We start from the raw sequence: 41881 nt of genomic DNA, 5'->3' as shown, positions 1-41881 counted from the left end.
ATTCATCGATTTTTCGACGGTGATATTCGGATGCCAGCTTGTCTTTTTTTAAAGCAGAACGAGGCGGTATCATGACAGCGCTACCTTGCAGAGATGTACTGTGCCTACATTTTACTCAATTTTGTGGCTGTGAAAAGTTTTTAGAGGTTCCCTTAAGTTAATATATGGAAAATCAATTCCCTATTAAAGCAAAACCCGCACTTTTAACATCTCAGATGACTCTCACATCATTCAGAAAAAAATACTAAGAGCCTATCTCAATAGGCGTAATTGTTGCAGGCAGTTTGAACACGGACAGCGCGGAAAAACCGGAGCGTACACGTAGTACGTGAGGATTTTGAGCACTGCCCAGGTTCAAAATGGCAAATAAAATAGCCCTATTGAGATAGGCAGTAAAACTGGGTAAATAAATCGCCTGACTGAATTAGCCTATTTTCTCTCTATGTAAGAATACAAAACCATGCTACGGACTATCTGGGAAAGTGAACGACTGAAATCGATTATGGCCCATAGTGTGATCTATTTAACCTTTCTAGAACCAATCAACAAAGAGTACATCAACAACTTTTGCATTCAGATTATTTTCACTAACTCTATGATAGAACCTGATTTCATGACCTTCATCACATTCATTTAACATTTTTTTTCCAATTAACCTTATTCCATCTAAATTTGAACCATTACTCATCCGACCACTTTGCGTTTTGTTCCGTGGTTTAAAACACAATAATAATCTGGTTATGATTGACAAACACCCGATGGAGATTGCAATGAGCCATTATCCTCACCTGTTCGCCCCTCTAGACCTGGGGTTTACCACACTAAAAAACCGCATTTTGATGGGATCAATGCACACTGGGCTAGAGGAACATCCTGATCGCGCCCAGAGGCTTGCCCGCTTTTACGCTGAACGGGCAGCCGGAGGCGTGGCATTGATTGTCACAGGCGGCATTTCGCCAAATAAACAAGGTGTTATAGGGAAAGGCACTGCATTCCTAGTAGATGAAAAAGATCTTATCCACCATAAAGTTATTACAGACGCAGTTCATCAGGCTGGTGGAAAAATTGCAATGCAAATCCTACATACCGGCCGTTATAGCTATCAACCACACCTTGTCGCCCCTACCGCTATTCAAGCACCAATTAATCCATTCATGCCTCGTGAAATGACAGAAGAAGACATTCAGCAAACCATTGCTGACTTCGCTCATTGTGCTCAACTGGCACAGCTAGCAGGTTATGATGGCGTAGAAATCATGGGTTCTGAGGGTTATCTGATTAACCAGTTTCTGACTACCCGTACCAATCGCCGCCAGGATAAATGGGGCGGAAGTTTCGAAAATCGAATGCGTTTTGCTGTGGAAGTTGTTAAAGCAGTCCGTCAAGCAACAGGGAGAGAATTTATTCTAATCTACCGGCTTTCGATGTTGGATTTAGTCGAAGATGGTTCTAATTGGCAGGAAATCGAGCAACTCGCAGTTGCTATTGAGCAAGCGGGAGCATCTATCATCAATACCGGTATCGGCTGGCATGAAGCTCGAATCCCAACGATTGCTACTATGGTTCCCCGCGCCGGATTCAGTTGGGTAACGCAAAAGCTGATGGGGAAAGTTTCTATTCCACTGATCACAACAAACAGAATTAATGATCCCAACATTGCAGAGCAAGTGCTAGCACAGGGTTGTGCCGATATGGTTTCTATGGCACGACCTTTTCTGGCTGATGCTGAATTTGTTATGAAAGCCCAGCAAGGACGAGCCGATGAGATTAACACTTGTATTGGCTGTAATCAGGCATGTCTGGATCAGATTTTTGTCGGTGAAATAGCCTCTTGTTTAGTTAATCCCCGCGCCTGCCACGAAACAGAAATGGCCGCCGAACCGGCTATCACACCGAAAAAACTGGCGGTTGTCGGTGCCGGACCTGCCGGATTGTCATTCGCAGTGACCGCTGCCAGTCGTGGTCATCATGTCACTCTGTTTGAACGTGACGGACAGATTGGCGGACAATTTAATATTGCTAAACAGATCCCCGGTAAAGAAGAATTTCATGAAACACTGCGTTATTTTCAGCGTCAGTTAGCAATCCATCATGTTGATGTACGGTTGAACCAGACTGCCACAACAGAAACACTCTCTGATTTCGATGAAGTGATTATCGCCAGCGGCATTGTACCTCGCCAACTCACGATCGATGGTATCCATCACGAAAAGGTATTGAGCTACTTAGATGTATTAAGAGATAAGAAAAATGTCGGTCAACGTGTCGCTATCATTGGCGCAGGTGGCATCGGTTTTGATACCGCAGAATATCTGAGTCAACCAGGAAAAAGTACTAGCCTTGATAGCGCCGCTTTCAGTGAAGAATGGGGTATCGACCATAATTTGACACATCGTGGTGGTTTATCCCCTCAAGGCCCCAAGCCAGAATCTTCTCCCCGGACAATTTATTTATTACAACGTAAACCGACAAAAGTTGGTGAAGGATTAGGTAAAACAACAGGTTGGGTACACAGAACCAATCTACACCTGCGTGGTGTGAAAATGCTCAACAATATGCAATATTTGAAAATAGATGATCAAGGATTACATATTAGCAGCAATGGGGAACAGCGCTGTCTTGCCGTAGATAATATCGTTATTTGTGCCGGACAAGAGCCACTGAGAGAATTATATCAGCCGTTACAGCAAGCGGGAAAAACAGTGCATCTTATTGGTGGGGCAGATGTTGCAACGGAATTGGATGCCCGACGGGCTATCGATCAAGGTACTCGGTTGGGCCTTAAAATTTGATGATAAATAATGACGGTCATAGACAGGCCGTAAAAACAGAGTAAATTCTCAAACCGCGCCTTCCTGGCGCGGATATTTTACTCTTTCTTACCTAATCTTTTTTTTAAACCGGAATACTTTAATCAATTAATTACGTTGAGTTAGCTGATCCGACGCCAGACGGTCATCCTCAGCCTGACAAACAGCGGCAGTGAACAATACATCGGTAGAAGAGTTCAGGCTGGTTTCCGCGGAATCCTGTAATACACCAATAATCAAACCGACTGCCACAACCTGCATAGCCATCTCATTGGAAATCCCAAACATGCTACACGCTAAGGGGATCAACAATAACGATCCCCCGGCCACACCCGAAGCACCACAGGCACAAATTGCAGCAACCACACTCAGTAGAAATGCTGTAGGCAAATCAACCGATATACCTAGCGTATTGACCGCAGCCAGAGTCAATACCGTAATAGTCACCGCAGCGCCTTCCATATTGATAGTTGCGCCTAATGGAATAGAAACTGAATAAGTATCTTCATGCAGATTCATACGGCGGCACATCGCCATATTCACTGGAATATTTGCAGCCGAACTGCGAGTGAAAAATGCAGTTACACCGCTTTCACGCAGGCAAGCAAATACCAGCGGGTAAGGATTACGACGAATTTTCCAGTAAACAATCAATGGATTTACAATGAGTGCCATAACCAACATACAACCCAGTAATACAACCAGCAGTTGGACATATCCCAGTAAGGCACCAAATCCTGTTTCTGCAATGGTTGCAGACACCAGACCAAAAATACCAATCGGTGCAAGACGAATGACCACCCGAACAACCTGAGTAACCGCCTCAGACATGTCATGAATTAGAGACTTAGTTGAATCCGTCGCATGGCGCAGGGCGATACCCAAACCAATAGCCCAGGCAAGGATACCGATATAGTTACCGTTCAGTAACGCGTTTACTGGATTAGCGACAACATTAACCAGTAACCCTTTAATCACCTCCATAATGTTTTCAGGCGGAGACATCTGAGCATCATTGACAGCTAGCACCAGTTGTAACGGGAACATAAAGCTACCGACTACGGCAACCAGAGCAGCAAAAAATGTACCCAAGATATAGAGGATAAGGATTGGACGAATATTGGTTTTTTGGCCTTTTTTATGGTTAGCAATAGAAGACATAACCAGAATCCATACCAATACCGGGGCTACTGCTTTCAAGGCGCCAACAAACAACGTCCCAAGTAAACTGACTGATTTGGCAACCGAAGGCGTCAACCACGCTAACAGTATCCCTGCAATTAAACCTACCAAAATTTGTTTAACCAGGCTCCCTTGTACAAGGTAATGCACGAAGCCACGTTTTTGTTTTTCCATAGCTGATCCATTTTATTAACAGTTCTGTTAAGCCTATATTTTTTGTGTTTGTTTCCTCAGTATAGGGAAACCAAGAGTAGTGAAAAGCTACGATAGTTAAAATATACAACCTCGCCAGCACTTATTAACAATACATTCACATTTGTGTGATCAAAACGGCAATTTACACATTTACAAAACACAATTATTTGTTTTTATGTTTAACCATTTCACAGCAATTTAAGACAATAAGAAACCATATCTCCCCATTCAAGAAAGATATGGTTATCTGTTAAAAAATAGTTATCTAATTACTGTATCTCTTTAGTTTTGTATTTATTTACCCAAACATTAATAATCATTGTTATTGTCAAAATACTTGCTACAGTTCCCAGAGAAATCCCCATAGGAATATGATAAAAATCCATTATTAGCATTTTAATACCGATAAATACCAGAATGACTGATAAACCATATTTCAGCATTGTAAATTTCTCTGCCACCCCTGCCAGCAGAAAATACATCGCACGTAATCCTAAGATAGCGAAAAGATTAGAGGTCAAAACAATAAAAGGATCTGTAGTCACAGCAAAAATAGCAGGAATACTGTCTACCGCAAAAATAACGTCACTAATTTCAACTAAAATCAGAACCAGGATTAGTGGAGTCGCATATAACAACTCCTTTTCTTTCACAAAGAAACGTTCTCCGTGAAGATTATCAGTGATGCGAATATGCGCTTTTAGCCAACGAACAAAAGGTTTATCGCCTATCGGGGGATCATCCTCTTTCGCCAACGCCATCTTAACGCCGGTAACCAGCAAAAAGAGGCCAAACAGATAGAGTATCCAACTGAATTGAGAAACCAACCAGCTCCCTGCAAAGATCATCACGGTACGCAACACAATTGCGCCTAAGACACCGTAAATGAGCACCCGACGTTGCAAATTTGCCGGAATAGCAAAATAGCTAAATAACATCAGCCAAACAAACACATTATCAACAGCAAGTGCTTTCTCAAGTAAATACCCGGTAAGGAAAGCCATTGTCTGACTATTGGCAACCGCTTCCCCTGCGGTTTCTCTGCAATACCACCATAATCCTAATGCAAATAAGAGCGATAAACTTATCCAGATCACACTCCAGACAGCAGCTTGACGAAATGACATTGCCTGCTCTTTCTTACGCCCCTGTAAGGATAGATCCAGCAACAACATAATCGTAATTAAGACAGCAAAACTTCCCCATAAAAGAGGGCTACCCACAGAGTTCATTTTCTTTACTCTCACAAACAAAAACGGCTGAAGTCTCAGAAGACGCCAGCCGCTGCTATATTTCTTCCCCACATCGTGGAGATGGATGTATTGCAAGCAACCCTCGCCTTCTGGCAAGGTCTCACTTACAACACAGAAAATGCACCATCAGGTATAAGTTCAGGGTTGCCCGGCTACCGGATGCTGTTGCACCGTAATGACGATAAACCGGCAAGGAAGTTACTCCCCTTTGCTGTGGTGAAAAATAAATCAAATTCAGACAAGAATCAATCTACCACTGAAAAAATAAAAAAATGACAATAAAAACAGTGGGAACAAACGCAATTCATCCAACCTCATAGACCCATTTCTTATCCTATTTTAATGAACGTTCAATTGATCACCAAAATTTTCTGTTTAGTCACCCCTGATTTTGTTACAGTGGCGCAGGCTGCGTCATTTGCTTTTTTCAACGGTGAAAAGGCATAAAAACCAACCAAATAACGTAAAATAGGATGTAATTTAATCGGTTTAGCCTCATGCTTTCAGGATGAACGAACAAAGGCATTTTAGGAACACCTGATGGAAATAGTAAAAGAACTTATATATGCACTTTGGTACCAGGATTATGAAACTCTGGCCAACCCATCCCTATTATGGGCCATTTACATCATGCTATTCTTGATTCTCTTCCTTGAAAATGGCCTCCTTCCTGCTGCATTTTTACCAGGAGACAGCCTGCTTATACTAGTTGGCGTATTGATTGCCAAAGGTGCAATGAGTTTCCCTCTAACGATTGTAGTATTAACTGCCGGAGCAAGCTTAGGTTGTTGGATTGGTTATCTTCAAGGAAAATGGTTAGGAAATACCAAGACAGTACAAGGCTGGCTCTCTCACCTTCCAGCTTATTATCACCAAAGAGCTTACAATCTTTTTCACCGCCACGGCCTATCAGCTTTACTTCTTGGCCGCTTCCTCGCATTTGTCAGAACCCTCTTACCAACACTTGCAGGACTGACAGGTCTACAAAACAGTCGTTTCCAGTTTTTTAACTGGCTCAGTGGCTTCCTGTGGGTCATTATCCTTACCTCTTTGGGTTATGCATTTGGTAAGACCCCCATTTTCCGTCAATATGAAGACTTGGTAATGAATTTCCTGATATTACTGCCACTTGCTTTACTTATTATTGGTTTTAGCGGCAGTTTGCTCGTTGTATGGCGTAAAAAAACTTGCCAATCCCCTCAAAAAAAGTAATTAATTCCAATAAAATCTAATATCCCTCCCTGCTGCAGATAAAAGTATCGTTTGCAGCAGAATAGTGAAATAACGCTAATGTTTTTTATTCACCTTCCAAAATATAAGCTATATTTAGTGATAGTCTTTTCCTGCATCAGGAAAAGCAACTAACTAAGTCAAATACACACACCTTACATTGAGGAGTAATCTACATGTCAAAGATCAAAACTAATGAAGATCTACACGTTGAACTAAAATCACTCGCAGATACACTGGAAGAAGTGATCAAAAGCTCTGGTGATAAATCCAAAGTCGAGCTGGAAGAACTTCGCGGCAAAGTAGAGGAAGTCATCAAAGATACTCGTTCTAAACTCAGCAATGCCAGTGATATGGTTGTTAAGAAAACAAAAGATATGGCGGGCCGTGCTGATGTCTACGTTCACGATAAACCTTGGGTAAGCATCGGTATTGGTACTGTTGTCGGTGCCGTATTAGGTGTAGTGTTAGCTAAACGCTAATATGATCAACTCATCCAAATCTCAAGGCCCCGGTAAAGGGGTCCTTGACATTCTCCAACGTATTGCCTCTGTTGTTATCGAGATAATAGAAACTCGTTTACAACTCATCGTTGTAGAGTTGGAAAAAGAAAAAGCCACTTTGATACAGCTGGTAGTCATAGCCAGCCTGACATTACTGCTCACCGCTTTCGGCCTCATGTGTTTACTTGTTATGATTTTTTGGGCTATCGATCCCAGCTGGCGTTTTACCGTATTAGCAAGTACTACTGGCACGCTACTCGTTCTGGCGCTTATTGGCCTTATATGGACCATCAGGAAAGCGCGAAATTCAACATTACTTAGTGCAACACGCGAGCAATTAAAGATAGATAGAGAAATGTTGGAGGATCACAGTAATGAGTAAACAACGTCAGAAAAAAAAGCTAAAAAAACAGCAACTACTCAGAAATATCCAGCTACAGCGACTTGAACTTTCCAACAATACACAGCTCTGGAAGAGCTTTACTGAACCTTATGACAAAAGCTGGCAAAAGCTTTTGTCATTAAAACCCTATCTGCGACCCGCAATCCACGCTATCTCTTTATATAGCCTGCGTCATCCTATGAAATTTTATCGTTTGTCGCGCTACATCATTCGAATATTGAAATGGAAATAATTCTTCATAATATATCTCATTGATGATAACTTTAGTTACCTACATTCAAAAACTTTGTATAAAATTGTTAATAATCCTTGCTTACAACTAAGCTCACCTACCTTTAGGATACATTCCATCCGTTAATGATTAGCAAATCGTGCTATTTCGAGTTAGTACAAGTTAATCATCAAAAAAACTATTATTATTTCTCTGCGTTTTAGGAGTTGTTAATGAAAAAATTTGAAGATAGTGCCCTGCTACTGGCTCGCATTTTGATGCCGATTCTGTTTATCGTTGCAGGTTATGGAAAATTAGGTGATTCCTACGCGGGTACTCAACAATATATGAATGCTATGGGCGTCCCTGGCTTTCTATTACCACTGACAATCTTACTTGAATTAGGTGGTGGCCTGGCAGTTCTGTTTGGTTTGTTAACCCGTACCACCGCGTTATTTACCTTTGGTTTCTGTGTCCTGACTGCCGTGCTCTTCCACAGCAATTTTGCTGAAGGGATGAACCAGACTATGTTTCTTAAGAACCTGACTATCGGAGGAGGTTATCTGTTACTGTCTATCACAGGTCCAGGTAAATTCAGTATTGATCGTCTGATGAAGAGAAACTGGTAATATCCTGCTGTGACTGTTATGAATCTGAAAAATAATAGTTTTCAGGTAAAAGGCGAAACGATCAAAATCCCACTCTCGCTCAAGGATTTTATCAGCCAAATATCCAATATTCAGTCTAAAGGTAAATAGCAAGCTGAAAGATCTCGAAGATCTTTCGGCTCACTTTAATCAATAGGACAAACTTCTATTGAATCACAATGACTCTGGTAAAATAGTTATTTTATCAAAATAAATAACCATCTCCCTTCTCGGCAGGAAATAATTAAATTATTTCATAATAAATCATTGCTATTATAATATCGAATTATTATTTATATAGAGATTTAAATTAAAATTCACACATTTTTATTATTCAATTTCACGATTAATATATTTTCTTCGCATAATTATCACTCATTATATTCCAGACAATAAAATAATAAAAAATTAACATTATCACATTAAATTAAAATCCTTTTCAATAATAGCTATACTTATTATATTACCACCACTTTTCCACAAAATAATATTAAGACAATCGGCTTTTAAAAAAACCAGTTGTTTTTTAAATTGCAGTTTGAAATTTAAAAACCCTATAACCATTAAATAAAACAAAATAAAAAGACGTGTTTAAAGAGATAAATCAAGAATATTATCAATTGACACAAAAACTGAAAAAAAACAACTTGACACATAACTATATACATTAGAAAATCATTTAATCAATAGGAGACCCACTAAAAATATTGATAGTCACTCAGACTAATAGTTAGTATTTAAATTTAAATAATTATGTTTTAATTTCAACAAAATACCTGTACCAGATAATTCACAGAATCCTTCATACAATAAACGAATAGGGAAGACAAATGAAATATAGCTCAATTGCTTATACCATTATTTGTTTAATGCCTTTTTATGCTACCGGAGCAGGAAAATTAAAGGATGTTTGCGACGGTAAATTAATTGCTAATACATCTATAAGCAGTATAAATATTACAAGCAACCAAAATGGAAATGGACCTGCCATGAATGTATTAGTAGAAGGGAAATGGTATGACACATATCTAACCCCCGGTATTACAGAGGGTAACGGTGTTTATGGGCTCTATGATATGAGTCATAATGCTTATCTCAATGCATTAGAAGTTAACATTTGCGTAAGACTTGGCAATTTAAGAGGCATTGAATTAATTTATAGACCATAAAATTCTAAGCTAGAAAAATAGAGCTCAAATTAATCAATGTACCTATAATGCATTGTTAAATCAACATTTAATTCCCATAAAATAATAACGGAGAGTTTATGACTATCTATGGTAAAAAAATAAATGTGAGATTAAGAAAAGACACACCAGACCAACTATCCACAAGTGACTTAAAGGCACAATTAACTGCTCTTGGATTAACATGTGATCTTACGGATGAAAGTTTACTCTCAGAATATATTGAGGATGTAAGAAAACAACTAATTACAGGAAGTACACAGTCATTTGCAATTGGGGAGTATATTGCTGACAATTTCGTACATACATCCAAAGCTAACTGGTCACCAGAGGATGATGCCCTCGGATACAAAACAAAACTAATTTATATTGGTGTACCGGAACATTTTAAATGGCTAGGGGAAAATTGCAGTACATTTACGGGAAATGAGGATGATCCTCCAGCATCAATCAATAAATATGATAACGTAGAGGCAGTGAAAAATGCTTTTATCCAAATTGCCAGGGGATCTTCTGAGACTCTAGTAGAACCTCTGGACAAAACAGATATGGAATCTGCGCTAACAAATCTCCTAAGCTCAATTAACGATGACAATATCAAAGACTATGATTCCGGGTGGAGAATAAAATTCCTCTTACTAATAGATAATTTCGATAAAAAAAAATACACAAGCGATGGAATTGGGGTATTAGGAATACGTTGGAGACTACAAATAAAAGATTATAAACAAAAGAACAAAGACAGTGTTAAACATAACACAACAATTAACCTAAGTAGCTGGTCTGTCACATACGATAATACCGATGATCTTCTCAAACAATATCATATGGCAAAAAATCATTTTGGCTAAAAATAATAAATGGAGACGGATTCGGCTAATAAGTACAATTTTTCAGAAAGTCAGGCAGTTGCTATAGCAGCATCTTTCTTGCCAAAGAAAAATGCACTATGGCCTGTCCTATTTGTTGCCATCCCCCAAAATTTTGGTTCAGAAAAAATTTACACCTACTAATGATGCCAGCTCTGCTCAAAAAGATCAGCACAGCCAACCAGACAGTCTGCTGTACTAGCTGGCGCCATTTACGAATGTCACATTCGTTGTGCCACAATTTCATATTTTGTTAAACAATCATCGAATCATGTTTTTTTACATCCTAACTCCTAATTTGATTGTTCACATCGCTTCTACTTACCGACTAACAAATAATTTAGGGATTTCCCGCAAACACCAAGACTTAGCTTCCCCCATGCTGTCTCGTCGCCATGCCATAATGACATTTGTGTCATGGCTGTATTCAGAACTAATCACCCGCAAACGACCCTCTGCAATATCTTGTTCCACCATAGGATAAGGCATGGTAGCAACGCCCAGCCCAGCTAAGAGAGCACGGCGTTTATCTTCCAGAGAACTGACCGTCAAACGCTGCTGCTTATCTAACAATTGAACCGTCAATACCGGGCGCTCCCTCGCTGTATCTGCTACAGCAATACCACGGTACTTCACCCTCGTGACATCGGACAGAGGCTCCGGCTCTTGATGTATAGGATGATCAGGGCTAGCGACATAGACATTGGTAATGCTGTAAAGCTGACGTGAATTAATTTCTGCCGATGCACGAAAATGCATATCTGGTGCAATAACAATATCCGCCCGACCAGTTTCCAACCTCTCCCATGCACCCGCCAAAACCTCAGTCAATAAAGAGAGCTGAGTATTCGATTTTTGAGCAAGCTTACCTACTAACGGGAATAATGAAGAAGCCGGAACCAATGCTTCACAAACAATTGTCAGGTGAGTTTCCCAACCTCGCGCTAATGCTTCTGCATCAGCCGTTAATTTATCAGCAGCTTCAAGCAATTGACGTCCACGCTCAAGCAACATACGGCCAACATTGGTGAATTTAGTTCTGTGACCCGAACGGTCAAACAGCACTACATCCAACTCCTCTTCTAATTTTTGCATCGTATAGCTAAGTGCAGAAGGAACACGACCAAGCTCATCAGCGGCCGCAGCAAAACTTCCCCGCCGATCAATCGCATCCATGACCCGGAGAGATTCCAGTGTAAGCGCTCGTTCTTTGCTCATATTTTTCTCAATCAGGAAATTTGAATATGCTGACCAGATTAACTGGCTAACATTTCGCCGTCCAGATAATTACTATTCTTAGTGTGTGTTTTTTTAAGGTAACCACCATCATGATTATAAATAGAACAGCAAAACAATGTGGGAAAGCTGACTATGGTTGGCTACAGGCTCGTTATACATTTTCATTTGGTCACTATTTTGATCCAAAGTTTTTAGGTTATGGTGCGCTACGTGTACTCAATCAGGAAGTCATCGCCCCCAAAGCCGCTTTCCAACCTAGATCCTATCCACATGTGGATATATTGAATATTATTCTACAAGGTGAAGCAGAATACCGTGACAGCGAAGGCAACTACATCAAAGCCGGTAAAGGAGAATGTTTACTATTTTCTACCCGTCAAGGCATCAGCTACAGTGAACATAATGCCAGTATTAATAAGCCACTAACACGCTTACAGCTTTGGCTGAATGCCTTTCCTCAGCAGGAAAGCTTACCATTGCAACGAATGGAATTACCGGAACAGCCATTGGCTATGCTAGCTTCTCCAACCGCGGAAGATGGCAGTATGCAATTACGTCAGCAAGTGTGGGTAAATCATATTTTCCTTAATAAAAATCAATCTCATCATCTGCAATTAAAGGGAAAAAATGCCTATCTGCAATCCCTAAACGGAAATATAAAAATAAGAGGCAATTCTAAGGATAGCAATTTAATTAAATGCGGAGATGGCGCTTTTATTCATGAAGAAAGTCGTCTGGTTTTAAAAGCAGATACGGAATTCCAGGGGCTGTTAATTGATCTGGCTGCTTAAAAAAGTGAAAGCCCCGTCAGATTTCAATCTAACGGGGCTAAATTTGTGAAGTTGACCGATAAGCCGGGTTCTGTCGTGGACAGTCATTCATCTAGGCCAGCACTTACGCACTGGCTCAAGCAGCCTACCCGGGTTCGATACGGGCCGTACCTAATGAACCCCTATTTGGCCTTGCTCCGGGTGGAGTTTACCGTGCCACGAACTGTCACCAGCCGCGCGGTGCGCTCTTACCGCACCCTTTCACCCTTACCTGATCCTACATTAAGTAAGCCATCGGCGGTTTGCTCTCTGTTGCACTGGTCGTGGGCTTTCACCCCCCAGACGTTATCTGGCACCCTGCCCTGTGGAGCCCGGACTTTCCTCTCCTCCATCTATCATCCAAAGGATTAATGATAAAGCAGCGACTGTCTAGTCAACTCCGCGGCGGATTATAAAAGGTTTGTCCAACGATGTATAGGCATTTACCGACTATCTGCCCTAATTCAGCAATTGCTATTATTCTTCATTCTGACCCAACCCATGGCGATAAAGTGCATTTTTCTTCACACCATGAATCTCTGCTGCCAATGCCGCTGCTTTTTTCAATGGCAGCTCTTGTTGAAGAAGCGCCAGCGTTCTTAATGCCTCTGGAGGCAAAACATCGTCATCCGGTTTTTTATAGCCTTCAACGATCAATACCATTTCACCACGACGACGGGTTTCATCTTCCTTCACCCATGCCAAAAGTTCACCCACTGGCATCCCTTGAATGGATTCCCAAGTTTTTGTTAATTCCCTTGCCAAAACGATGTAACGTTCAGTTCCCCACACCTCAACCATATCTTCTAAACTTTCGATCAGACGATGAGTGGATTCATAAAAAATTAATGAGCGTGGTTCCTGTTGCAAAGCCCGTAAAGTATCTGTCCGACTTTTACGCTTTGCGGGCAGAAATCCTTCGTAACAAAAACGATCTGATGGCAGACCAGCAGCAGACAAGGCGGTTATCGCCGCACAAGGCCCTGGAAGTGGGACAACATGAATACCAGCTTCACGGCAACGGCGAACCACATGATAACCAGGATCATTAATCAGGGGCGTTCCTGCATCAGAGACTAATGCAATACTTTTCCCTTGTTGGAGTTTTGTAATTAATTGATCTGCTTTCTGCTGTTCATTATGATCATGAAGTGCGAACATGCGTGCATTAATGGCAAAATGTTGAAGCAACAAGCCAGTATGTCGCGTATCTTCGGCTGCAATCAGATCGACATGCTCAAGAACTTCAAGCGCACGCTGAGTGATATCACCCAAGTTTCCAATGGGGGTTGGTACAACATATAGCGTGGATGTCGTAACCACTGCTCGATTAGGTTGATTCATTGTTTCATCCGAATGGCCGATTTAAAATTGAGCATCTTTGAAAAAAACATCGCTGGATACAGTATGCTTTCCTCAATTTTTGTGCGTATCAAAACTGGTTTAGTCTGTTCAGCTATGCTGGCAGTCATGATCATCGCAGGATGTACCGTACCTGATCAACAGGGGCAACAACCTTTGCAAACTCAGGACAAAATCAGTGCAGAAATCGCCCGTTATCAATCCATCATTGATGCCGCCCATGGCGAACCTTCTCTTGATGTTATCCGTGCTTATATCGCTCAGGAACCACTTGTGAAAGAGAGTGCGGCTCGTCAAAAAAATATTGATGATACCTGGCAAATGCTGACCCGTCTTTCACCACAAGAGCGCCGTGGATTGGTCATCAACGCTGATGAAAATGTTCTGCAAGGCTGGCTGGACTTACTCAGTGCCTATCAGGATAACAAACAGGACTCCGACAAACTACAGGCAGCTATCCGTGACTGGAAAATTCGTTATCCACAAAACCCTGCCGCACAGTCACTCCCAGTTCAATTACAACAGACAGCCATCCAACAGCAAAATACGAATATCCGTATTGCTCTGTTCCTGCCATTAAGTGGTCAAGCAAAAGTATTCGGTGAAGCCATTCGCCAAGGTTTTCTTGATGCTCAGGCCGGTTTACCCAGTCCATCATTGCCAACAGAAAACCCGGAAAATTTATCTATAGCAGACAACGATAGCGCGTCAGATAGCGTGGTTTCTACCGATATGTCCCCTAGTGAAGGGGCGATCATAGACTCAACAATACCAACCACTCAAACAACACCTGTCATAGCCAATGCACCGGTTAACACACAACAGGTCAAAATCTATGACACAGCCAGCCAGCCATTGGAAAACTTATTCATTCAGGCTAAGCAGGATGGTGTGAATTTAGTTGTCGGGCCGTTACTTAAGCCAGATGTGGTTAAACTCGTTCAGATAAATACTGCATTAAACATGCTAGTACTAAACGAGTTAGACAATGCTCAACCACACTCTAATATCTGCTATTTTTCTTTGTCACCAGAAGATGAAGCGAAAAATGCTGCGGAACATATTTGGCAGCAACAGAAACAGAATCCTCTGATTTTGGTCCCCAGAGGGACTTTTGGTGATCGCATTGCCAAAGCCTTTGCACAGGAATGGCAAAAACAAGGGGGACATGCTGTTCTGCAACAAACTTTTAGCTCTTCCGCCGAACTGAAACAATTAATTAATAGAGGTACCGGTATTCGCTTGACCGGAACAGCCGTCAATGTCACAAGCAATCAACCTACATCAATCGCTATTGGTGATCTGGAAATCCCCCAGATAAACACCGATGTCGTTCCTACTTCTACTGGCGGCTCAGTGGATGCCGTTTATATTGTTTCTACCCTGGATGAACTGACGCTAATTAAGACAATGATTGATATGGCAATCAGCTCCCGCGATAAGCCCGCCCTTTACGCAAGTTCCCGCAGTAATCAGGCGGGCGTTGGTCCCGATTTCCGCCTGGAGATGGAGGGAATGCAATTCAGTGACATTCCCTTAATCGCCGGTGCTAACTTGTCACTGATGCAGCAAGCAGCCAGTAAATTTACACATGATTACTCTTTGATGCGCCTTTATGCTATGGGTATTGATGCCTGGTCATTAGCAAATCAATTCAGTCAAGTTCAGCTTCAAAGTGATTTCCAACTCAATGGTGCTTCCGGGGTGCTGTCTGTTCAAGAAAACTGCACCATTTTCCGACAACTCTCATGGATGCAATATCATCAAGGCCAAATCACGGCTATTTAGTTACTTGCCGCTTGCTACCAAGCGGCCTTTCAATTCAAATGACTCATTTCAGAATGAAATAAAAAGCAGGATAAAAATGAAGAAGCTGACAAGTTATCTGCTGGGACGCAACTATGAAGCGCAGGCAAAGTTGTTTTTACAAAAACAAGGATTATCTTTTATCGCCGCAAATGTGAAAGTTCACGGTGGTGAAATTGACCTGATTATGAAAGACAAGCAAACTTGGGTCTTTATTGAAGTCCGTTTTCGCAAATCAGGACAATATGGAGATGCATTGGTGACAATCACCCGTAGCAAGCGTAAAAAATTATTACACACTGCCGCAGTATGGCTGTTTCAACGAGGTGAATGTTTTGAAACCTCTTCTTGTCGCTTTGATATTTGTGCTATTACTGGTCAACAATTTGAATGGTTGCAAAATGCCTTCAATCAAAATGAGTTTACTCGTTAAAATGATACTGAGTAGGTTATAAACGTGCTGGATAGAATTAAAGTCTGTTTTACAGAAAGTATTCAAACTCAGATTGCAGCCGCAGAAGCATTACCTGATGCTATCTCGCGAGCGGCAATGATGATGGTTCAGTCATTACTGAATGGTAACAAAATCCTTTGCTGTGGTAATGGAGGCTCAGCAGCGACTGCCCAACGGTTTGCTGCCAATATGATTAACCGGTTTGAAACTGAGCGCCCAAGCCTGCCCGCATTGTCACTTAATGCAGACAATGTGGTCATCACTGCGATTTCAAGCAATAAACAGCATGATGAAATTTATGCTAAACAAGTACGGGCATTAGGTCAGCCAGGCGATGTGTTATTAGCGATTTCTACACATGGTAATAGCCGTGATATTGTCAAAGCCGTTGAAGCCGCCGTAACCCGCGATATGACAATTGTCGCCCTTACTGGCTATGATGGTGGTGAGCTTGCCGGCTTACTCGGTCCACAAGACGTAGAGATTCGTATTCCATCTCATCGCAGTACCAGAATTCAAGAAGTTCATATGCTAACAGTTAACTGCTTATGTGACTTAATCGATAATACACTCTTTCCCCATCAGGATGACTAAGGAGCCAATAATGCGATTTTTCTCCCTATTAGCTACGATTTGTGCTGCTGTAATGTTACAAGGATGTATTGGGGCAGTCGTGGTCAGTTCTGCTGCCGTAGCGACTAAAACCGCAACCGATCCCCGCACTATTGGTCAACAGGTTGACGATAGTACTCTCGAAGCCCGTGTCAGTAATGCGCTTAACAAAGATAAGCAGCTCAAAGAGCAAACCCGTATTATTACCACTGCCTATCAAGGAAAAGTTTTACTGACAGGTCAAACCCCAGACTCAAGCCTTTCAGACCGTGCTAAACAGATAGCATCGCGTGTTGATGGAGCACACACCGTTTACAATGAAATTCGTCAGGGGAAACCTGTTGAATTAGGTACTGCTTCTAAGGATACCTGGGTTACAACTAAAGTACGCTCAAAAATCCTGGCTAGTGACTCGGTTAAGTCTTCTAACATAAAAGTCGTTACGGAAAACGGCGAAGTCTTTTTACTGGGCATTCTGACCAAACAAGAGGGTAACGCCGCAGCGAAAATTGCCAGCGAAACTAACGGTGTTAAGCGGGTAACAACCGCATTTACTTATTTGAATTAAATATATTGATTGAAAGTGATGACACGATAAATCTGTCAAACATTCAGGTATCAGGCCGCGTCATTTTTTGGCGCTGGCGTTTTACCCTTTTCATCATCCCACGTCAAACTGAATAACCTCTCATTCTTCCTTCAATCATTTTTCATTAACCCATTTTTCTCAAGATAACTCACCCCACCCAACAACCGCATTTGCCGCAAAATCCATTGCTGACGCTGTAAGACATAAGCCGAAGGTGAGTTAACTTTATAGCGGTGTGGATTAGGCAATACAGCAGCAAGTAAAGCGGCTTCTGATGCCGTCAATTTACTGGCTGATTTATGAAAATAGCGTTTAGATGCCTCTTCAACACCAAAAATGCCATCGCCAAATTCTGCTACGTTAAGGTAAACAGTCAGAATTCTACTTTTTGACCATCCCAGTTCAATAGCAAAGGTCATCCCGGCTTCCAACCCTTTTCTTACCCAGCTACGTCCGTCCCACAAAAATAAATTTTTGGCCGTTTGCTGAGAAATCGTTGAAGCCCCCCTGAGCCTTCCAGAATTATTCTTATTACGCTCAAGTACACTTTCGATAGCATCAAAGTCAAATCCCCAATGCTGTGGGAATTTTTGATCTTCCGCAGCAATAACAGCCAATGCGATATTTGGCGATATTTGTCCTTGCCCTACCCAACTAGAACAAGATACATAATAAAAATTAACTGATAACCAAGCGCTAATCTGGCGCTCAACCATAACCATAGAAAACGGCACTGGCAAAAATGAAAATGCAACAACAGAAACTATCCATAAGATAATAACTGAGATTACGATTTTTTTAAGCCAGTACCATAAAAATTGAAAAGGATTTCGCATCCAGTTACTCAGTCATTTCCAATACTTTTCTGACAAGTTTATCAATTCCCTCTTCTGCCTGAGAAATAGATTCAGCAAGCATGTAGGCTGGTGTCGTCACAATTTTATTTTCTAAATCAACAACAACATCATTTACCTTGCAAATGATATGGACTCCTCCCATAGCCTCTACTTGAGCAACCGTTTCAGGATCATTGCCGACAGTTAGTTTCACCGGTTTATTAAGTAATTTTGGCAACATAACAGGCGCAATACACATAAATCCCATTGGTTTATGTTGCTTATGCATAGCCCTCACAAAACTTAATAATTCCTTATTTATTTCGCAATCAACTGTCTTAACGGCAAAGTCACATAAATTCTTTGCAACACCAAATCCCCCAGGAATTATCAGGGCATCAAATTCATCGGCATTTGCTTGTGATAAAGGCTTAATTTTTCCCCTTGAAATACGAGCAGATTCCTGTAGGACGTTACGTTCTTCGCCAGTTTCTCCACCGTTAATATGATTAATAACATGAAGTTGTCGTTCGTCAGGCGCAAAAAAGCTCGTTTTAACACCTAAACGGTCTAAAGAAAGCAGAGTTAATACTGACTCATGAATTTCGCTACCATCGAATACACCACATCCACTTAAGACAACCGCAACTGATTTCATACCTCACTCCATTTGTAGTAGATTATTGCTTAACCCTTTAGGGGGTTAAACACCAATCTTCATCACAGATTTTAATGAATCTTGTAACAAAAAATCTTATCTTTGCTATGTTGGTACTTGTATGATGTACGGAGAATTCCTCATTTACTCGCCGCAACCAAATATTAGATAGGCGTGTAAACAGTTTTCCCTGGTGTTGGCGCAGTATTCGCGCACCCCAACCTCGGTTGGGGTTATTTTTTTTCAGCGTCCGTCAACCATTCTCCCAAAATTTCCGTATCGTTTCTCCATTCTTGCTTTAACTCATCAACCCATTCCTGAACATTATCCCACCATGCAGGTAAATCAGGTGATTGAATCTGCTGGGCCAGTTGCTGTAAATGACGCAATCCAACCGATCCCGCAGCACCTTTTATCTTATGCGCTTCCTCCGTAATGCCTTTCTGGTCTTTAGCTGTCATGTTTGAGTCCAGAACAGATAAGTAACCCGGCATCATCTTTTCAAACACACTCAGACTATTGCGAATCAATTGCGGCCCAACGAGCTCGATGTATTGGTTAAGCATTTCTGTATCAAGTAAATCTTCACCTTTTTTCATCAATCCTGACTCCTCTTCTTCCGGCTGCATATGATGCACAGACTGTTCCCCCCAATATTGTTCAATAATGGCGGTTAACGCATTCACAGAAAGCGGCTTACTCAACACACCATTCATACCTGCATCCAGATACTCTTTTTTGTCTTTTAAGACATTTGCTGTCAGTGCAATCAGCGGTGGCAGATCCTTTTTGGCATATCGCTGACTTAATTCCCGGGAGATATCTAACCCGGTCATATCGGGTAGCTGAATATCAAGCAGTACCAAATCGAACTCTCCTGGCTTAAACACGTCTAGCGCATCTTTACCATTCATAGCGACTTCCACGCTGTTACCCAATTTCTCCAATACAGAGCGAGCAACAATCACATTCAGCTCAATATCTTCCACCAATAAGATATGCAACGCTGGAAGTGGATAATCATCTGTATCTTCTTTGCATAAAAGATTCTCCTCCATAGCCGGTGCAATGATAGACAGTGTAAATCGAGAACCTTGTCCCGGCTCACTTTCCACCACAATATCCCCTCCCATACTTTGAGCCAAACGTTTGGATACCGCCAATCCAATACCGGTTCCCGTTGCTGGACAACCACCATGACTGCCTCTCACTTGATAATACATCGCAAAAATCTTCTCCAGCTCATCATGTGGGATACCAATCCCCGTATCTGTGACTTCAAACAGCAAACGTTCTTCCTCTTCGTACCAGATTCGAACAGTAATCTCACCTTTTTGCGTAAATTTCACCGCATTGCCAATCAAGTTCCACAGAATTTGGCGCAAGCGAGTACCATCTGTCATGATTCTGGCAGGCAGTGGCAGTTCTGGGTTCATGACAAATTTAATATCTTTCGGTTGCACCAGCAGCCCAGAGAGGTTTTCCAGATCGGACATAAAACCGGTAAAATCAATTGGCTGATTATCAATTTGCACTTTACGCCGTTCAATTTTATCCATTTCAATAATGTCATTGAAAATATTACCCAGCGTGATGGCACTGACATGAATCGTTTTCAGATAGTCATTTTGCTCAGATGTCAACTCAGTATCGAGCAGAATACGGCTCAAACCAACAATGCCATTTAAAGGCGTACGAAGCTCATGGCTAATCGTTGAGATAAAAGTGGTCTTATCCCTACTTGCATTCTCCAAAGCGTCCTGATAACGCTTACGTTCCGTTATATCGCGCCCAAATCCCATAAGCCCATGTCTTTTTCCTACCCGATCATAAAAAGGGACTTTCCGAAGCTCAAAACAGGCTTTTCGACCATCGGGATAAACTAGCCATTGCTCATAAGTGAGTGCAACATTATGACGGAACACTTTTTCATCGGTTTTCATTACCTTGCGAGCAACCTCTTTGTCATAAACATCGTTTGGTGTCAGCCCGACAAGTTGTTTCTGGCTTTTACCCGTCAGCAATTCCATCGCCCGGTTACAACCAGAAAATTCATTATTTTCATTACGGTAATAGACCAAATCAGGAGAAGCATCGAGAAAAGATTTCAACAATACAGATTGTTGTTCCAACTCAATCTGCGTCTGCTCACGGTGTTTCATCTCTTCTTTGAGTTTATCCAACAATATCAGATGCGCCTGCTCAGCTTTTTCTCTTTCCGAGATCTCCTGATTAAGCTTAATAATGTTGTCTTTTAATTGCTGATTAAGTTCCCGATCACGCTGACGCATAACTTCCAACTTTTCAACTAATTTAGATAATCGCTGACGGGACTCTTCAAGCTGTTCAACAACAACCGAAAGAAAATAGACAGCCCAAGGTGTAATCAACAAACCAAAAAAGATTGAGCGAACTAAATCAATACTTTGCACTCCTCCCTGAAGCAGAAAAGTGACTACCATCTGTACACACATAGCAAGAACGACCAGTGCAGATGCAAGCAGTAATGAGAAGCGCACTAACCCCAATTTCATCATTAAATCAACATAATATTGGGCCAGGCCCCTGAGCAGCTTCATTTCATAAAAACTCCCGTTAAATATGACCATTCCGGATCATACCGTAAAAAACCGGCCACTTCGTTGAAGGAATAACAGAAATTGTTGACCTGGTAAAACAATAGTATTATTTAATAGTTTTAATGATGACTTCCCAAACATTATTCTGGCTTTTTACTCCTGCCGGTCTTTTCGCACAATCCAAGCATGAATAAATAATCAAATACATTGATAAAATAAGCATAAAATTCTTTTTTACTCTGTTAATACCCCAAAAAGATAAAACTTTATTCTTATAAATAAACAAAAATATAAATTAATTCCGTAAAGTTAACATTAGTCAGATTTTAAATCTAATAAATAAAAGTTTAACAGCATATACAAAACAAATATTACACGAATATTAGTGATATAAATCACATTAAAATCCTAACATGATCTATATCACACAACACTAATGTTAATTTTTCCACTTATAAATCATAGCATTAACTTTACTTGTCACCTGTCCTTATCTTATCCCGGTGATATTTGACCTGATTTATATTTCTAGTTAACTTGGAAAGTCGTCACTGGAAATCATCTGTCAGATTCTCATCTGAACCATAATTATGCAGTGACACAATATCATTTAAGTCACCACCTGTTTATCACAAATAAACAAGTGGTGGTTGATTGAGGGCGCAATTCAGACGCCAGTAAAAAATATTAATCTCACAAATGTCTGTGAGTTTCTGTGAGAGTCGGACAGAACCTCGGGAGGTTCACACTATGCTATATAACAAATCTCAAGAAAAGGATAACTGTGGCTTTGGACTGATAGCCCATATTGAAGGGGAGCCAAGCCACAAAGTAGTACGTACCGCTATCCATGCCTTGGCCAGAATGCAACATCGTGGGGCAATCCTGGCAGATGGCAAAACCGGTGACGGTTGTGGTTTATTGTTGCAAAAACCTGACCGCTTTTTTCGGATGGTCGCACAGGAGCAAGAGTGGCATTTAGCCCGCAATTACGCCGTCGGTATGCTATTTCTCAGCCAAGATCCTCAGATTGCACAAAACTGCCGGGCAATCATCGAACAAGAGCTACAAAATGAAACCCTGTCAGTCGTTGGCTGGCGTGCAGTCCCCATCAACAGTGATATTCTGGGCGAAATAGCCCTTTCAAGCCTCCCTCATATTGAACAGATTTTTGTTAATGCTCCGGCTGGCTGGCGTGCACGTGATTTAGAACGCCGCTTGTTCGTTGCTCGCCGACGAATAGAAAAACGCATCAATGACAGCGACTTTTATGTTTGCAGTTTGTCTAATCTAGTGACTATCTATAAAGGGCTGTGCATGGCGGCAGATTTGCCCCGTTTCTATCCCGATCTGGCTGATTTACGTTTGGAATCGGCAATTTGCCTATTCCATCAACGCTTTTCAACCAATACCGTCCCGCGCTGGCCATTGGCACAACCTTTCCGCTATCTTGCCCATAACGGTGAAATAAACACCATCACCGGTAACCGCCAGTGGGCACGAGCAAGATCCTATAAATTCAAGACACCGCTTATTCCCGATCTGCACACTGCCGCCCCTTTTGTCAATGAAACAGGGTCAGATTCCAGCTCGCTGGATAATATGCTGGAACTGTTTCTCAACGGCGGAATGGATTTAATCCGTGCTATGCGATTGCTGGTTCCTCCCGCATGGCAAAACAATCCTGATATGGATGAAGATCTGCGGGCTTTTTTTGATTTCAACTCTATGCACATGGAACCGTGGGATGGCCCCGCGGGTATCGTTATGTCAGATGGACGCTACGCTGCCTGTAATCTGGATCGTAATGGCTTGCGCCCAGCCCGTTATGTTATCACCAAAGATAAGTTGATCACCTGTGCTTCCGAAGTCGGTATCTGGGATTATCAACCAGATGAAGTGGTGGAAAAAGGGCGAGTTGGTCCCGGTGAACTTATCGTGATTGATACCCGCCAAGGCCGCATCCTGCATGCAGAAGAAACAGACAATGACTTGAAAAGCCGCCATCCCTATAAAGAATGGATGGATAAAAACGTCAAGCGTCTGACCCCATTCGAAGAATTACTGGAAGATCAAACTGGTCATCGGGATCTGAACGATCAATCCTTAGCGGTCTATCACAAACAATTTGCCTACAGCAACGAAGAGCTAGATCAAATCATCCGAGTCCTGGGAGAGAATGGTCAGGAAGCAACCGGTTCAATGGGAGATGATACGCCGTTTGCCGTCCTTTCCAGCCGCCCACGGATTATTTATGACTATTTCCGCCAGCAATTTGCTCAAGTCACTAATCCGCCAATCGACCCACTACGCGAAGCACATGTTATGTCTCTCACCACCTGCATCGGGCGGGAGATGAACGTATTTTGTGAAGCAGAGGGACAGGCACACCGATTAAGTTTTAAATCTCCTATTCTGCTCTACTCTGACTTTCACCAATTAATAACGCAGCAAAGTCCACACTATCGCGCAGAACAATTAGACTTAACTTTCAATCCACAAGAAACCAATCTGCAAAATGCCCTGTTTGCATTGTGTGATCAGGCTGAACAACTCGCCAGAGATGGTGCGGTATTGTTGGTATTATCTGACCGCAACATTACGTCGGAGAAGTTACCTATACCAGCGCCTATGGCCGTTGGCGCTATTCAACACCGTTTGGTAGAAAAAAGCCTACGCTGTGATACCAACTTGATAGTAGAAACAGCGAGTGCCCGTGATCCACACCATTTCACTGTACTACTGGGATTTGGTGCAACAGCGATTTATCCCTACCTGGCTTATGAATCCCTCGCCAAAATGGTCGATAATGGCACAATTAATAAACCTTATGCTGATGTCATGCTTAACTACCGCAATGGTATTAATAAAGGGTTATATAAAATCATGTCGAAAATGGGCATCTCGACTATCGCCTCCTATCGCTGCTCTAAACTATTTGAAGCTGTCGGCTTACATTCCGAATTAACTGAATTCTGCTTCAATGGCGTCGTCAGCCGAATTGGCGGTGCTAATTTCAGCGATTTCGAGCAGGATCTGCAAAACTTATCTAAACGTACATGGCTTGCTCGTCAACCACTCGATCAGGGCGGATTGCTGAAATATGTTCATAACGGCGAATATCACGCTTATAACCCAGATGTGATAAGCACTTTACAGTCTGCGGTTCATAGTGGCGAATATCACGATTACTTGAAATATTCTCGTTTGGTTAATCAGCGTCCAATTACCACAATCCGTGATTTGCTGGCGATAAAAACAAAAGGTGAACCTCTACCTATTGAAGAAGTAGAACCTGCCGAAGAGCTGTTTAAACGCTTTGATACCGCAGCGATGTCGATTGGAGCATTAAGCCCGGAAGCACACGAAGCTCTGGCTGAAGCTATGAATACGTTAGGTGGTTTTTCCAACTCCGGCGAAGGTGGAGAAGATCCCGCACGTTATGGAACAAAAAAGGTTTCCCGTATCAAACAAGTTGCTTCCGGTCGGTTTGGTGTGACACCGGCTTATCTGGTCAACGCTGATGTGATTCAGATTAAAGTCGCACAAGGCGCTAAACCCGGAGAAGGTGGGCAATTACCGGGTGATAAGGTAACACCGTACATTGCAAAACTACGTTATTCCGTCCCCGGCGTAACACTTATTTCTCCACCACCACATCACGATATTTACTCTATTGAAGATTTAGCTCAGTTGATTTTCGATCTAAAACAGATCAACCCCAATGCGCTGATCTCAGTAAAACTGGTTTCAGAACCCGGTGTTGGTACTGTTGCCACTGGCGTTGCCAAAGCTTATGCCGATTTAATTACTATCGCAGGCTATGACGGCGGTACCGGTGCCAGTCCATTGTCATCGGTGAAATATGCAGGATGCCCGTGGGAATTGGGGCTGGTGGAAACCCAACAAGCGCTAGTTGCTAACGGATTACGTCATAAGATCCGCTTACAAGTTGACGGCGGGTTGAAAACAGGCGTAGATATTATTAAAGCGGCCATTCTTGGCGCTGAAAGTTTCGGTTTCGGTACTGGGCCAATGGTTGCCCTTGGATGCAAATATCTGCGTATTTGCCATCTTAATAATTGTGCAACCGGGGTTGCCACTCAGGATGAGAAATTACGTCGCGACCACTACCACGGATTACCTGAACGGGTAATGAATTATTTCCGCTTTATCGCCCGTGAAACCAGAGAAATCATGGCTACATTGGGTGTCAAAAATCTAACTGATTTAATAGGCCGAACTGACCTGTTGGAAGTACTGGAAGGTATTTCAGCAAAACAGAGCAAACTCAATCTTGATCCGCTCTTGGCAACCGCAGAACCCCATCAGGGCAAAGCCTTATATTGCACTGAAAACAATCCACCATTCGATAATGGGGTCCTGAATAAGAATTTACTGGCTCAAGCCGCTAGCTATATTGAAAACCAACAAAGTAAAACTTTCTATTTCGATATCCGTAATACGGATCGTTCAGTGGGCGCTTCCCTTTCCGGTTTTATCGCTGCTCGATATGGTAATCAGGGGATCGCCGCAACGCCCATAAAAATTCATTTCAATGGTACTGCCGGTCAAAGTTTTGGCGTCTGGAATGCCGGCGGTCTGGAGCTGACGCTTATCGGTGATGCCAATGATTATGTCGGCAAAGGTATGGCTGGCGGCCGCATTGTCATACACCCTCCTGTAGGTTCTGCCTTCAAAAGCCATCAGGCAACCCTCATTGGCAACACATGTCTCTACGGTGCAACCGGAGGCAAGCTGTTTGCAGCCGGGCGAGCAGGAGAACGCTTCGCCGTTCGTAATTCAGGTGCTATCACGGTTGTGGAAGGTATCGGAGATAACGGCTGTGAATATATGACAGGAGGTATCGTCTGTATTCTCGGACGCACTGGAATAAATTTTGGTGCAGGAATGACCGGCGGCTTTGCTTATGTCCTGGATGAAAATGATGATTTCCGCAAACGGGTTAACCCAGAGTTGGTTGAAGTACTGGCAGTAGATGCCTTAGCTATCCACGAAGAGCACTTGAGAGGGCTTATCACTGAACACGTCCACCTGACAGGCTCCCAGCGCGGTGAAGATATTCTTGCTAACTGGCAACAGTGGCTGAGCAAATTTGCGCTTGTGAAGCCAAAATCCAGTGATGTGAAAGCCCTATTGGGACATCGCAGTCGTTCTTCCGCAGAGTTGCGAATTCAAGCGCAATAAGGAGCCAAGATGAGCCAGAATGTATATCAATTTATCGACTTACAACGCGTCGATCCGCCTAAAAAGCCGTTGAAAATCCGTAAAATAGAATTTGTGGAAATCTATGAGCCATTTTCAGCCATTCAGGCACAGACACAGGCTGATCGCTGCCTTTCTTGCGGTAACCCTTATTGCGAATGGAAATGTCCCGTTCATAACTACATTCCCAATTGGCTTAAACTTGCCAATGAAGGACGTATTATGGAAGCGGCTGATTTATCCCATCAAACAAACAGCCTGCCGGAAGTTTGTGGTCGTGTTTGTCCACAGGATCGCCTTTGTGAAGGCGCTTGCACTCTGAATGATGAGTTCGGTGCAGTAACCATTGGTAATATTGAACGCTACATCAATGATAAAGCGATTGCTATGGGCTGGAAGCCCGATATGTCACAAGTTCAGCCAACGGGCAAACAGGTTGCGATTATTGGTGCAGGCCCTGCTGGGTTAGCTTGTGCTGATGTATTGACTCGTAATGGCGTACAAGCCGTTGTTTTTGATCGTCACCCGGAAATCGGTGGATTACTCACCTTTGGCATACCGGCGTTTAAACTGGAAAAAGAGGTCATGATACGCCGCCGTGAAATTTTCTCTGAGATGGGAATTGAATTCCGGCTCAATACTGAAATAGGCAAAGATATTGCCTTATCTGAACTGACTGAGCAGTTTGATGCGGTATTTCTTGGTGTAGGAACCTATCAGTCAATGCGTGGGGGGCTGACAAATGAAGATGCTGATGGTGTTTATGATGCGCTGCCATTTCTGACTGCCAATACCCGACATTTGATGGGTTATCCCGCCCTACAATCGCAACCTTTCATCAATATGCAAGGTAAGCGGGTCGTGGTGCTTGGTGGCGGTGATACTGCAATGGATTGTGTCAGAACGGCTATTCGCCAAAAAGCAGCTTCAGTTACCTGTGCTTATCGTCGTGACGAAATCAACATGCCAGGCTCTCAGCGTGAAGTCAAAAATTCCAAGGAAGAAGGTGTGGAATTTCTGTTTAATCTGCAACCGGTCAGGATTGAAATCAACCATTCAGGTCAAGTTTGTGGCATAAAAATGGTACGGACTCAATTAGGTCAACCTGATGAAAATGGACGCCGCCAAGCTGAAATTATCGCAGGATCGGAACACCTGCTTAAGGCCGATGCAGTGATCATGGCATTCGGCTTTAAACCACATACCATGAACTGGCTAAGTGATCACCAAGTAACCTTGGATAAACAAGGACGTATTGTCGCACCAGAGTACTCAGACACTCCCTTTCAAACTAGCAATCCGCAGATATTTGCTGGTGGAGATGCTGTTCGTGGCTCAGATCTCGTTGTAACCGCAATTGCCGAGGGGCGTAAAGCCGCGCAAGGCATTCTTGATTATCTCAACATCTAATCAACCAAGGGAGCTTTTCAGCTCCCAACTCTTTCTATCATCAGTTCGATAACTTATATTAATTGGATTACCCTTACACAAAAAAGTAAGTGAATTTAATGAACATTCCACACTTATTACTGTCGTACATAATATTTTGGAATATTCATTCTCATTAGTGTGGGTCTTAAATAAAACATTCCAATTAACCGACACAAATATCACGATGCTTATTCAACTATAAATACTGGAAATATTAATGAAGCTAATAAAAACCTTAACTTTATTATCTCCAATGCTGTTTATCAGTCATACAGCACTTGCTTTATCACAGCCCTTAACATCTGAAAATATTAATAAAGAAATTATGAATAGAGGTACCAATTCTGTAGTGGCAGAATTAGGTGAAATAGGAGCCAAACAAGAAATCACTCACAACATTTCTACTGGTGATAGTAAATGGATAAAACTGGCTTTTAAATTAACGCAAAGCATACACCTAGGTTTTGCCAAAGAAGTTCACTACGCATTATCCTTAGCATTAATTAATAATCCTGCTGAAGTCCTTGCTAACGTAGATAAAGAAAACAATATATCATTGGCCGATATCTGCACAATCCCACCAGAACTGGGGACCAGAGAGAATAAAATAGAATTTGTAAATAAGGTTAAAAGGAGCTTAAGCGCTATCACAGATTTCAAAGCTAAAAATAGAGCTGAAGATTGTTTTTGGGAATTAGAAAAAGCCTACAATACAGAATTCTAATCAATGAATTTGAAAAAAAATAAGGAGGCAAACCGCCCCCTCTTTTTAACGCTTATTTTACTACCCGTAAAGCAGGGCGCCCTCTCGTCGGTTTTGGTGGCTCATCATCAGGTGAAGCTCCATTATCATCTCCAGCACCGGGCAATGCATCCGTAACTAATACCAGATTATCTGTCGCGGATGCAGAGGTATCAGCCTTATCCTGATCTGAAGCGGATTTAAAAAGATATTCATCTTTATAAGCTGCTTCAGGCTCAAACATCATTCCCGCCCCATTTTCACGGCCATAAATCGCAATAACTGCCGCCATCGGTACATTAACCCGACGGGGAACGCCACCAAAACGGGCATTGAAGCGTACTTCATCATTGGTTAACTCAAGATTACCAACAGCTCTCGGCGCTATATTCAGCACAATTTGCCCATCACGGGCATATTCCATTGGTACATTAACTCCACGTAAAGTCACGTCTATAACCAGATGCGGAGTCATATCATTATCGAGTAACCACTCGTAGTGAGCACGCAACAAATAAGGACGACGGGGAGACATTTGAGACAGCTCCATAAATCAGCTCCTGGATTGCAAGCGCATTTCACGTTCAGCTTCGGTTAATGAAGCCAAGAATGCATCACGCTCGAAGACACGCTGCATGTAAATTTGTAAATCTTTAGTACCAGAACTCGGTAATTCTATACCCAATACCGGCAAACGCCACAGTAAAGGAGCAAGATAACAATCAACCAAACTGAATTCTTCGCTCATAAAGAATGGCATCTCTTTAAATATTGGCGCCACTGCTAGCAACTCTTCTGCTAATCGTTTACGGGCAGTATTGGCCTCTTGAGAATTGCCTTCCTCAATAGTATGCATCAGGGAATACCAGTCTTTTTCGATGCGGTGCATCATCAAACGGCTGGAACCACGGGCAACTGGATACACAGGCATTAATGGTGGATGAGGAAAGCGTTCATCCAGATATTCCATAATGATGCGGGAATCATATAGCGTCAGCTCACGATCAACCAAAGTCGGAACTGTCTGATAAGGGTTCAGATCGATAAGGTCCTGTGGCAGGTTACCTGCCTCAACCTGCTCAACTTCAACACTGACACCTTTTTCCGCCAATACAATTCGCACTTGATGGCTAAAAATGTCGGCCGGGCCTGAAAACAGAGTCATTACCGAACGTTTGTTGGCAGCGACAGCCATGAAAACCTCCAAGTTTATCTAAAAAGGGAATGAATAGCCCCACACGACCACGACTATTCTTACTCATTCATTCTCATCCTTTATGTTTCTACGTCACAACGGTGAATACGGAATGCGCTACTCAACACAATGACTCTCGTTTCAACGCAGTCATTACCGTTTCAACGTAATTACTACCGTTCAAATAGTAGGCAGACAAATGGATGAGGCAAAAATTGGCACTAGTTTACCAGATTTTGTACATTTTGGGGGAAGTGTGTGGATAATTAAGTAAAAAACCCGCCACAAAGACGGGTTTGCACATTAAATAATTGCCATAAAGACAAAAAATTAACGTTTGGAGAACTGTGGACGACGACGTGCTTTACGCAGACCAACCTTCTTACGTTCAACTTCACGAGCATCGCGGGTAACGAAGCCAGCTTTACGAAGATCAGAACGCAGAGTTTCGTCATACGCCATCAGTGCGCGGGTGATACCGTGACGGATTGCACCTGCTTGACCAGAAATACCACCACCTTTAACAGTGATGTACAGATCCAGTTTACCCAACATATCAACCAACTCCAGCGGCTGACGAACAACCATGCGCGCTGTTTCACGGCCGAAGTAAACTTCAAGACTGCGTTTGTTGATGACGATATTACCGCTACCTGGCTTAATAAAGACACGTGCGGAAGAGCTTTTGCGGCGACCAGTGCCGTAGTATTGATTTTCAGCCATTGCCTATAATCCCGATTAAATGTCCAGAACTTGCGGTTGCTGTGCCGCATGGTTGTGCTCGCTACCTGCATAAACTTTCAGTTTACGGTACATTGCACGGCCCAGCGGCCCTTTTGGCAGCATGCCTTTAACCGCGATTTCAATTACACGCTCAGGGCGGCGGGCAATCATCTCTTCAAAGGTCGCTTGCTTAATACCACCGATATGACCGGTGTGGTGATAGTAGATTTTATCAGAACGCTTGTTGCCGGTGACTGCAACTTTTTCTGCATTAACGATGATGATGTAATCACCGGTATCAACATGCGGAGTGTATTCCGCTTTATGCTTGCCGCGCAGACGACTAGCCACTTCAGTTGCAAGACGGCCTAAAGTTTTGCCATCTGCGTCAACAACATACCAGTCGCGTTTTACGGTCTCTGGTTTAGCTGTAAAAGTTTTCATTAAAGCTTACCCAATAATAAGTTACACGTTGGTGAACACTCAAGGTTCAGAAACTTGCTGAGGTTCACACGACTCTTGTCCAGCAAACCTACCCCTTCGAATAGCCTATGCCGGCACTATTGCAAGTTTTTGGGAAAAAAACATTGCCGTAACGTGGGGTCGCAAGATTATAGAGAAGTCAAAAATAAAAATCGACCCCAATTTGAATATTTAAAATCAGTTTTGAGTCTGAAATATACGGGTAAACACAAAATTAAGGTAAATGAGGTAATTTCAGATACTCTTCACTTTGCATCTCTTGCAAACGGGATAAGCAACGCTGGTATTCGAAAACCAACAACACCCCTTGGTAAATTTGCTCCATCGGCACCGCCGCATTAATTATCAATTTTACCCGGCGTTCGTAAAATTCATCAACCAGCGCCAGGAAACGGCGAGCGGCATTTTCATTACCCGGCATTATCGCCGGAACCTGATATAACAAAACCGTGTGATAAAGTTTTGATAAAACAATGTAATCCATCTGACTACGCGCATCTTCACACAAAACTTTAAATCCAATTGCCAATACACCATCAGCATGACGAATCGCGGGCATCTGCCGGTGGTTAATTTCCAATACAGAGGCTTGTTCTCTACTATTATTACCGGTCAAAAGAATAAACATTTGATCCATCGCGCGTTCATTATCTTCATTCAGCGGTGTGAAATAGAGATGAGCTTGAGTCAACGTGCGCAACCGATAGTCAATACCCGAATCCACATTCATCACGTCACAATATTTTTTGATCTGCTCAATAGCAGGCAAAAAGCGAGCTCTCTGTAAACCATTACGATAGAGTTCATCAGGAGGAATATTTGACGTTGCAATCAAGGTAATCCCCCTGACAAACAGCGCTTCCAACAATGTACCAAGAATCATCGCATCAGTAATATCGGAGACAAAAAATTCATCAAAGCAAAGTACATCTGTTTCCGTTTTAAAACCATCAGCCACAATATCCAGCGGATTTTCATGCCCTTGCAATACCTTTAATTCTTCATGTACCCGCAGCATAAAACGATGGAAATGCAAGCGTAGTTTTCTTTCACCGGGTAAACTCTGGTAAAACATATCCATTAACCAAGTTTTCCCTCTACCCACGCCCCCCCACATATAAAGCCCTTGAACAGGCGCACAGCTCATTGAAGCCTGCTTTCCTAACAGTTTACTCAGACGCCTTTTCAAGCTTTGTCGCCTCACGGGATTACTGGGAGAAGCATTAATCAGAGTATTGTGAATGGTATCCAATTGCGCTACAACTTGGCGCTGAACATCATCTGGTTGGTATTTACCCTCAGAAAGGGCTTGTTGATAATATGATGAAGGGGTAGTCAATGATGGCATAACAATAACAATCCTTAAAATAATCGCCCGTTTTTTATCGTTTTTATCCGATGCGCCGTAAAACCCCGGTCCTTCAGGGCGGTGATATAAGGCGCGGTATTCAGACTAACTCGGTGTTTGCTGTTGCTCAATGTATTGGCGAATGATTGATATTGGCGCCCCGCCACAACTACCCGCAAAATAACTCGGTGTCCAAAGAACACCTTTGTAGTAATAGCGCTGTGCAATATCAGGACGATCTCGGCGAAGCAATCGACTCGATACCCCTTTGAGGCTGTTAACCAGATTAGATACTGCCAATTTAGGGGGGTAATTAATTAGCAGGTGAACATGATCTTGTTCGCCATCCATTTCAACCAGTTCAACAGCAAAATCGGCACAGACACGGGCAAAATAGCCTCGTAGCTTTTCAATCGCATCCTGATCAAATATTTTTCGCCTGTATTTTGTGACAAATACCAAGTGGACGTGCATCAGGAAAATACAGTGTCTTCCACGGCGAATATCCGTTTCATTTTTCATAGACCAAAGTATAATGGCGGGGATGAAACGATTACAAGCCTTCAAATTCCAGTTAAGACCCAATGGTCAGCAGGAGCGTGATATGCGACGCTTCGCTGGAGCTTGTCGTTTTGTTTTCAATCGGGCTTTGGCTCACCAAAATGAAAACTCTGAATCGGGAAATAAGTACATTCCCTATCCAAAAATGGCATCATGGCTCATTGCATGGAAATCTGACACCGAGACACCATGGCTTAAAGACGCCCCATCACAGCCCTTGCAGCAGTCTCTTAAAGATCTGGAGCGAGCCTACAAAAACTGCTTTCAAAAGCGAGCCGCGTTTCCCCGTTTCAAAAAGCGGGGATGTCACGATGCTTTCCGCTATCCACAGGGTGTCAAACTGGATCAGGCCAACAGCCGTATTTTTCTTCCCAGGCTGGGCTGGCTACGCTATCACAGCAGCCGTGAAGTCATCAGTGAAGTGAAGAACGTCACCGTCAGCCAGTCATGCGGCAGATGGTACGCCAGCCTCCAGACAGAGTATGAGACGACAGAGCCCCGGCATGAATCCTCATCAATGGTGGGGCTTGATGCGGGGGTAGCAAAACTGGCCACCCTTTCAGATGGCACGGTATACGAGCCTGTAAACAGTTTTAAAACCAGCCTGCATAAGCTGGCGAGACTCCAGCGTCAGTTAAGCCGAAAAGTGAAGTTCAGCGCTAACTGGCAGAAACAGAAACGAAAAATTCAGAAACTGCACGCCCATATAGCCAACATACGCAAGGACTATCTTCATAAAGTCACCACGACAATCAGCAAAAACCACGCAATGATAGTCATGGAGGACTTGAAGGTCAGAAACCTGTCAAAATCGGCGAAAGGAACGACAGAACAGCCTGGACGCAATGTACGAGCAAAATCAGGCTTAAACCGCGCGATACTGGATCAGGGCTGGTATGAAATGCGCCGTCAGCTTGAGTATAAGCAGCTCTGGCGCGGAGGTCAGGTATTAGCCATAGCGCCAGCCTATACCAGTCAACAATGTGCTTGCTGTGGTCATACCGCAAAAGAAAACCGCCAGTCACAGAATAAATTCGAGTGTCAGGCATGTGGCTATACCGCAAACGCCGATATCAACGGAACGCGCAATATTTTAGCGGCAGGGCATGCCGTGCTTGCCTGTGGAGGGAGGGTGCAGTCAGACCGCCCGTTGAAGCAGGAACCCACCGAAATGATTTAGACTTCGGTCTGAACATAGTAGGAATCCTCGTCCTTTGGGCGGGGAGGATGTCAAGATTCAGATTGACCTTATTATCGGATCAATTGTCTACAATTAAGGTCCACAATAAGATCTATACCCTATGGATTTCAAGATGCATCGCGACGGCAAGGGAGCGAATCCCCGAGAGCATAGAGAACGATGAGACCGGGGTGAGTGAGCGCAGCCAACAAAGAGGCAACTTGAAAGATGACGGGTATACAAGCAAATGTAAATCATGATCAATATTCCACTCTAACTAGATTAACGGTTATAGTGACGATAATTAAGTGAAACATTCTGCGGAACAACGATGTCGATGAAGGAGTAGCTATGACTATGACTTGGGAGTATGCACTGATTGGATTGGTGGTTGGTTTTGCTATCGGAGCGCTAGTTATGCGTTTTGGTAACACTAAGCTGCGCCAGCAGAAAGCCTTACAAACTGAATTGGAGAATAATAAATCAGAACTGGAAGAGTACCGTAAAGAATTAGTTGGTCATTTTGCCCGTAGCGCAGAATTACTCGACAATATGGCTCGCGATTATCGTCAGTTATATCAACATATGGCTAAAAGCTCTCATGAACTGATGCCAAATATGCCAGCACAAGAAAATCCATTTAATTATCGATTGACTGAGTCAGAAGCGGATAATGATCAATCTCCGGTTAAAATGCCACCAAGAGATTATTCCGATAGCGCTTCCGGCCTGTTTCGTCCGATGAATGAAAAAAACCAGTAAATACCCTGCTGTGGCACATCGTGTGCCACAGCATTAATTCAAATGTAAAAGCTATTATCTACCTACAAGTTTTGTTTTTTTGTTTTTCAATCATGTAAATACCTGTAAAGAATCATGCTAAATCTGTTTGCCCGATGAACTTTATTTAATAATTAACAGTCATAGAGTAATCATGGCAGCTTGCCAGAATTAACTCAGTTAGCCTTCGGCTTAGGTATACAAGAGAACAAAATTAGATGAAAAGAAAACACTTATTCCTTAGTGCATTAGCAATCAGTATCGGATTGTCTACAATTTCTGTCCCTACGATTAGCCAGGCTGCTTTGCCTGCTGCTATCGCCGGTCAGGCGTTGCCAAGCCTCGCACCGATGCTTGAAAAAGTCCTGCCAGCCGTTGTCAGCGTGCATGTCTCTGGTACGCAGGTACAACAGGAACAGAGTATACCTGAAGAATTCAGATTCTTCTTTGGTCCAAATCTACCCATGGGCCGTGAAAGTACCCGCCCATTCCAAGGGCTTGGTTCAGGTGTCATCATTGACGCTGCCAAAGGTTATATATTAACCAACAATCACGTTATTGAAAATGCAGATAAAATCCGTGTGCAATTGAATGATGGCCGCGAATATGAAGCCAAATTATTAGGCCGCGATCCTCAGACCGATATTGCCTTACTGCAACTGAAAGATGCTAAGAATTTAACTGCAATTACTATGGCCGATTCTGATAAGCTCCGAGTTGGTGATTTCGCTGTTGCAGTTGGTAATCCATTTGGCCTTGGTCAAACTGCAACTTCCGGCATTATCTCTGCGTTAGGGCGTAGCGGTTTGAATCTGGAAGGATTGGAAAACTTCATCCAAACAGATGCCTCTATTAACCGTGGCAACTCCGGTGGCGCACTGGTTAATTTGAATGGTGAATTAATCGGTATCAATACCGCTATTCTAGCCCCAGGTGGTGGTAACATCGGTATCGGCTTTGCTATCCCAAGTAATATGGCAAAAACCCTGAGCGAGCAGCTTATCGCGCATGGTGAAGTAAAACGCGGTATTCTCGGTATTAAAGGCACTGAAATGAATTCCGATATCGCTAAGGCATTCAATATTGACGCCCAGCGCGGAGCATTTGTCAGTGAAGTATTACCAAAATCCGCAGCAGCGAAAGCAGGTATTAAATCCGGCGATATTCTTATTTCCGTTGACGGTAAGAAGATTAGTAGCTTTGCTGAACTGAAAGCCAAAATCGGCACAACGATACCAGGTAAAGAAATTAAAATTGGTTTATTGCGTAAAGGTAAGCCAATGGAGGTTTCTGTTACGCTGGAAAACAGTGAAGGTCAAACAACCAAAGCCGGAAATCTAACTCTTGCCCTGCAAGGTGCAACCCTAAGCAATGGTGAAGTGAAAGGGACTTACGGTGTGAAAATCGATAGTGTTGCTCAAAACTCACCGGCGGCGTTATCTGGCTTACAGAAAAATGACCTGATTGTTGGGATCAATAATGAACGGGTACAGAATATTAATGAACTGCGCAAAGTTATTGATTCTAAACCACCCGTCATAGCGCTGAACATCCTTCGCGGAGAAGAGAGTATCTATCTGTTACTGAGAAATTAATACTTTTAGTAAAAATCGATCTCATTCCATTTAAGACACAGCATAAAGCTGTGTCTTAAATCGCTGATATCCCTCGCGACCTCGATTTCGAGGGAGTAAACGAATTGGAGATTATTCGTGAAGACGATATCATTATTCTGCGGCCGGTTAAATCCTGTTGGAATTCCTTTTTGTAACAAGAAAAAGCTAACTCTGGCTTTTTAACCGAACGGCTGGATATTGTGGAAGAAGGACGCGTTAAGTTATGAAAAAATATATACCCGTCATCTTTCAAGTTGCCTCTTTGTTGGCTGCACTCGCTCACCCCGGTCACATCGTTATCTATGCTCCCGGGGATTCACTCCCTTGCCGTCGCGATGCATCTTGAAATCCATAGGGTATAAGCCATTGTTTTAACCTCTGATTTTAATCGGTATAAGGTTTTAACCGTTGTTTTTACCACTCTTAACACCTGCTTTTTATTAAGTTTAATCATCATGGCATATCGTATTTTACATTTAACAAACGTTAATCATATCTGTTTTTTTATCTTTTCTGATGTTGTTTACTCTCAATCCTGAGAGATTTCTATAGATTACCACCCTTTATTTCACGGCATAAATTATGCCAGTAAATAGCCTGATGATATTAAAGATACCCCTTATGTTTTTTCGGATAATCAATTTTATATTTAGAAGTTAAATCCTACCACATTAACCGTTTTATTCCTCTTTTTATTGCGTTATGTTTATACCCGTCATCTTTCAAGTTGCCTCTTTCTGTTAATGGTTAATAGCATTTGATTAAATGTAATTAACTGTTCTTATAAAAAATGCATCATTGAGTTAAATCCGCCTTTTACTTTCACATAAAACCTTTAATTTCTCTGCATTCTCACTTTTAAATGTTCATAGTAAGGAATAGAGCATATTTATTTACTCTGCACTTTTTAAAAAGTTGGCATTAATGGGATACCTACTTTTTAAATCCTCAGATGAGTTAATTACCGATAAAAAATGCTTGCATTCACTAATAACTGGAAATACAAGTAAAAAGAGAAAGTTAACCATGTTAAAAAAGATGGCATCTGTAAAACAATTATCATTCCTGGGGTTTTCCTATTTTTTAAAGCAAAAATGCATCCAATAGATGGTTTTGATTAAGCAGTTTTTATAAACCTAATGATTTTTCGTTTCCTGATACGTATTTAACTTTCCCATTTTCATTAAACTGATGTTTAGGTTTTCTCTTTTCCCGTATTTGACTCTTCAACTTTAAAACCAGAGCAGATAACAAATATGCTAATAGTATTTAAGCTCAATATTTAATACTGCTATACCCGTCATCTTTCAAGTTGCCTCTTTGTTGGCTGCACTCGCTCACCCCGGTCACATAGTTCGCTATGCTCCCGGGGATTCACTCCTTTGCCGTCGCGATGCATCTTGAAATCCATAGGGTATAATCTAGTCAACCTAAAGGTTTATCGATTTTCTTTAATGATTGACTCTGTTTTTCATAAACGCCTTACAACCCATACAAAACCACTTATTTAAGCACATTAGCTTAATTTGGTTAATCCTGTTAAATATTTTTATTCTTATTATTGGATTAACGCTGTCACTTTATTAATCAATTCAAGACCGGTTTTTCCTGATGTTTTCTCTTACAATGCCAGTATAACGTCGAATTTTTTACCCATTTTAAAAAAGCCTTAATCACTTATTTTCACCTTTAATGATTAAAGTTTTTACCTGTTTTTTCATAATACGCTTACTATTTTTTCCAGATTTTAAAACTACACTGATAGACCATAAACGGTTTTTTAACGACTGTTTTATCATATGCAGATAAAGCGTACCTTATCTTACGTGAATGAGTGAAAATTTCTGTCACGCCTTGCTTTCAAACGATATGAAAAACGACACCTCACATGATTTAATCTGAGTGAATCTCAACATGACGAAGTAAATAAAAAGCGCTAAAACGAAAAGTTAAAGATAGTGAAAACAGCGTTAAAACCCCTCCGGTTGTAGCAAAATGCGATAAAAAAAGTTTAATACCCTCGTAAACTGTCAGTACAAATTTTTTCGTTTTATGATTAATGAAAACTCAATAGTGATAATCGAAGCGCTAAAAGTAGATACAGCATAATGCGGTGTCTGTTAATTTCTATGTTATCCTGCCATGACTCATTAACTCACACTGAATAATACCCATGATTGCCAAGTTGCTGCGCTCTGCTTTTTTAGGATTACTTGTAGCTGTAATTTTGCTAATTACCATTCCATCGCTGCGCCCTAGCGGGCTGATATCTGCAATTACCAGCAACAGTAATGACGAAATTCCATTCAGCTTTAATAAAGGTGTCCGCAGGGCGGCGCCCGCCGTGGTTAACGTCTACAGCAGCAACATGGGGAGTTTTTCTCATCAAGGTCGGGAAAACCATACCCTTGGTTCCGGCGTCATCATGAGCGATAAGGGCTACATCCTTACCAATAAACACGTCATTAATAATGCAGGACAAATTATTGTTGCACTGCAAGACGGTCATTTTTATGAAGCTCTGGTCATAGGTTCTGATAGCTTAACGGATCTTGCTGTCCTGAAAATTAATGCCGAGAACCTGCCTGTCATAACGATTAATCCAAATAGAATCGCGCATGTGGGAGATGTCGTTCTAGCCATTGGTAACCCTTACAACTTGGGGCAAACCATTACTCAAGGGATTATTAGCGCTACCGGTCGCGTTGGATTAAGCCCTACCCGCCGCCAAAACTTTCTCCAAACTGATGCTTCCATTAATCAAGGTAACTCCGGCGGAGCGCTGATTAACACCCTTGGTGAGCTGGTGGGTATCAATACATTATCATTCGATAAAAGTGAAAATGGTGAAACGCCAGAAGGATTGGGGTTTGCTATTCCGACTGAACTCGCCACTAAAATTATGCAAAAACTTATCCGCGACGGACGGGTTATCCGGGGTTTTATCGGCATAACGTCACAAGAGCTGCCACATATTCGCTCTTCTAACGGCAATATTAACCAGATTCAGGGATTACGAGTATTTCAGGTGACTGCAAACGGGCCAGCGCAAAAAGCCGGTATTAAAGTGGGTGATATCATTACCAGTGTCAATAACAAACCCGCTATTTCTGCGGTTGAAACAATGGATCAAGTCGCTGAAATACGCCCCGGCAGCGTTGTTCCTGTCACTTTATTGCGCAATGGGAAATTGTTATCGCTGCAAGTGACCATTGACGAATTTGATGAATATTAATTAATCTGAGCTTCACTTAAATCGAATTTTTGATTAACGCTGCTGGTTTGGTTTAAAAAAACTTTTGCGACACACATCACATTTATTAATGTTAATCAAATATTCATCACCCAAACAGACGGGACAACATAAGTTTTTTGTTATAAGTTCTTGATTGGATATTAAACAAATAAAACGACTTATTAGTTATCTTAACTGTACTCTTAAGCAGCAATGGAATATCCCCGATGTTGCCTGTTCAATACAGGTTATCAATAAGACCATCAACAACAGACTGCTAGCGCCTTTATAGTTCTGACGTAACTTGCCTGAGGCTCTTTGACCCTGGGTAGCTTATAACTACGCGCCGCATGCCGGGCAACTGTGCTGTGCGTTGTAAACCTCAAAAATGATAAGGGAAGCGTGATGTCATTCCAAAAAAACCAATGCAGGCGATTTAGCGCCGAACAAATCTCTGACCGCCTGAGTGCTCAAAGCGCTGGCGGTCTAACATGCAACATGCCCTCAATCCAGCTAAAACAGCGGCTCACTATCATGACCTCGTTTCAGCCCCGTTTTAGTGATGAGCCATAATGTCCGGGAGGGGTCATGAGTGTATTGATGATGGCCTGGCTGGGGGCCGGTGCCGCGCAGCGCGCAACCAGACCAGAGACGACCTCAACGGGGAATGCTCCGCCGCCGACCGAAGGCAGCGCGTCGGCCGATACGGCGCTGAATTATCTGGAAAGTGAGGATTTTCAGCGTCATTCGCTGGCGGCGGCGATAACGTATACCGTTGCGGTAGGCGGCGCCTCCGCCGCCCTCCCGCTGGTCGCCGGGGTGGCCGCCGGGAAGCTGGGGGCGCAGATAGGCAATGATATCGGCGAAAGCCTTACGCATGGCGTGATGGGGATTCTAGGCCCTCACATGGGCCTGCGCACCGTCGCTACCGAAGGCCAGGCCCCGGCCCGCCTGGGGGATGCGATTGCCCACCAGAATAAAAGCGCCGGATTATGGGGGGCGCTGGGCGGCGTGGTGCTCGGCGCGCTGGCGGCGGTGGCCGTCGGCGGGTTAATTGTGGCGACCGGCGGCCTGGCGATGGCCGTGGTGGCCGGGGCGGCGGCCGGGCTGGCAGGCGGTTTTGTCGGCGGACTGGTCTCGGCCGTGGGCGCGGCACTCGGGCAGTATGGGGCGAATAAGGGCCAGATTGTCGAAGGCTCGCCCAATGTCTTTTTTGAAGGTCAGCCGGTGGCCCGGCAAGGGGACAAAATTGCGTGCAGCGACCACCCCGGCCCGGTGGTGATTGCCGAAGGCGCCAAAACGGTGTTTGCCAACGGCAAGCCGATTGCCCGGCTGGGCCACCGCACCGCCTGCGACGCCAATATCAACAGCGCGGCGGCCTCAATTGCCATCACCCCGCAAACCGGTGAGGCCCTGACTATCCTGACCGCCAACAACAAAGACCTGCGCTGGCTGGTCGCCATTGCCGGCGTGCTCCCGCTGCCGCTTGGCCGGAAAGGCAACGGCGGCAAAGCCAAATCCGGGGCGGAACCTGCCCCGTCGGTGAAAAAAACCGGCTGTGACCGTCAGCTTTGCAGCAAAGCCGGGGAGCCGGTAGACGTGGCGACCGGCGACTTCCTACAGGTCTGGCCGGTGCTGGCGTTGCCGGGGGTGCTGCCGCTGACCCTGAACCGGACTTACCGCTCCACCGCCGCCCTGGCCGGGCTGTTCGGCCCCAAATGGGCCGATGACTGGTCGCAGCACCTGCGCCGCGACGGCGAGGAGACTCATTTCACCGACGGCGAAGGGGTGATTTACACCTTCCATACCCCGGCGGAAAACGTCTTCTCAGTCAACCTCCATGCCGGGCATTACCTGCTGTACGGGCAACTGAGCGGCGAACTGCGCCTGTTTAACCGCCGTACTCAGCAGATACTGAGTTTTACCG

36 protein-coding genes, 1 other RNA gene and 1 pseudogene are annotated in these 41881 nt (G+C 43.0%); 24 read left to right on the top strand and 14 right to left on the bottom strand.

From position 1 onward, the window contains the following. Nucleotides 1–770: 770 nt before the first annotated feature. Nucleotides 771–2792 carry an oxidoreductase gene (locus AAC155_RS20720; RefSeq protein ID WP_113043965.1) on the top strand — a complete coding sequence of 674 codons (2022 nt, stop codon included), beginning with the start codon at nt 771–773 and terminating at the stop codon, nt 2790–2792. Nucleotides 2793–2918: 126 nt separating this feature from the next. Here AAC155_RS20720 and sstT read toward each other — a convergent pair whose 3' ends face one another. Together sstT and AAC155_RS20710 are read right to left on the bottom strand one after the other, a co-directional pair. Beyond that, nucleotides 2919–4166 carry a serine/threonine transporter SstT gene (sstT, locus tag AAC155_RS20715; RefSeq protein ID WP_113043964.1) on the bottom strand — a complete coding sequence of 416 codons (1248 nt, stop codon included), beginning with the start codon at nt 4164–4166 and terminating at the stop codon, nt 2919–2921. A 290-nt stretch (nt 4167–4456) separates the two neighbouring features. Then, nucleotides 4457–5419 (bottom strand): TerC family protein, encoded by a 963-nt coding sequence (locus AAC155_RS20710; protein ID WP_113043963.1) that lies wholly within the window; start codon nt 5417–5419, stop codon nt 4457–4459. Between the two features lie 90 nt (nt 5420–5509). Here AAC155_RS20710 and AAC155_RS20705 point away from each other — a divergent pair, with 90 nt between their 5' ends. The 8 genes from AAC155_RS20705 to AAC155_RS20670 all read left to right on the top strand — a co-directional run bounded on the left by AAC155_RS20705 (nt 5510) and on the right by AAC155_RS20670 (nt 10472). Beyond that, nucleotides 5510–5716, top strand: coding sequence for a hypothetical protein (locus AAC155_RS20705; RefSeq protein WP_146748133.1), 207 nt, complete (start codon nt 5510–5512; stop codon nt 5714–5716). Nucleotides 5717–5980: 264 nt separating this feature from the next. Beyond that, nucleotides 5981–6652, top strand: a complete 672-nt coding sequence (locus AAC155_RS20700) for a DedA family protein (protein ID WP_011148125.1) — start codon at nt 5981–5983, stop codon at nt 6650–6652. A 194-nt stretch (nt 6653–6846) separates the two neighbouring features. Continuing rightward, nucleotides 6847–7152, top strand: coding sequence for a DUF883 family protein (locus tag AAC155_RS20695; protein ID WP_011148126.1), 306 nt, complete (start codon nt 6847–6849; stop codon nt 7150–7152). Between the two features lies 1 nt (nt 7153). Beyond that, nucleotides 7154–7555 (top strand): phage holin family protein, encoded by a 402-nt coding sequence (locus tag AAC155_RS20690; RefSeq protein WP_011148127.1) that lies wholly within the window; start codon nt 7154–7156, stop codon nt 7553–7555. Beyond that, nucleotides 7548–7808, top strand: a complete 261-nt coding sequence (locus tag AAC155_RS20685) for a YqjK-like family protein (protein WP_113043961.1) — start codon at nt 7548–7550, stop codon at nt 7806–7808. Before AAC155_RS20690 ends, AAC155_RS20685 begins: the two co-directional genes overlap by 8 nt. Before the next feature lie 212 nt (nt 7809–8020). After that, a complete protein-coding gene (locus tag AAC155_RS20680) occupies nt 8021–8416 on the top strand; it encodes a DoxX family protein (protein WP_113043960.1) in 396 nt (131 codons plus the stop codon). 848 nt (nt 8417–9264) lie between these two features. Then, on the top strand, nt 9265–9603 hold the full coding sequence (locus AAC155_RS20675; protein WP_113043959.1) for a hypothetical protein: 339 nt from the start codon (nt 9265–9267) through the stop codon (nt 9601–9603). Nucleotides 9604–9701: 98 nt separating this feature from the next. Then, nucleotides 9702–10472 carry a hypothetical protein gene (locus AAC155_RS20670; RefSeq protein WP_113043958.1) on the top strand — a complete coding sequence of 257 codons (771 nt, stop codon included), beginning with the start codon at nt 9702–9704 and terminating at the stop codon, nt 10470–10472. 339 nt (nt 10473–10811) lie between these two features. Here AAC155_RS20670 and AAC155_RS20665 read toward each other — a convergent pair whose 3' ends face one another. Next, nucleotides 10812–11708 carry a LysR family transcriptional regulator gene (locus AAC155_RS20665; protein ID WP_112895519.1) on the bottom strand — a complete coding sequence of 299 codons (897 nt, stop codon included), beginning with the start codon at nt 11706–11708 and terminating at the stop codon, nt 10812–10814. Nucleotides 11709–11818: 110 nt separating this feature from the next. On the opposite strand from AAC155_RS20665, the gene AAC155_RS20660 reads away from it, so the two are divergent. Continuing rightward, entirely contained in the window at nt 11819–12520 is a 702-nt protein-coding gene (locus AAC155_RS20660) for a pirin family protein (protein ID WP_113043957.1), read from the top strand. 43 nt (nt 12521–12563) lie between these two features. Here the strand turns inward: AAC155_RS20660 and rnpB are convergent. Together rnpB and rsmI are read right to left on the bottom strand one after the other, a co-directional pair. Continuing rightward, nucleotides 12564–12940: RNase P RNA component class A (rnpB, locus tag AAC155_RS20655), an RNA gene on the bottom strand. Between the two features lie 75 nt (nt 12941–13015). Beyond that, nucleotides 13016–13882, bottom strand: a complete 867-nt coding sequence (gene rsmI / locus AAC155_RS20650) for a 16S rRNA (cytidine(1402)-2'-O)-methyltransferase (RefSeq protein WP_113043956.1) — start codon at nt 13880–13882, stop codon at nt 13016–13018. A 63-nt stretch (nt 13883–13945) separates the two neighbouring features. Here rsmI and AAC155_RS20645 point away from each other — a divergent pair, with 63 nt between their 5' ends. From AAC155_RS20645 to dolP, 4 genes are all read left to right on the top strand, one after another. Further along, a complete protein-coding gene (locus AAC155_RS20645; RefSeq protein WP_113043968.1) occupies nt 13946–15688 on the top strand; it encodes a penicillin-binding protein activator in 1743 nt (580 codons plus the stop codon). Nucleotides 15689–15758: 70 nt separating this feature from the next. After that, nucleotides 15759–16139, top strand: coding sequence for a YraN family protein (locus AAC155_RS20640; protein WP_113043967.1), 381 nt, complete (start codon nt 15759–15761; stop codon nt 16137–16139). Between the two features lie 24 nt (nt 16140–16163). Next, nucleotides 16164–16754 carry a DnaA initiator-associating protein DiaA gene (gene diaA, locus AAC155_RS20635; RefSeq protein ID WP_112878876.1) on the top strand — a complete coding sequence of 197 codons (591 nt, stop codon included), beginning with the start codon at nt 16164–16166 and terminating at the stop codon, nt 16752–16754. Nucleotides 16755–16764: 10 nt separating this feature from the next. Then, nucleotides 16765–17340: a division/outer membrane stress-associated lipid-binding lipoprotein gene (gene dolP, locus AAC155_RS20630; RefSeq protein WP_113043955.1), complete on the top strand. Its 576-nt coding sequence runs from the start codon at nt 16765–16767 to the stop codon at nt 17338–17340. A 131-nt stretch (nt 17341–17471) separates the two neighbouring features. On the opposite strand, the gene mtgA is transcribed toward dolP, so the two are convergent. The 3 genes from mtgA to arcB all read right to left on the bottom strand — a co-directional run bounded on the left by mtgA (nt 17472) and on the right by arcB (nt 21434). Beyond that, the gene (gene mtgA / locus AAC155_RS20625; protein WP_113043954.1) at nt 17472–18197 is read right to left on the bottom strand and encodes a monofunctional biosynthetic peptidoglycan transglycosylase; all 726 of its coding nucleotides are present in this window, start codon (nt 18195–18197) and stop codon (nt 17472–17474) included. 4 nt (nt 18198–18201) lie between these two features. Continuing rightward, nucleotides 18202–18855 carry an isoprenoid biosynthesis glyoxalase ElbB gene (gene elbB, locus AAC155_RS20620; RefSeq protein WP_113043953.1) on the bottom strand — a complete coding sequence of 218 codons (654 nt, stop codon included), beginning with the start codon at nt 18853–18855 and terminating at the stop codon, nt 18202–18204. 233 nt (nt 18856–19088) lie between these two features. Then, nucleotides 19089–21434 carry an aerobic respiration two-component sensor histidine kinase ArcB gene (gene arcB / locus AAC155_RS20615; protein ID WP_113043952.1) on the bottom strand — a complete coding sequence of 782 codons (2346 nt, stop codon included), beginning with the start codon at nt 21432–21434 and terminating at the stop codon, nt 19089–19091. A 750-nt stretch (nt 21435–22184) separates the two neighbouring features. On the opposite strand from arcB, the gene gltB reads away from it, so the two are divergent. From gltB to AAC155_RS20600, 3 genes are all read left to right on the top strand, one after another. Continuing rightward, nucleotides 22185–26642: a glutamate synthase large subunit gene (gltB, locus tag AAC155_RS20610; protein ID WP_113043951.1), complete on the top strand. Its 4458-nt coding sequence runs from the start codon at nt 22185–22187 to the stop codon at nt 26640–26642. A gap of 9 nt (nt 26643–26651) precedes the next feature. Next, the gene (locus AAC155_RS20605; protein ID WP_113043950.1) at nt 26652–28070 is read left to right on the top strand and encodes a glutamate synthase small subunit; all 1419 of its coding nucleotides are present in this window, start codon (nt 26652–26654) and stop codon (nt 28068–28070) included. Between the two features lie 238 nt (nt 28071–28308). Continuing rightward, nucleotides 28309–28815 (top strand): hypothetical protein, encoded by a 507-nt coding sequence (locus AAC155_RS20600; RefSeq protein WP_113043949.1) that lies wholly within the window; start codon nt 28309–28311, stop codon nt 28813–28815. Between the two features lie 52 nt (nt 28816–28867). Here AAC155_RS20600 and sspB read toward each other — a convergent pair whose 3' ends face one another. The 6 genes from sspB to tnpA form a co-directional block, all read right to left on the bottom strand. Further along, complete coding sequence (gene sspB, locus AAC155_RS20595; protein WP_113043948.1) at nt 28868–29383, bottom strand: ClpXP protease specificity-enhancing factor; 516 nt, start codon at nt 29381–29383, stop codon at nt 28868–28870. Nucleotides 29384–29386: 3 nt separating this feature from the next. Beyond that, nucleotides 29387–30028, bottom strand: coding sequence for a stringent starvation protein SspA (gene sspA, locus AAC155_RS20590; RefSeq protein WP_058589205.1), 642 nt, complete (start codon nt 30026–30028; stop codon nt 29387–29389). 330 nt (nt 30029–30358) lie between these two features. Next, nucleotides 30359–30751 (bottom strand): 30S ribosomal protein S9, encoded by a 393-nt coding sequence (rpsI, locus tag AAC155_RS20585; protein ID WP_011148146.1) that lies wholly within the window; start codon nt 30749–30751, stop codon nt 30359–30361. Between the two features lie 15 nt (nt 30752–30766). Next, entirely contained in the window at nt 30767–31195 is a 429-nt protein-coding gene (rplM, locus tag AAC155_RS20580; protein ID WP_112878885.1) for a 50S ribosomal protein L13, read from the bottom strand. A gap of 253 nt (nt 31196–31448) precedes the next feature. Then, on the bottom strand, nt 31449–32582 hold the full coding sequence (gene zapE / locus AAC155_RS20575; RefSeq protein ID WP_113043947.1) for a cell division protein ZapE: 1134 nt from the start codon (nt 32580–32582) through the stop codon (nt 31449–31451). Nucleotides 32583–32687: 105 nt separating this feature from the next. Continuing rightward, the gene (gene tnpA / locus AAC155_RS20570; RefSeq protein ID WP_113043946.1) at nt 32688–33104 is read right to left on the bottom strand and encodes an IS200/IS605 family transposase; all 417 of its coding nucleotides are present in this window, start codon (nt 33102–33104) and stop codon (nt 32688–32690) included. Between the two features lie 22 nt (nt 33105–33126). Here tnpA and AAC155_RS20565 point away from each other — a divergent pair, with 22 nt between their 5' ends. From AAC155_RS20565 to AAC155_RS20535, 7 genes and pseudogenes are all read left to right on the top strand, one after another. Continuing rightward, on the top strand, nt 33127–34323 hold the full coding sequence (locus AAC155_RS20565; protein ID WP_113043945.1) for an RNA-guided endonuclease InsQ/TnpB family protein: 1197 nt from the start codon (nt 33127–33129) through the stop codon (nt 34321–34323). A gap of 47 nt (nt 34324–34370) precedes the next feature. Continuing rightward, complete coding sequence (locus AAC155_RS20560; RefSeq protein ID WP_146748132.1) at nt 34371–34583, top strand: hypothetical protein; 213 nt, start codon at nt 34371–34373, stop codon at nt 34581–34583. A gap of 97 nt (nt 34584–34680) precedes the next feature. Continuing rightward, on the top strand, nt 34681–35085 hold the full coding sequence (zapG, locus tag AAC155_RS20555) for a Z-ring associated protein ZapG (RefSeq protein ID WP_113043966.1): 405 nt from the start codon (nt 34681–34683) through the stop codon (nt 35083–35085). Nucleotides 35086–35321: 236 nt separating this feature from the next. Then, nucleotides 35322–36698: a serine endoprotease DegQ gene (degQ, locus tag AAC155_RS20550; protein WP_113043944.1), complete on the top strand. Its 1377-nt coding sequence runs from the start codon at nt 35322–35324 to the stop codon at nt 36696–36698. A gap of 59 nt (nt 36699–36757) precedes the next feature. Further along, a pseudogene (locus AAC155_RS20545) lies at nt 36758–36946 on the top strand (type II toxin-antitoxin system VapB family antitoxin). 1946 nt (nt 36947–38892) lie between these two features. Further along, entirely contained in the window at nt 38893–39954 is a 1062-nt protein-coding gene (degS, locus tag AAC155_RS20540) for an outer membrane-stress sensor serine endopeptidase DegS (protein ID WP_113043943.1), read from the top strand. Between the two features lie 588 nt (nt 39955–40542). Next, nucleotides 40543–41881: PAAR domain-containing protein (locus AAC155_RS20535; RefSeq protein WP_191214961.1), on the top strand; the 1339-nt coding region annotated here is incomplete at its 3' end.

The sequence above is a fragment of the Photorhabdus sp. HUG-39 genome, assembly GCF_963878365.1.
Lineage (GTDB): Bacteria > Pseudomonadota > Gammaproteobacteria > Enterobacterales > Enterobacteriaceae > Photorhabdus > Photorhabdus kayaii.
This window is presented reverse-complemented; position numbering and strand designations above follow the sequence as displayed.

Excerpts from the sequence above, each read along its gene's own strand:
- AAC155_RS20720 (WP_113043965.1), top strand. The coding sequence starts at position 771 with ATGAGCCATTATCCTCACCTGTTCGCCCCTCTAGACCTGGGGTTTACC.
- sstT (WP_113043964.1), bottom strand. The coding sequence starts at position 4,166 with ATGGAAAAACAAAAACGTGGCTTCGTGCATTACCTTGTACAAGGGAGC.
- AAC155_RS20710 (WP_113043963.1), bottom strand. The coding sequence starts at position 5,419 with ATGAACTCTGTGGGTAGCCCTCTTTTATGGGGAAGTTTTGCTGTCTTA.
- AAC155_RS20700 (WP_011148125.1), top strand. The coding sequence starts at position 5,981 with ATGGAAATAGTAAAAGAACTTATATATGCACTTTGGTACCAGGATTAT.
- AAC155_RS20695 (WP_011148126.1), top strand. The coding sequence starts at position 6,847 with ATGTCAAAGATCAAAACTAATGAAGATCTACACGTTGAACTAAAATCA.
- AAC155_RS20690 (WP_011148127.1), top strand. The coding sequence starts at position 7,154 with ATGATCAACTCATCCAAATCTCAAGGCCCCGGTAAAGGGGTCCTTGAC.
- AAC155_RS20685 (WP_113043961.1), top strand. The coding sequence starts at position 7,548 with ATGAGTAAACAACGTCAGAAAAAAAAGCTAAAAAAACAGCAACTACTC.
- AAC155_RS20680 (WP_113043960.1), top strand. The coding sequence starts at position 8,021 with ATGAAAAAATTTGAAGATAGTGCCCTGCTACTGGCTCGCATTTTGATG.
- AAC155_RS20675 (WP_113043959.1), top strand. The coding sequence starts at position 9,265 with ATGAAATATAGCTCAATTGCTTATACCATTATTTGTTTAATGCCTTTT.
- AAC155_RS20670 (WP_113043958.1), top strand. The coding sequence starts at position 9,702 with ATGACTATCTATGGTAAAAAAATAAATGTGAGATTAAGAAAAGACACA.
- AAC155_RS20665 (WP_112895519.1), bottom strand. The coding sequence starts at position 11,708 with ATGAGCAAAGAACGAGCGCTTACACTGGAATCTCTCCGGGTCATGGAT.
- AAC155_RS20660 (WP_113043957.1), top strand. The coding sequence starts at position 11,819 with ATGATTATAAATAGAACAGCAAAACAATGTGGGAAAGCTGACTATGGT.
- rsmI (WP_113043956.1), bottom strand. The coding sequence starts at position 13,882 with ATGAATCAACCTAATCGAGCAGTGGTTACGACATCCACGCTATATGTT.
- AAC155_RS20645 (WP_113043968.1), top strand. The coding sequence starts at position 13,946 with ATGCTTTCCTCAATTTTTGTGCGTATCAAAACTGGTTTAGTCTGTTCA.
- dolP (WP_113043955.1), top strand. The coding sequence starts at position 16,765 with ATGCGATTTTTCTCCCTATTAGCTACGATTTGTGCTGCTGTAATGTTA.
- mtgA (WP_113043954.1), bottom strand. The coding sequence starts at position 18,197 with ATGCGAAATCCTTTTCAATTTTTATGGTACTGGCTTAAAAAAATCGTA.
- elbB (WP_113043953.1), bottom strand. The coding sequence starts at position 18,855 with ATGAAATCAGTTGCGGTTGTCTTAAGTGGATGTGGTGTATTCGATGGT.
- arcB (WP_113043952.1), bottom strand. The coding sequence starts at position 21,434 with ATGAAGCTGCTCAGGGGCCTGGCCCAATATTATGTTGATTTAATGATG.
- gltB (WP_113043951.1), top strand. The coding sequence starts at position 22,185 with ATGCTATATAACAAATCTCAAGAAAAGGATAACTGTGGCTTTGGACTG.
- AAC155_RS20605 (WP_113043950.1), top strand. The coding sequence starts at position 26,652 with ATGAGCCAGAATGTATATCAATTTATCGACTTACAACGCGTCGATCCG.
- AAC155_RS20600 (WP_113043949.1), top strand. The coding sequence starts at position 28,309 with ATGAAGCTAATAAAAACCTTAACTTTATTATCTCCAATGCTGTTTATC.
- sspB (WP_113043948.1), bottom strand. The coding sequence starts at position 29,383 with ATGGAGCTGTCTCAAATGTCTCCCCGTCGTCCTTATTTGTTGCGTGCT.
- sspA (WP_058589205.1), bottom strand. The coding sequence starts at position 30,028 with ATGGCTGTCGCTGCCAACAAACGTTCGGTAATGACTCTGTTTTCAGGC.
- rpsI (WP_011148146.1), bottom strand. The coding sequence starts at position 30,751 with ATGGCTGAAAATCAATACTACGGCACTGGTCGCCGCAAAAGCTCTTCC.
- rplM (WP_112878885.1), bottom strand. The coding sequence starts at position 31,195 with ATGAAAACTTTTACAGCTAAACCAGAGACCGTAAAACGCGACTGGTAT.
- zapE (WP_113043947.1), bottom strand. The coding sequence starts at position 32,582 with ATGCCATCATTGACTACCCCTTCATCATATTATCAACAAGCCCTTTCT.
- tnpA (WP_113043946.1), bottom strand. The coding sequence starts at position 33,104 with ATGAAAAATGAAACGGATATTCGCCGTGGAAGACACTGTATTTTCCTG.
- AAC155_RS20565 (WP_113043945.1), top strand. The coding sequence starts at position 33,127 with ATGAAACGATTACAAGCCTTCAAATTCCAGTTAAGACCCAATGGTCAG.
- AAC155_RS20560 (WP_146748132.1), top strand. The coding sequence starts at position 34,371 with ATGTCAAGATTCAGATTGACCTTATTATCGGATCAATTGTCTACAATT.
- zapG (WP_113043966.1), top strand. The coding sequence starts at position 34,681 with ATGACTTGGGAGTATGCACTGATTGGATTGGTGGTTGGTTTTGCTATC.
- degQ (WP_113043944.1), top strand. The coding sequence starts at position 35,322 with ATGAAAAGAAAACACTTATTCCTTAGTGCATTAGCAATCAGTATCGGA.
- degS (WP_113043943.1), top strand. The coding sequence starts at position 38,893 with ATGATTGCCAAGTTGCTGCGCTCTGCTTTTTTAGGATTACTTGTAGCT.